Genomic DNA, 57,671 nt, shown 5'->3' with positions numbered 1-57,671 from the left:
GATACCGGCGGTAACGTCCGGCCCACCCCCCGTCGGTAGGAGCTGACATGCCACCGAGCACCCCACGCACCACCTTGGACAGACTGAGAACTCCCCGCAGATTCCCCAAGTTCCTCAAGGCAGCATCCCTATGCGTGCTCATTGCCGGCCTTTTGTCGCCGCTTTCCCCGGCGGCCGCCGCCGACACCTCGGCCGAGGCCACCGCGAACGACTACTGCGGCGGACGGTGCTCGGACATCCTGCCGCCCGGTGAGAACGGCAACGCGACCCTCGCCCAGATCCTGCTCAACCAGGCGTTCGGCACCCAGCCCAGCCATGCCGAGGACCAGCTCGCCCCCTACGGCAACCTCGCCTCCGGCTACTCGACGCTCACCGACACCAAGATCAACGACTTCTTCAACGACGCCTCCTTCGGTGTCGCCTCCGACCAGGTCGCCTCCACCACCAAGCCCGGCGGCCGCACCGATGTGACGATCGTCCGCGACAAGAAGACGGGCGTCCCGCACATCACCGGCACCACCCGCTACGGCACCGAGTACGGTGCCGGGTTCGCCGCCGCCCAGGACCGGCTGTGGCTGATGGACGTCTTCCGGCACGTCGGACGCGGCCAGCTGACCGGCTTCGCCGGCGGCGCCGCCTCCAACCAGGGCCTCGAGCAGGAATTCTGGCGCAGCGCGCCCTACACCGAGGCCGATCTGCAGGCCCAGATAGACAGCGCGACCAACAGCGCCGGAGCCCGTGGCACCCAGGCCCTCGCCGACGCCAACGCCTACATCGACGGCATCAACGCCTACATCGACGCCTCCGACAGCGGCCGCTACTTCCCCGGCGAATACGTCCTGACCGGCCACAAGGACTCCATCACCAACGCCGGCACCATCGACCACTTCAAGCTCACCGACCTGGTCGCGCTGGCCTCCGTCATCGGCTCGCTGTTCGGATCCGGAGGCGGCGGCGAGGTCAACAACGCCATCTCGCTGCTCGCCGCCCAGTCCAAGTACGGCGTGGTCGAGGGCACCAAGGCCTGGGAGGCTTTCCGGGAGCGCAACGACCCGGAAGCCGCGCTCACCGTCCACAACGGCGAGAGCTTCCCGTACGCCGGCAAGCCGGACAGCCCGCAGGGCGAGGCCCTGCCCGACGCCGGTTCGGTGACCCAGGAACAGCTCGTCTACGACCGCACCGGCAGCGCGGCCACCGCGAGCGCCACCGGCGCCACGGCCGCGGCGGCCAAGACGTCGCTCACCTCGGCCAGGCGCGGTATGTCCAACGCCCTCGTGGTCAGCGGCAAGCACACCGCCAGCGGCCACCCGATCGCCGTCTTCGGTCCGCAGACCGGCTATTTCGCGCCACAGCTGCTCATGCTCCAGGAGATCCAGGGACCCGGACTCAGCGCCCGGGGCGCCTCCTTCGCGGGCTTGAGCATGTACGTCGAACTCGGCCGCGGCCAGGACTACTCCTGGAGCGCGACGACCTCCGGCCAGGACATCATCGACACCTACGCCGTCGAGCTGTGCCAGGACGACTACCACTACCTCTACCACGGCACCTGTACGGCGATGGACAAGGTCGAGCGGACCAACTCCTGGAAGCCCACCGTCGCCGACGGCACCGCGGCCGGCTCGTACCGGATGCAGGTCTACCGGACGAAGTACGGTCCCGTGGCCTACCGCGCGACCGTGGGCGGCAAGAAGGTCGCGTACACCACCCTGCGCTCCTCCTTCATGCACGAGGCCGACTCGATCATCGGCTTCCAGATGCTCAACGACCCGGACTACGTGAAGAGTCCGGCGACCTTCCAGAGCGCGGTGCAGCACATCAACTACACCTTCAACTGGTTCTACGCCGACTCGGCGCACACCGCGTACTACAACAGCGGCGACAACCCGGTGCGGGCGAACGGGGTCGACGCCGAGTTCCCCGTGTGGGCGCAGGCCGCGTACGAGTGGCAGAACTGGGACCCGGCCACGAACACCGCCTCCTACACCCCGGCTTCCGCGCACCCCAACTCGGTGGACCAGGACTACTACATCTCCTGGAACAACAAACAGGCCAAGGACTACACGACGGCCTCCTGGGGCAACGGCTCGGTGCACCGCGGCGACCTGCTGGAGGACCGGGTCGCGAAGCTGGTCGCGGCGGGCGGTGTGACCAGGTCCGCGCTGGTGAAGGCGATGGCCGACGCGGCGCTCGCCGATCTGCGGGCCGAGGACGTGCTCCCCGACCTGCTGAAGGTCGTCAACAGCTCCCCGGTCACCGACTCCACGGCCGCGGCGGCGGTGAGCAAGCTGTCCGCGTGGGTGACGGCGGGCGCCAAGCGAAAGGAGACCTCGGCCGGCTCGCACACCTACGCCGACGCCGACGCGGTCCGCATCCTGGACGCCTGGTGGCCGCTGCTGGTGAAGGCGGAGTTCCAGCCCGGACTCGGCAGTGACCTCTACACCGCGTTCGGCGGCAACCTCCCCATCGACGAGGCGCCGTCGGCGGGGCACGGACCGACCGGCTCGCACGCCGGAAGCTCCTTCCAGTACGGATGGTGGAGCTATGTCGACAAGGACATCCGGGCGGTGCTGGGGGAGTCCGTGCAGGGCGGCCTGCCGCAGAAGTACTGCGGCGCCGGCAGCCTCAGTGCCTGCCGGGACACCCTGATCAGCACGCTGAAGGAGGCGGCGGGCAAGACCGCGGCCACCGTCTACCCCGGCGACGACCAGTGCTCGGCGGGCGACCAGTGGTGCGCCGACTCGATCGTCCAGCGGACGCTCGGCGGCATCAAGCACGGCAAGATCAGCTGGCAGAACCGGCCGACCTACCAGCAGGTCGTCGAGTACACCTCACACCGGTGAGCACGGACCGGCGCCGGTAGGAGTGGCCGGCACCGGAGAGCGGCGGCGGGTCAGCGGACGCGGCCCGCCGCCAGCACCAACTGCGCCAGCTCGCGATGGCAGATGTCGCTGTGCGCACCCGAGGGGGCCCCGCCCCGGCGCACCACGGCGCCGGCGTCGACGTTCACACATCCCGAGACCGGCAGCCGGGTGCGCAGGGCCTCCGCGAGCGTGAGGGTCCGGGTCCCCGGCACCCCCTGCACCCCGTCGTGGCCCATCGCGCCCCACTTGGCGCCCAGCGCGCGGCCGAGGTCGAAGTCCGCCGCGACGGACCGGGAATCGCCCGCCATCCGCGAGGCCAGCGGGTAGATCGTGCCCAGCGCCGAGTCGAAGCGGGAGTAGCAGCACACCAGCGGGCCGTCGATCCGGTTGTGCTGCCCGTCCAGCACGCCGCTCGCCCGCGCGTCGTGCGGCAGGCGCGCCGCGAACGCGTAGTGCGAGAAGGCGCCTTGGAGCAGCGTCACCGACTTCACCGTGCGCACCCCCGGAGGCAGCCCGCGCAGCGCGAACGAGACCAGCCGGCCGCCGAAACTGTGCCCGACCAGATGCACGCGCACCTCCGGCGCCGCTGCCGCGAGCCGGCCGATCGCCCGCCCGAGCCCGCGCTCACCGACGGTGCCCGCGCGTCGCTTCATCGCGTAGTACGTGGCCTGGCGCAGCAGTTCGTGGGCCCCGTCCCAGAGCCGGGGCAGCGCGAACGTGGCGGCGCCGGGGTTCTCGGCCTCGGCGAGCGCCTGCGCGAACTCACCGCACGCCGTCGCCGTGTCCCCGAAGAGCATCTCGGGATCGCTCTCCGGCACACCCGCGGCCAGGGTGTCCGCCGCGAACGAGGTCTGCGGTCCCTGCGGCCGGACCTCGACGAGCAGCCGCACGAGACGGCCGAACTCCTCCAACGAGGCTCCCTCGTCCGGCTGTTGCTCGAGCAGCCGGGCGATCTGTTCGACCACGGTGGCGCGGCCGGGGAAGACCTCCAGCAGCGCGTGCCGGGTGTTCTTGCCGAGAGCCGGGCGCGCCTCAGGAGCGACGTCGACCGCCACCGACCTGGGGAAGTCCGGGATCGGCTCGTCCGAGAAGCGCATCGAGGGCCACATCACGCCCACGTAGCCGAGGCGCGCGGCCGGCGTGAGCTCCGGGAGGGGTTCGAAGAAGCGGCTGCAGAGGCGGGTGGCCCCCGAACGGTCGCTGTTCCAGCCGTGGGTGAAGACGATCAGGTCACGGACCCCGCGTCGCGGCACTTCTTCGATCCACCGGTCCCGCTCGCGGCCGTCGGCGTCCCCGTCCGCGTCGAACGTCAGCTCCCAGTAGGGAGTGACACTCACTGCCGGATCCGTCATGACAGGCCCCCTGACCCCGCGGGCGGTGCGATATGGGCGCATCGTCCACCCGGCGGGGGCAGTTGGCCAGATGTCACGACTCATCCATCGCGCATCCGTCACTCGTCCGTGGAAGTAGGCGGCGGATCACTTGTAGATGAGGTAGTGCTTCCGAACCTTGCGGAAGGCCTCCAGCTCGTCCTGCCAGGCCGCCACGACCTCGTCCGTGTGCGCGCCCGCGTCGATCATCGTGCGCACCAGCGTCGAGCCCGTCAGCTTGTCGATCCAGTTGTCGGAGCGCCAGGCGAAACCGCTCCAGACCTTCTTCGCGGTCACCAGCAGGGCGATTCCGGTGCGGACAGGTTCGAACGCCGCCCGGTCGTGCACATGGATCTGGACACCCCCGATGGTCCTGCCCTGGAACTTGGAGAAGGTGGGAGCGAAGTACGCCTCTCTGAAGTGCACACCGGGCAGAGCGAGTTCACCGGCCGCCGCGGCCCAGCTCCCGTCGACGCCCTCCGCGCCGAGGAGTTCGAACGGCCGCGTCGTACCGCGCCCCTCCGACAGGTTCGTCCCCTCGAAGAGACACGTCCCGGAGTAGACCAACGCGGTGTCCGGCGTCGGCATGTTCGGGCTCGGCGGCACCCAGGGCAGCCCCCAGGCGTCGTAGAACTCCCCGCGCTTCCAGCCCGACATCTGCACGGTGTCCAGTTCCACGGGCGCCGTCAGGAACTCCCCGTTGAAGAGCCGGGCCAGCTCCGCCACCGTCATGCCGTGCGCCTGCGCGATGGGCTGACGCCCGACGAACGTCGCGAACTCCTTGTGCAGGACCGGACCCTGGGCCGCGCGGCCGGTGACCGGGTTCGGCCGGTCGAGCACCACGAACCGCTTGCCGGCGAGCTGCGCCGCCTCCATGCAGTCGTACAGCGTCCAGATATAGGTGTAGAAGCGGGCTCCCGCGTCCTGGATGTCGAAGACGACGGTGTCCACGCCGGATGCGGTGAAGATGTCGGCGAGTGCCTGACCGCTCTTCAGATACGTGTCGTAGACCGGGAGTCCGGTCGCCGGGTCGTCGTAGCGGCCCTCGGACCCGCCCGCCTGCGCGGTGCCCCGGAAGCCGTGCTCGGGGCCGAAGACGGCGACCAGGTTCACGCGGTCGTCGGCGTGCATCACGTCGACGATGTGCCGGACGTCGCGGGTGACGCCCGTGGGGTTGGTGACCATGCCGACGCGCCCGCCGCCGAGTTGGGCGTACCCGGCCCCGGCGAGGCGCTCGAAGCCGGTGCGGAGCCGGTGGCCGGTGTACTCGGAGGCCTCGGCGGGCAGGGGAGTCAGGGCCGCCGCGGCGGTACCGGCCACGAGCAGTGACCGTCGGGACATGCGCATGGTGTGACCTCCGTGATCGCGGAAGGTTGACACAGGCACGCTAAGGGCTGCCGGGGGAAGTTCGTAGGGCGCGGATGCCCCCGGCCTGTCGTGGCTTCTCCCGAGGTAGCCCGCGCGCTGCCGGGAACCCTTCCCTTGTTACATACCGACTGGTTAGTCTGTCGTCGCAGCAGAGCCGTGAGCGTCGCGTCGAAGGAGACCCAAGGTGGAAGCCGTGCAGGGTGCGGGAGTGGTTGTCACCGGAGCGGGGGGTGGCATCGGGGCCGCGCTGGCCCGCCGTTTCGCCGCCCAGGGAGCGCGGGTCGTGGTCAACGACCTCGACGCGGACAAGGCGAAGGCCGTGGCCGACGAGATCGGCGGCACAGCGGTCCCGGGGGACGCCTCCCTGATCGTGGCCGAGGCGCGGGACGCCCTCGGCGGCACGGTCGACGTCTACTGCGCCAACGCGGGAGTCGCCTCGGGCGGCTCCGAAGCGGCCGGAGAGAAGGTCTGGGCCCTCGCCTGGGACGTCAACGTGATGGCGCACGTACGCGCCGCCGAGGCGCTGCTGCCGGACTGGCTGGAGCGCGGCAGCGGCCGTTTCGTCTCCACCGTCTCGGCGGCCGGACTGCTCACCATGATCGGCGCCGCGCCGTACAGCGTCACCAAGCACGGCGCGTACGCGTTCGCCGAGTGGCTGTCGCTGACGTACCGCCACCGCGGTCTGAAGGTGCACGCGATCTGTCCGCAGGGTGTGCGCACCGACATGCTCGACGCGACCGGCAGCGCGGGCGACCTCGTGCTCCAGCCGACCGCCATCGAGCCGGATGCCGTCGCCGACGCGCTCATGAAGGGGATCGAGGAGGACCGCTTCCTGATCCTCCCGCACCCCGAGGTCGCCGGTTACTACCAGGCGCGGGCCGCCGACCCCGACCGCTGGATGACGAACATGAACCACCTCCAGCAGAAGTGGGAGACCACCGAGTGACCCGCTACGCCGACCGGCCCTGGGTGGCCCTGCTCAACGAGGCGCAGCGTGGCCCGGTGAGCCCCGCCGACACCCTCGTCCACGCTCTCCGGGACGCGGTCGCGCACACCCCGGACCGGACCGCGCTCGCCTACTTCGACGGGCGGCTGAGCTACCGCGAGGTCGACGAGCTGAGCGACTCCGTCGCCGGGCACCTCGCCGCACGCGGGCTGGAGCGGGGCGACCGGGTCGCGATCATGCTCCAGAACTCCCCGCACTTCGTGCTCGCCCTGCTCGGCGCCTGGAAGGCCGGCGCGACGGTCGTGCCGGTCAACCCGATGTACAAGTCCGGCGAGGTCCGGCACGTCCTGCACGACGCGGAGGTGAGCGCCCTCGTCTGCTCCGACCGCGCCTGGGACGCGTATCTGCGCGAGACCGCCGCCGACTCGCCCGTACGTGCCGTCCTGACGGCCTGCGAGCTGGACTTCCAGACCCGCGACGACCCGCGCGTGCTGGCCTTCGAGCGACTGCCCGTGGACGCGGGGGCCGACGATCTCGTCGCCGTCGCCCGGCATGGACACAAGGCGCCCGGCGGCCGAGGCCTCGGCCCGTCCGACATCGCGCTGATCAGCTACACCTCGGGCACCAGCGGCACCCCCAAGGGAGCCACCAACACGCACGGCAACATCATGTACAACGCCGAGCGGCAGCGGACCGGCCTCGCGCTGCCCGAGGCACCCGTGTACTTCGCGATGGCGCCGCTGTTCCACATCACCGGGATGGTCTGCCAGCTCGCCGCCTGCCTCGACAGCGCCGGCACGCTGGTCCTCGCGTACCGCTTCGAGGCGGGGGTCGTGCTCGACGCGTTCGCCGAGCACCGGCCGCTCTACACGGTGGGCCCCTCCACCGCCTTCATGGCGCTGGCCGCCCACCCGGCGGTCACGCCGGACCACTTCTCCTCCTTCGTGAACATCTCCTCCGGCGGTGCCCCGCTGCCGCCGGCCCTCGTCGAGAGGTTCCGGGACGCCCTCGGGCCGTACATCCGCAACGGCTACGGGCTCACCGAGTGCACCGCCCCGTGCGCCTCCGTGCCGCCGGGCCTGGAGGCGCCGGTGGACCCGGCCTCCGGGACCCTCGCGGTCGGCGTGCCGGGCCCGGAGTCGGTCGTACGCATCGTCGACGACCTGGGCGAAGAGGTCCCCTTCGGAGAACAGGGAGAGATCCTCGTACGCGGTCCGCAGGTGGTGCCGGGCTACTGGAACCGCCCCGAGGCCACCGCCGAGACCTTCCCGGGCGGCGAGCTGCGCACCGGCGACATCGGATTCATGGACGCGAACGGCTGGCTCTACGTGGTCGACCGCAAGAAGGACATGATCAACGCGTCCGGCTTCAAGGTGTGGCCGCGCGAGGTCGAGGACGTCCTCCACACCCACCCGGCGGTGCGGGAGGCGGCCGTCGTCGGCATCCCCGACGGCTACCGCGGAGAGACCGTCAAGGCGTACATCAGCCTGCGTCCGGGTGCTTCCGAGGACCCCGACGCGCTGGCCGCGTACTGCAGGGAGAGACTGGCCGCCTACAAATATCCGCGGCAGGTGGTGATCCTGCCCGAATTGCCGAAGACGGCGAGTGGGAAGATCCTCCGTCGGGAACTGCGTTCCCGGTCCGAGGACTCCCAGTAGACGACAGCTATAGGTGTGAATGCCCGGAAGGCAGGTGGCGGCAGTGCCCAGGACGACGGACGGTGACGGTACGCCCGTCCCGCAGCGGCTGCTCGCCGCCGCCACCCGGCTCTTCGCGGAGCAGGGCTACGACCGCACCTCGGTGCAGGAGATCGTCGAGGCGGCGGGCGTCACCAAGGGGGCGCTGTACCACTACTTCGGCTCCAAGGACGATCTGCTGCACGAGGTCTACGCCCGCGTGCTGCGCCTCCAGCAGGAGCGGCTGGACGCGTTCGCGGACGCGGACGCGCCGGTCGAGGAGCGGCTGCGGGGCGCGGCGGCCGACGTGGTCGTGACGACCATCGACAATCTCGACGACGCCTCGATCTTCTTCCGGTCGATGCACCACCTCGGCCCCGAGAAGCTCAAGCAGGTGCGGTCCGAGCGCCGCCGCTACCACGAGCGCTTCCGCGCCCTGATCGAGGAGGGCCAGAAGAAGGGCGTCTTCTCCACGGCCACCCCCGCCGACCTGGTCGTCGACTACCACTTCGGCTCGGTCCACCACCTGTCGACGTGGTACCGGCCCGACGGGCCGCTCGGCCCCCAGGAGGTCGCCGACCACCTGGCGGACCTCCTGCTGCGCGCACTGCGCCCGTAGCCGCCGGCCGAGGCACGGACAGCACACTGCGGCCCCACCGGACGGTGGGGCCGCAGTGCCGTGCTCACACGCTTCCGGTCACACGTACTTCTTGATCTCCCGGTGCGCCAGCGAACGCTGGTGGACCTCGTCGGGTCCGTCGGCGAGCTTCAGCGTCCGCGCGGCGGCCCAGAGCTCGGCCAGCGGGAAGTCCTGGCTGACACCGCCCGCGCCGTGCAGCTGGACGGCCTTGTCGAGGATGTCGACGACCGTGCGGGGAGTGGCGATCTTGATGGCCTGGATCTCCGTGTGGGCACCCTTGTTGCCGACCGTGTCCATCATCCAGGCCGTCTTCAGGACCAGCAGACGCAGCTGCTCGACGGCGACCCGCGCGTCGGCGATCCAGTTCTGGACGACACCCTGCTGGGCCAGCGGCTTGCCGAACGCCGTACGGGACACCGCGCGCCGGCACATCAGCTCGATGGCCCGCTCGGCCATGCCGATCAGCCGCATGCAGTGGTGGATCCGGCCCGGACCGAGCCGCGCCTGCGCGATGGCGAAACCGCCGCCCTCCTCGCCGACCAGGTTGCTCGCCGGGACCCGGACGTGATCGAAGACGACCTCCGCGTGCCCGCCGTGCGAGTGGTCCTCGTAGCCGTACACCTGCATCGCGCGCCGGACGTCCAGGCCCGGTGTGTCGCGCGGGACCAGGATCATCGACTGCTGGCGGCGGATGTCGGCGCCGTCCGGGTCCGTCTTGCCCATCACGATGAAGATCTTGCAGTCGGGGTTCATCGCCCCGGAGATGTACCACTTGCGGCCGGTGATGACGTAGTCGTCGCCGTCGCGCTCGATCAGCGTGGTGATGTTCGTGGCGTCCGAGGAGGCGACCTCGGGCTCCGTCATCGCGAACGCGGACCGGATCTCACCGGCGAGCAGCGGCTCCAGCCACTGCTTCTTCTGCCGCTCGTCGCCGAACTGGGTGAGTACTTCCATGTTGCCGGTGTCCGGAGCGGCGCAGTTCAGCGCGGTGGGCGCCAAGTGCGGGCTGCGGCCCGTGATTTCGGCGAGCGGGGCGTACTGGAGATTGGTCAGCCCGGCGCCGTACTCGGAGTCCGGCAGGAAGAGGTTCCACAGTCCCTGCCTGCGGGCCTCGGCCTTCAACTCGCCGACCACGGCGGGCGTGTCCCAGGGGGAGGCCAGCAGGGCGCGCTGCTCCTCCGCGACGGCCTCCGCCGGATAGACGTACTCGTCCATGAAGGCGAGCAGCTTCTGGCGCAGTTCTTCGGTGCGCGCGTCGAATCCGAAGTCCATGACGGATCAGCCTTCCTGAAGGGTGGTCAGGCCGTGCTCGATGAAGACGGGGGTCAGTTCGCCGATGCGGTCGAAGCCCGCACCGACGGTCTGGCCCTTCGTGTAGCGGTAGTGGATGCCCTCCAGGATCACGGCGAGCTTGAACCACGCGAACGCCGTGTACCAGGAGACCGCGGACACGTCGCGCCCCGAGCGCGTGGCGTACCGTTCGACGATCTCGGCTGCCTCCGGATGTCCGGCGGCCGAAGCGGTCGTGCTGATGGGGGAGTTGGGCAGGTCGAGCCGCGTGCTGTACATGACGAGCAGGCCCAGGTCGGTCAGCGGATCGCCGAGCGTGGACATCTCCCAGTCCAGGATCGCCCTGATCCGGTCGTCGGGCCCGATCAGCACGTTGTCGAGCCGGTAGTCGCCGTGCACGACGGTGGGCGCGGGAGAGCCGGGCAGTTCGCGCCCCAGGGCGGCGTGCAGCTCGTCGATCCCGGCGAGCTCGCGGTTCCTGGAGGCGTCCAGTTGCTTGCCCCAGCGGCGCAGCTGCCGGTCCAGGAAGCCCTCGGGGCGGCCGAAGTCGGCGAGACCCACTTCGGCCGGGTCCACCGAGTGCAGTTCGACCAGGGTGTCCACCAGCCCGAGCACCGCGTCGCGGGTGCGCTGCGGGCCGAGCGGGGCGAGCTGGTCGGCGGTGCGGAACGGGGTGCCCTCCACGAACTCCATGACGTAGAACGGGGCGCCGACCACCGAGTCGTCCTCGCACAGCAGCACGGGGTTCGGGACCGGCACGGCCGTCGGGTGCAGCGCGCTGATCACCCGGTGCTCACGCTTCATGTCGTGCGCCGTGGCCAGCACATGGCCCAGCGGAGGCCGCCGTACGACCCACCGGGCCGTGCCGTCGGAGACCGCGTAGGTGAGGTTCGACCGTCCGCCCTCGATCAGCCGGCCGGTCAGCGGGCCGTTCACCAGTCCGGGCCGCTCATGGTCGAGCAGGCCGCGCAACCGGTCGAGATCGAGACCTGGCGGGTGGTCCGTGCTCATCATTGCTCCTCAGCACACGGGAACGGGACGTGACTATGATGCCGACCAGTCGGTATGTCGTCCAGCGGCTGCGCGAAACGTGATCGGCGTCTCCCCCGGAATGCGCGAACCGGGGGAGACGCCGTCGGGGCCGAGAGGTCAGCGGGTCAGTGGTCGTCCCAGTGGCCGTCGTGCTCGGCGTGCCGGTGGCCGTCGTGCAGATAGTCGAGATGGTCGCCGTGCGCCACGGCCGGGTGCCCGCAGCCCTCGCCGTGCTGATGGCCGTGCCGGTCGTGCGCCACATGGCCGCTCGGCTCGCACTCGTCCCAGTGCCCCGAGTGCTCGCGGTGCAGATGCCCGTCGTGCGCGTAGTCGACGTGGTCCTCGTGGCGTACCTCGGTGTGACCGCAATTCGGGCCGTGGACGTGCTGGTGGGTGGGGTGCTCCTGGTGAAGGGTGGTCATCGTGCTCACCTTCGGCTGTGACGTGAAGTGGGTGGTCCGCGAGAGGCGGGAGTGGGGCCAAGAGACTGCCCGCGAGGCGCGGGGGTGGGCGACGACCCAGGCTAGCGCCCCAAAGTGTCCCCATTTCGACCATTTCATGTCGCGTGGCGTCCGAGTACCCCTAGAACACCAACGCCACGGCGCACACGACGAACGCCAACGTGCACAGGGTCGCCGCCGTCGCCTGACGGGGAGCGAGGACGGCCGGGCCGGCCGGGCCCGAGGCCGCCAGTGTCCGGATGCGGCGGTGGGCGAGGGCGAGGAAGGCCAGCCAGAGGACGCAGCAGAACGCGCACGCCACGATCCCGGCGGCGGAGCCGCTGTCGTGCAGGGCCGCCTTCGCCGCGAGCACGGCGACGACGGTGCTCGAGAGGGTCGTACGACGCCAGGCCAGCCGTGTGCGTTCCGGCTGGAGGCCCGGGTCCCGTTCCTCCCGGACGGGCCCGGTCATCCCGCCCAGCCGACGAGGACGACGACGACCATCGCGACCGCGACGACCGCGACGACGATGCTCAGTACCGCCGGGAACCGCGACACCGGCAGGTCCTCGCCGCGGCGCATCGCCCGCTCGCAGCGCACCCAGTGGTTGACGGCCCGCAGCGAGCAGAGCACGCCGGCCGCCAGCAGTGCCAGGGCGAGGCCCACCCGCCAGGCCCAGCGCAGGTCCGGCAGGAACTGGTCCACGGCGAAACCCCCGCCGATGAGAGCGAGCGCGGTGCGCAGCCAGGCCAGAAAGGTCCGCTCGTTGGCCAGGGAGAACCGGTAGTCGGGGGTTCCGCCCTCCTCCCGGATCTCCTGGGGCGCGAACCACAACCGGACATTACGCACGAGTTCGATCACGTCCAGACCCTACCGGGGAGCCCTCCACGGGAGGCTGCCGGTGCCGCCCGTCACCGTTCGGGCCGTGAGTGTCCCCCGTCGCCCGCCGGCCACGGGGTACCCGCGTCCGGTCTCGCCCCGGCCCGGGACCCGCTGCTCAGTCCATCGCCCGGTAGTCCCTGAGCCGCTCGTGCGCCGCCAGCCCGTCCGGGACCCACGTCCACTCCGACAGCCGGCGCTCCACCTCGTCCTCGGTGAGGAAGTCGTGCCAGGCGACCTCCTCCACCTGCGGGTTCACCGGAAGCTCGCAGCGGACCTCGTACACGGCCGACCACCAGGCCGCTCCGGCCCCGTCGTCGTACAGGAACGTGAAGAGGGGGGTCGGCCGGGGAAGCCCGGAGACGCCGAGTTCCTCCTCGGCCTCGCGGAGCGCGGCGTCGTCGTAGGACTCGCCCGCGCCGACGACTCCGCCGACGAACATGTCGTAGAGGGAGGGGAACACCAGTTTGGTGGGGGTGCGCCGATGGACGAAGATCCGGCCTTCGGCGTCCCGCGCCTGGATGAACACGCAGCGGTGGCGCAGCCCGCGCGCGTACGCCTCCCCGCGAGGGGACTGCCCGATGACCCGGTCGTTCTCGTCCACGATGTCGAGGATCTCGTCAGCGGCACTCATGGAACCATCCAAGCAGCATGCGGCAGGGCCGGCTTCCTCGATGCCGCCGGAGATCCCGCGAGGCTGATGCGGCCGGAGATCCCGGGAAGGCCATTGGGTCCGGAGATCCCGGGAGGCCGATGCCGCCGGAGATCCCGCGAGGCTAGTGCGGCTGGAGATCCCGGGAGCGCTCCGGCTCGGCCGTGCCCGAGGGCATCGCCGGGTGCATCCCCAGCAGGACGATCCCCGTCACGACGGCCGCGAGCCCCGCGGCCTGCCAGGCGAGGGCTCCGGCGTCGGTGCGGAGCTGGTCACCGAGGAAGCCCACCCCGCAGGCGATGCCGGCCAGCGGCTGGGCTGCGGTGAGCGCGGGCAGCGACATCCGCAGGGGTGCGGTCTCGAAGGCGCTCTGGACCAGGATCAGACCGGTGACGCCGAGGACGAGGACCGCGTACGGCTGCCAGCCGGTGAGCAGCTCGCTCCAGCCGCCGTCCCCGAACCGCTGGCCGCTGACCCGGGTGAGCGCGTCCTGCAGGCCGTAGAGCAGCCCGGCGGCCGTGGCGAGCAGCACGGGTCCGGCGCTCAGCCGTGACCGCTTCGCGTAGGTGGTGAGCAGCAGGGCGAGCCCGACCACGATCCCGATGATCAGCCAGTGCCGCAGCGGGTCGTCGACGGCGTCGCCACCCTGCGGCTGCCCGGCCACGATGAACGCCGAGACACCGCCCGCGAGCAGCAGGAGCCCGGCCCAGCCCTGCCGGCCCAGCGGCTGTTTGGTCTGGTGGCGGGAGAGCGCGAGCGCGAAGAGCAGGTTGGTCGCCAGGAGCGGCTCGACCAGCGTGACCTCGCCCTTGCCGAGCGCGATCGCGCCGAGCACCATGCCGCAGACCATGAGTCCGATGCCGCCCAGCCAGCGCGGGACCCGGATGAGGTCGATCAGCAGGCGGGGGGAGAGGAAGTCGCTCAGCGGGGCGTGCGAGGCCGCGTTCTGCTGGAGCACGAAGCCGAAACCCAGACAGCAGGCCGCGCTCACGGCGAGGACCAGAACCAGAACCGACACGCTGGGTACCTCGAAACATCGGGAGTCGGGGGCCACGGTTGAGATTCCCGCCGACTCTAGTGCCAAGGGCCGGGAGCCTGCCCCGGGAGAACCCGGAACCAGGCGGTTGACTCGGTCACCTTTCTTGCCGAAGGATCTGACCGATCAGTAACAAGTGCTGGTCGCCCGCAGGGGTCGACCACCACCAATGTCTCACCAACCAGCGATGCTGCCGATCGGATCGTGACAAACGTCATCAAGTCGTCCGTGCGACGGTGACCGATCCGACCGGTCGGAATGCCGAGAGGACGGGCCCATGGCCTACGACGCAGATGTGATCGTCATCGGAGCGGGCCTGGCGGGGCTCGCGGCGACCGCGGAGCTCGTCGACGCGGGCCGCAAGGTGATCCTCCTCGACCAGGAGCCCGAGCAGTCGATCGGCGGCCAGGCGCACTGGTCCTTCGGCGGGCTCTTCTTCGTCGACTCGCCCGAGCAGCGCCGCATGCGGATCAAGGACAGTCACGCGCTCGCCCTCCAGGACTGGATGGGCACGGCCGCCTTCGACCGGCCCGAGGACCACTGGCCGCGTCAGTGGGCCGAGGCGTACGTCGACTTCGCGGCCGGCGAGAAGCGGCCCTGGCTGCACGGGCAGGGGGTCCGCTTCTTCCCCGTGGTCGGCTGGGCCGAGCGCGGCGGCTACGACGCCAACGGGCACGGGAACTCCGTGCCGCGCTTCCACATCACCTGGGGAACCGGGCCCGGCCTCGTCGCGCCCTTCGAGCGGCGGGTACGGGAGGGAGTCGCCCGCGGTCTGGTCGAGCTGCGGTTCCGCCACCGGGTCACCGCTCTGTCCCGCAGCGCGGGCTCCGTCGACACCGTCACCGGAGAGATCCTGGAGCCGTCCGGCATCGAGCGCGGCCAGGCCAGCAGCCGCGCGGTCACCGGCGCCTTCGAACTCACGGCCCAGGCCGTGATCGTCACCTCCGGCGGCATCGGCGGCAACCACGACCTCGTCCGCGCCAACTGGCCCGAGCGGCTGGGCACTCCGCCCGAGCGGATGATCTCCGGTGTACCCGCGCACGTCGACGGCGCGATGCTCGGGATCGCCGAGGGGGCCGGCGCCCGCCTCATCAACCGCGACCGCATGTGGCACTACACCGAGGGCATCCAGAACTGGAACCCCATCTGGGACAAGCACGGCATCCGCATCCTGCCGGGCCCCTCCTCCCTCTGGCTGGACGCGCGCGGCAACCGGCTGCCGGTACCGCTCTTCCCGGGCTTCGACACCCTCGGCACCCTCGAACACATCATGCGGACCGGGTACGACTACACCTGGTTCGTGCTCGACCAGAAGATCATCGGCAAGGAGTTCGCGCTCTCCGGTTCCGAGCAGAACCCCGATCTGACCGGCAAGTCGATCCGGGGCGTCATCGGGCGGGCCCGGGCCGATGTGCCCGCTCCGGTCAAGGCGTTCATGGACCAGGGTGTCGACTTCGTCGTCGAGAAGGACCTCGGCGCGCTGGTACGGGGGATGAACGCGCTCACCGAGAAGCCGCTCATCGACGAGGCGGCCCTGCGCCGCGAGATCGTCGCGCGCGACCGCGAGATCGCCAACCCCTTCACCAAGGACCTCCAGGTCATGTCGATCCGCGGGGCCCGCAACTACCTCGGCGACAAGCTGATCCGCACCGCGACCCCGCACCGCATCCTCGACCCCAAGGCGGGCCCGCTGATCGCGGTGCGCCTGAACATCCTGACCCGCAAGACCCTCGGCGGCCTGGAGACGGATCTCTCCTCGCGGGTGCTGACCGAGGGCGGAGAGCCGCTGGAGGGCGTGTACGCCGCCGGTGAGGCCGCCGGGTTCGGCGGCGGCGGAGTCCATGGATACCGGTCGCTGGAAGGCACCTTCCTCGGCGGCTGCCTCTTCTCGGGCCGTACGGCTGGCCGGGCGGCGGCCAAGGCGGTGGGCTGATCACGTCCGGAGGGGGACGGCCGTCCACGTCGCCGGAACGGGACGGCCGTCCCCGTCATGCGGAGGGGACGGCCGTCCCCGTCATGGGGACTGGACCGCCGTCCATGTCCTGCGGATCGGGTGGCCGTCCATGTCCTGTGGGCGGGGCGGCCGTTGTCATCAGGACAGGGCCGCCGTTCGCGTTGTAGGGATGCGTCGGCCGTTCACGTCACCGGGACAAGGCGGCTGTTCAGGGCGTTGTGGGGCGATGCCTGTCAACTGTGTGTCATACAGGGGTAGTTGACACGTGTAGCACGATGGCCGGAGCTTGACTTGAACCCGTGGCTCCGGGTTTGCTGTGCGTGATCACACTTTGACGAACCGCGCCTGTGAGGTTGAGCAGCGGTGTCACCACCCCCACCTCCTTTGGGCCGCGGTCGCAAGCGGGCGGCCCATGCCTTCGACGCCGCCCTCGACGACGCCGAACTCGTAGCCGCACGCACCTCGTTGGGCCAGGGGCGGTGGACCGATGTCCGCGCCCTCCTCGCGGCGACCGGCGAGGACTGGGACCGCCGCGGACACCGCGTCACCGTCCTCGCGCAGGAGTCCGCGACCCTCGCCTGGGCCCGTGACTGGCAGCTCGCCGAGCCGGAGTCCCCCGACGCGGCCGCACTCCTCGGCTGCGCCACCGTGGAACGCGCCCTGCACGGCAAGGCGCGTCCGGAGCACGCCCGTGACGCCTGCCGTGCGGCGGCGGCGCTCGCACCGGCCGACCCCACCCCGTGGCTCGGACTGCTCCTCCTGGAGCGCTCGCTCGGCACCGAGGAGGACGTGGTCCGGCTCTTCGACGAGGTGCGCCACCGGCACGCCGGCCATCACCACGCGCATCACCTGATGGTCGCCCGGCTCGCCGAGCGCCGCGCCGCGGCGGGCCGGGACCCTCTGCATGAGGTGTACGACTTCGCCAACTGGGCGGCCGAACAAGGGCCCGCCGACTCGCCGCTCGCGATCCTTCCTGTCGTCGCGCACGCCGAGCGCTTCCGTGTGCTCGCCGGCTCCGGGAGCGAGGCCACCGACCCGGTCGCCTCGGGCCACTGGGCCGGGCGCCGGGCCCGCCAGGTGATGAAGGCCGCCTTCGACTGGTGGCTGGAGTGGGAGCACCAGGACCATCCCCGACGGCTCGTCGACCTCAACTTCCTTGCTCACGCCAAGGTCTGCGAGGGCCGGGACGCCGAGGCCGCCGCCCTGTTCCATCGCATCGCGGAGCATGCCACCCCGGCTCCCTGGTCGTACCCGGACCGCGAGCCGTACCAAGCCTTCCGTGCCGCGCGCGACAGCGTGCTCGGCACGGGGTGAACGCCCCCGAAGACCAGACATCCGAAAGGACGACCCCGCGATGACGACGGGCAGTTCGAGCACATCGAGTACGTCGAACACGGGCAGACCGGCCGCCGACGACGGCATCAGCACGTTCAAGGGACAGGACCGCGCCCTGCGCGCCGGCCGGCTGGGCACGGGAGGTCTGCTGCTGTCCGTTCTCGCGGCGACCGCCCCGCTCATGGTGGTCGCGGGTGTCATGCCCGCAACATTCGCGGTGATGGGTATCGTCGGGCAGCCTCTGCTCTTCGTCATCCTCGGCATCGTCCTCGTGCTCTTCAGCGTCGGGTACGCCGAGATGAGCCGGCACGTCCACAACGCGGGCGCCTTCTACGCCTACATCTCGCGCGGGCTCGGCGGCACCCCGGGAGCGGGCGCCGCCGCGGTCGCGCTCGTCGCCTACAGCGCGCTCCAGGTCGGCATCTACGGACTCTTCGGCTTCGAGGTCTCCGGCCTGTTCGCCACCTACCTCGACACCCAGGTCGCCTGGTGGATACCGGCGCTGGCCGCCGTGCTCGTCGTCGGCGCGCTGGCCTGGCTGAAGATCGACGTCAACGCGTGGGTGCTCGGCGTGCTGCTCGTCATCGAGGTCACGCTCGTCGTCGTCTTCGACGTCGCGGCCGTCGGCGACCCGGCGGGTGAGGGACTGTCACTGCACGCCTTCAACCCGGACACGCTCACCGGAGCGGGCGTCGGCACCGCGCTGTGCTTCTGCATCGCGGCCTTCACCGGCTTCGAACAGGCCCCGGTGTACGCCGAGGAGACCAGCCGCCCGCACATCCTCGTGCCGCGCGTCATGTTCCTCGCCATCGGCTTCGTCGCCGTCTTCTTCGCGATCAGCTCCTGGGCGCTCACCGTCGCCACCGGACCCTCCGCGATCGTCGGGACCGCCCAGAAGCAGAGCGCCGGGCTGCTCTTCTTCCTCACCGAGTCACGGCTCGGCTCCACCTTCACGGACGTCCTGCACGTGCTGTTCGTGACCGGCATGTTCGCGGCGCTGCTCAGCTTCCACAACGTCGTGGCGCGGTACGCCTTCGCCATGGGACGCGAGGGTCTGCTGCCCAGCGCCTTCGGCCGGACCTCCGGCGCCAGCGGCGCCCCCGGCACGGGCTCGCTCCTGCACACCGTCGTCTCCCTGATCGTGGTCGGCGGCTTCGCCCTGGCCGACGACAAGCCGACCGGCGACCCGACCGCGCCCGTGCTGCAGCTGTTCACCTGGGGCGGCAACGTCGGAGCGCTCGGCGTCACCCTGCTGATGGCGTCCGCCTCGCTCTCGGTCGTCGTGTTCTTCGTCCGCCGCGGCGCGGCCCGCGCCCAGGCCTGGCGTCTGGTCACCTCCGTGATCGCGGGCATCGCCCTGCTCGTCATCGCGGTCTACACGGTCAAGGACTTCGACGTGCTCGTCGGCGCGGGTCCGGACTCCGCCCTGAACGTGCTGCTGCCCGCCGTCATCGGGGTCGCCCTGCTCGTCGGACTGGTCCAGGGACTGGTGCTGCGCTCCCGCAAGCCCGAGGCACACGCCCGGATCGGCCTCGGCAACGAGGCGTTCCAGTTGGACAAGGCGGCCGATTCCGCCTCCTGATGAGGCCCTCACGTCCTCTCCGGGGCCCCTGATCCCGGACACGACGTGCGAAGAGATGACGGAACGCTGACGGGCACCCGCCACCGCTGGATTTTGAGGGTGGCGGGTGCTCGAATCAGTGGGTGAACACTGAACGGCCCGGGGAACCGGACCCGGAGCGACCGCGATCGCGGAAACCGGAGCGGCCCGAGCCGCGGGAGCCGGAGCGGCCCGAGCCGACGGCCCCCGAAGAATCCGAGGAGCCCGGGGAGCGCGGCAGGCCCATCGGCCGACGGGTGCTGCTCGGCACGCTCGGACTCGGTGCCCTCGGCGTACTGACCGCGCCCACGCTCCAGCGGGGGATGGAGTCCTTCCTCGCCGGCGCCTCCGAGAAGGACCCCACCGGTCTGACCGGGCTGCTGCCCAACGGCGGCGGCTTCCGCTACTACTCGGTGGCCTCCTCCGTCCCGCACAAGAACGAGACGAACTACCGTCTCACCGTCGACGGCCTGGTCGACCACCCCACCAGCTACACCCTTGCCGACCTGCGCGCCCTGCCCCAGACCCGGCTGGTGCACGACGTCCAGTGCGTCACCGGCTGGCGTGTGCCCGGCACCCCCTTCGAGGGCGTACGCCTGTCCCACCTCCTCGACGCCGCCGGGGTGCGCCACTCGGCCGGGGCGATCCGCTTCACCTGCTTCGACGGGACGTACACGGAGAGCCTCACCCTGAGGCAGGCCCGCCGCGCGGACGTCCTGGTGGCCCTGCGCATGCAGGACAAGTCCCTCGGCCACAACCACGGCGGTCCCGTCCGCCTCTACGTGGCCCCCATGTACTTCTACAAATCCGCCAAGTGGCTCTCCGGCATCACCGTCACCGAGGACGTCCGTCCCGGGTACTGGGAGAACCGGGGGTACGACGTCGACGCCTGGGTCGGCCGTTCGAACGGACGCGACGATGAACCCACGAGTTGACGACACTCCGGCCGTGTCCGCGCACTCCTCCCACGTACGGCGCTTCAGCCGGGCCGAGCGCTGGGTGCACCGGGTCACGGCCCTGCTGATGGGTGTGTGCGTGGCCACCGCGGCCTGCCTCTACATCCCCCAGTTCGCCGAACTGGTCGGCCGCCGCGAACTCGTCGTCCGCGTCCACGAATGGGCCGGTCTGATGCTTCCGGTACCGGTCCTGGCGGGCCTGGCCTCCCGCGCGTTCCGCCGCGACCTGGGCTTCCTGAACCGCTTCGGCCCGCACGACCGGGTGTGGCTACGGGCGGCGCTGCGCCGCGACAAGGACCGGGAGTCCCGCCCCGCCGGGAAGTTCAACGCCGGACAGAAGATCTACGCCGCCTGGATCGCCGGGGCCACGCTGGTGATGGTGGGCACGGGCCTGCTGATGTGGTTCACCCACCTCACCCCGCTGATGTGGCGCACCTCGGCGACCTTCGTCCACGACTGGCTGGCCCTCACGATCGGGATCGTCCTCGCGGGCCACATCGGCATGGCGCTGGGTGACCCGGAGGCGCGGCGGGGGCTGCGTACGGGCTCGGTGAGCCGGCAGTGGGCCGACCGGGAACATCCGTTGTGGCGGCCGTGAGCGGACGCTCCGACGACGAACGACCCGCCGGACGGCCGGACTCGGCCGTCGGGCGGGTCGTCAGCGGACCGGCAGTACCTAGATGACCAGGGACAGCAGCAGCACCAGTCCTCCGGCCACCACCGAGATGATGGTCTCCATGACGGACCAGGTCTTGACGGTCTGACCGACGCTCAGACCGAAGTACTCCTTCACCAGCCAGAAGCCGGCGTCGTTGACATGGCTGAAGAAGAGCGAGCCCGCGCCGATCGCGAGGACGAGCAGCGAGGTGTGGGTGGTCGACATGTCGGCCGCGAGGGGCGCGACCAGACCGGCCGCCGAGATGGTGGCGACGGTCGCCGAGCCGGTCGCGAGACGGATCGCCACCGCGATCAGCCAGGCCAGCAGCAGCGCGGGGATCGACCAGTCCTCGGAGATCTCGAGGATCATCCGGCCCACGCCGGAGTCGATCAGGGTCTGCTTGAAACCGCCGCCCGCACCGACGATCAGCAGGATGCCCGCGATGGGGGCGAGGGACTTCTCGACCGTCGTCGAGATGCGCTCCTTGGTGAAGCCGGCCGCCCGGCCCAGGGTGAACATGCCCACGATCACGGCCGCGAGCAGGGCGATCAGCGGTGCTCCGACGACGTCGAAGACGCGCTGCGTCAGGTCCGTCGGGTCGTCGACGACGATGTCCACCAGCGCCTTGGCCAGCATCAGCACCACCGGCAGCAGCATGGTGGCGAGGGTCGCGCCGAAGCTGGGGCGCTTCTCCAGGTCCTCCGAGGCGCGCTGCGGGATCATGCGGTCGGGGGCCTGGACGTCCACCCAGCGGGCCGCGTACCGCGAGAACACCGGGCCGGCGACGATCACCGTCGGGATGGCGATCAGGACACCGAGGGCGAGGGTGATGCCGAGGTTCGCGTGCACCGCGTCGATCGCGACGAGCGGGCCGGGATGCGGCGGAATCAGACCGTGCATCACCGACAGGCCCGCGAGCGCCGGGATGCCGATGCGCATCAGCGAGTAGTTGCCGCGCTTGGCGACCATCAGGACCACCGGGATCAGCAGCACGATGCCGACCTCGAAGAACAGCGGCAGGCCGATCACCGAGGCGATCAGCACCATCGCCCACGGCATGGCGCGCCCGCCGGCCTTCGCGAGGATGGTGTCGACGATCTGGTCGGCGCCGCCCGAGTCGGCGAGCAGCTTGCCGAGGATCGCGCCGAGGGCGATCAGGACGCCCACGCCGGCCACGGTCGAGCCGAGTCCGCCGGTGAAGCTGACGATGACCTTGTCGAGCGGGGCGCCGGCGAACGCGCCTAGGGCCAGGGTGCCGATGGTCAGGGCCAGGAAGGCGTGCAGCTTGAACTTGGTGATGAGCAGGACGATGACGGCGATGCCCGCCAGCACGGCTATGCCCAGTTGAGCGTGGCCCGCCGAGGTGATCGGTTCGACGGTGTCCGCTGCCAGCATCTCGACACTGAGTCTGGTCACGGTGGTTCCCTTGCTTGAGAAACGGACGCGGGGAGGGTGGTACGCGAAGAAGGGCCTTCCGGACGGAAGGCAGGGGTGGTGAAGGCAGGGGTGGAGAAGACAGGGTGGAGAAGGCTCCGCCGCTTCGAGGGGCCGGGTCGGCACCATGAAGCGCGGGCGTCACCGCCGGGAGACGGTGTCACCGCGAGGGCGGCGTCACCGTCGGGGCGGGGTGAGACCGTCGAGCGCGGCCACGGCCCGTTCGGTGATCTCGTCGGGGCCGCCGGACACGTCCACACAGACCCCCGCCTCGTCCGCCGCCAGCGGCTGGAGCGTGGCGAACTGCGAGTCGAGGAGCGCGGCGGGCATGAAGTGCCCCTTGCGGTGCGACATCCGGTTCTCGATGAGTGCGCGGTCACCGGTGAGGTGGACGAAGACGACCCCGGGTGCCGCGGCCCGCAGCCGGTCCCGGTAACTGCGCTTCAGCGCCGAGCTGCTGACCACACCCCCGAGCCCGGCCCGGTCGTGCGCCCAGCGCCCGATGGCGTCCAGCCAGGGCCGGCGGTCCTCGTCGGTCAGCGGCGTCCCGGCCGTCATCTTGGCGATGTTGGCCTGCGGGTGGAAGTCGTCGCCCTCGGCGTACGGAACGCCGAGCCGGGCCGCCAGCAACGGACCGATGGTGGTCTTTCCGGTGCCTGCGACGCCCATGACCACGACGACATGGGGGGTGGGACTGTGCTGCATCGCGCTCTCGCTGTCTTCGTCGACATCTGATGTCGACGCCACTGAAACGTATTAGGTACGACGAATTCAAGAGTGTGTGACATATAAGTCTGACTTTTTGTTCTCGGCGTCATCCTCGTACGCTGGCCCCATGACCACACGGGGCCGGGGACTGCACGGACATGTACTGGAATCCCTCGGGCCGGCCATCACAGCGGGCGACTACCCGCCGGGAAGCGTTCTGCGCACCGACGAACTCGCCCAGCGCTTCGAGGTGTCCCGCTCCGTGATGCGCGAGGCGGTCCGGGTGCTCGAATCGATGTACCTGGTCGAGTCCCGCCGCCGCGTCGGCGTGACCGTGCGCCCCAAGTCCGAGTGGAACGTCTACGACCCTCAGGTCATCCGCTGGCGGCTGGCCGGCGCCGACCGCCCCCACCAGCTCCGTTCGCTCACCGTGCTGCGCTCGGCGGTCGAACCCGTCGCCGCGGGACTGGCCGCACGGCACGCCACCGCGGAGCAGTGCGCAGAACTCACCGAGTGCGCGCTGGGCATGGTCGCCACCTCACGCGGGCAGCAGCTGGAGGGGTACCTCGTCCACGACGTCGCCTTCCACCGGGTGATCCTCAACGCGTCGGGCAACGAGATGTTCGCCCGCCTCGGTGACGTCGTCGCGGAGGTCCTGTCCGGCCGGACCCATCACGAGGTCATGTTCGAGGACCCCGACCCCGCGGCCGTCACCCTGCACGTCCAGGTCGCCGAGGCCGTCCGCGAGGGCGACGCGCGCCGCGCCGAGCAGCTCACGCGCGAGATCACGGTCGGCGCGCTCCAGGAACTGGACATCCTGGCACCCTGACGGTCCGCGTACTCCGCGGTCGGCGCACTCCGCCGGTCCGCCCCGACGGTCAGTCGAGGAACTCCCCGTCCACGTACACCCAGGCCCCGTCCACCCGCTCGAACCGGCTCCGCTCGTGCAGCGAGCCGCCCCGGTAGGAAGCCCGGAAGGTCACGGTCCCCGTGGTGTGGAACGCCGAGCCCTGACCCGTGTCCAGGATCTCCAGGCCGGTCCACCGCATCCCGGCGTCGAACTCCACCCGGGCCGGCCGTGTCCGCGGATGCCAGGTCCGCAGCAGGTACCCCTCGTCCTCCTTCACGAAGGCGCAGTAGCGCGACCGCATGAGCGCCTCGGCACTCGGCGCGGCGGCCTCACCGCGGTGGAAGCGCCCGCAGCACCGCGCGTACGGCTCGGCGAGCCCGCAAGGGCAGGAACGGCTGGTCATCGTGTCATTCTCCCCGGACCCGCGCCGAGTCGGCGTTCGTGGGCGGATAGGCGGGCCGGACCGGCATCTCCGGCACGGGCGCGGGCAGCGGAGGCAGCGCCCTCTCGTACAGCCACTCCGTGAAGAGGTCGTCCAGGGGCTCGGCCGCGTAGCGCGAGACGTGCGAGGTGAAGGCGGACGTGGTGACCGCGCCGCCCCGGTGCAGGGTCGCCCAGCCGCGCAGCATGCGGAAGAACGCCTCGTCGCCCATCGCACAGCGGATCGCGTGCACCGTGAGCCCGCCGCGCTCGTAGAGCCGGTCGTCGAACATCAGCTTGCGTCCCGGGTCGGACAGCAGCAGGTCCTGCGGCAGCGCGGACAGCTTCCGGTGCGCCGCGGCGGCCAGCTGACGCGCCGGACGCCCGCCGGAGCGCTCCGACCACAGCCACTCCGCGTACTTCGCGAGCCCCTCGTTCAGCCAGATGTGCCGCCAGTCCGCGATCGACACGCTGTTGCCGAACCACTGGTGCGCCAGCTCGTGCGCGATCAGCCGCTCCGACCCCCGCGCCCCGTCGACATGGTTGGCGCCGAACAGCGAAAGACCCTGAGCCTCGACGGGGACGTCGAGCTCCTCCTCGGTCACCACCACCGCGTACTCGCCGAACGGATACGGTCCGAAGAGGCTCTCGAACAGTTCCATCATCGCGGGCTGCCGTGCGAAGTCCCGGGAGAACTCCGGGAGCAGCTGCGCGGGCAGATGCGCGGACTGCGGTACGCCCCCGAGGCCCGGGTCGCCGAGCAGCACCGTCTGGTACTTGCCGATCGACATGCCCACCAGATAGCTGGAGGTCGGCGCCGACTGCTCGTACACCCAGGTGGTCGTCGACGCCTTCGTCGTCCGCGTCAGCAGGCGTCCGCCCGCCACCACCGCGTAGGAGGACGGCGTGGTGATCGAGATCTGGTAGGAGGCCTTGTCGGCGGGCCGGTCGTTGCACGGGTACCAGGACGGCGAGCCGACCGGCTGGCTCGCCACCAGCGCCCCGTCCTCCAGCTCCTCCCAGCCGAGTCCGCCCCAGGGGCTGTTGACCGGCTTGGGGTTGCCCGACCAGTGCACCTCGACGGTGAACGCGGCGCCGGCCCGGACCGGCTTCGGCGGACGGACCCGCAGCCTGCCGCCCCGGTGCGTGTAGTGCGGCGCCTTGCCGTCGACACGGACCCGGCCGATCCGGAAGTCGGCCAGGTTCAGCTGGAACTCGGTCAGTGGGGAGCGGCCCGCTATGGCGTTGATCCGCGCGGTGCCGGAGAGCCGGTTGGGGCCGGGGCGGTAGTCCAGCGCCAGCTCGTACCGGTGCACCCGGTAACGGGCATCGCCGTTGGCCGGGAAATAGGGGTCCGGTCCCGCTGTCTGCTGAACGCTCACTGCTGCGACTGCTCCCTGCCCTGTGCTCGACGTACCGCTGTACCGCCCTTCGTATCCGATCAGGTCACGTCTTCTATGAACGCCAGGCCTCGATCGGATTGCCCAGCCAGCGGGTGTCGTCGGGAACGGACTCCGCCGCCATCACCAGCGACGCGGGACCCAGGGTGGAACGGGCCCCTACGGTGCTGCCGGGCAGGACGATTCCGCCCGGGCCCAGGGTGGCGCCCTCACGGAGGACCACAGTATCCGTCCGCAAGATCCGGTCGTGGAAGAGGTGGGTCTGCAGGACACAGCCCCGATTGACCGTGGCCGCGTCCCCGAGCGTCACCAGGTCCGTCTCGGGCAGCCAGTAGCTCTCGACCCACGTGCCCCTGCCGATCCGGGCGCCCAGCCCGCGCAGCCACGCGGTCATCAGCGGCGTACCGGGCACGGATCCGGCCAGCCACGGCACGGCCACGACCTCCACGAACGTGTCGGCCAGCTCGTTGCGCCACACGAAACCGCTCCACAGGGGATGCTCCCCGGCGCGGTGGCGGCCGACCAGCAGCCACTTCGCCACGATGGACACCAGGCACGCGAGCACGCCCACCGCGAGCAGCACGGCTCCGGACAGCGCCCACGCCCACGGGCCCAGCGCACACAGCGCGGCGACCGTCAGCACGGCCAGCGCCGCCGAACAGAACACCGGCACGAGCCGGCACACCTCCACCAGACCGCGGGCCCAGAGCAGCCGGGCCGGCGGGTCGTAGGTACGGCTCTGGTCGCCGCCCTGCGCGGAACGCGGCAGTTTCACCGGCGGCAGCCCCAGATACGAGGTGCCCTTCTTCGCCTTCTTCGGCGTCGCCGACAGCACGCCGACCAGACCGCCGTCCGGCACACTGCGGCCCGGAGCGGTCATCCCGGAGTTGCCGAGAAACGCCCGGCGGCCGATCTCGGCCCGCCCGATCCGCATCCAGCCGCCCCCGAGCTCGTACGGCGCGGTCAGCGTGTCGTCGGCGAGGAACGCGCCCTCGCCGACCGTCGTCAGACTCGGCAGCGCGAGCACGGTCGACACCTCGGCGCCCCGGCCGATCCGCATGCCGAGGAGCCGCAGCCACACCGGCGTGATCAGCCCGGCGTACAGCGGGAACAGCACCTCCCGGGAGCGGTCCATGAGCTGGGTGACCGTCCACGCCTGCCAGCCGATCCGGCTGTGGGTCGGATGGGTGCCCTCCCGCAGCCCGAGGCTCAGCAGCCGTACGGAGACCAGGAGCAGCACCGCGTACGCGAGACCGAAGGCGAGCGTCGCCGGCACCAGGCCGAGCGCGGCACCGCGCAACGCCTCATCGAGGCCCGCGTCCGCGCTCACGAACACCCGGATCACGAGCAGCGCGGCGACGGAGGCCAGCACGGGCAGCGCGCTCAGCGCGAACCCGGTCGCGCCGTACATCGCCCGCCAGTACGTGCCACGCTGCGGCCTGTCCTTGGGCCATACGCGCTTGGCCTTGCCGAGCTTGACGGCGGGCGCGCCGGCCCAGCGCTGCCCGGTCGTGATCTGCCCCGCCACGGCGGAACCCGGCGCCACCTCGGCACGCTTGCCGACCCGGGCGCCCGGAAAGAGGATGCTGCGCGTCCCGACCACGGCACCGGCGCCCACCTTCACGGCGCCGATCTCCAGCCGGTCACCGTCCAGCCAGTACCCCGACAGGTCCACCTCGGACTCGACGGCGGCACCCCGGCCCAGCTTGAGCATGCCGGTCACCGGCGGCAGCGAGTGCAGATCCACGTCCTGGCCGACCCTGGCGCCCAGAGCACGGGCGTACCGCTCCAGCCAGGACCCGGTCAGCGACGTCGCGCCGCTGAATCCGGCGAGCCGCTCGGCCGTCCAGAGCCGCAGATGGACGCTCCCACCACGCGGATACCGGCCGGGCTTCACCCCGCGCAGCAGCAGCCGCGCACCGCCCGCGGCGACGGCGAGCCGTCCCGGCGGGCTGTAGAGGACGAGCGCACCGGCGCCCACCAGCCACCACGAGGTGCCGGGTGCCCATGGATACGGACCGAACCAGTGCAGTACGTTGCCGAGCGCGGCCAGCGCCACGGTCCAGCGCAGCCCGAGCACGCTGAACAGCGGGACCAGCACGAGCAGCTGGACCAGCTTGGCGCGCAGCGGGACCGGCGCGATGATCCGCTCGGCGCCGTCGTCCTGGCGGGACTTCTCCAGATGACGGGCCAGCTTGCGCAGGACGGGCTGCTGATAGATGTCGAGCACGGCGGCGCTCGGATAGCGGGCGCGAAGTCTCGTGGTGAGCTGGGCGGCGGCCAGACTGCTGCCGCCGATCGCGAAGAAGTCGTCGGTGGAGCCGCCGACGGGGATGCCGAGGACCTCGCTCCACTGCTCGGCGAGCCAGGCCTCCGTGCCGTAGAGCTGCTCCTTGGCGCCACCCGTCTCCAGGCCCTCCAACGGCCAGGGCAGCGCGTTCCGGTCGACCTTGCCGGACGTGCGGGTCGGCAGATCCTCGACCGGGGCGATCAGCGGCACCAGGGCGGCGGGCAGTTCGGCGCGCAGCTTCTCGACGGCGGCCGCCCGGTCCCAGCCGTCCTGGGTGACGACATAGCCGACGAGGAGCTGATTGCCGCCGCGCGCGGTCCGCACGGCGCAGGCGGCGCCCGCGACCCCGGGCAGCGCCTGGAGCGCGGCGTCCACCTCGCCCAGCTCGATCCGGCGTCCGCCGAGCTTGATCTGCTCGTCGGCCCGCCCGAGGAAGATCAGCCCCTTGGGCTCGGCCTTGACCAGGTCACCGCTGCGGTACGCCCGCTCCCAGCCCAGCGACTCGAGCGGCGCGTACTTCTCGGCGTCCTTCTCGGCGTCGAGGTAGCGGGCGAGTCCGACTCCGCCGATCACCAGCTGGCCGCTGCCGCCCATCGGCACCGGCTCGCCGGCCTCGTCCACGACCGCCAGCTCCCAGCCGTTGAGCGGCAGTCCGATCCGGATGGGCTCGTCCCCGGTCAGCAGCGCGGCACAGGCCACGACGGTCGCCTCGGTCGGCCCGTACGTGTTCCATACCTCCCGGCCCTCGGTCACCAGCCGCTGTGTCAGCTCGGGCGGGCAGGCCTCGCCGCCGAAGATCAGCAACCGGACCTCGGTGAGGGTCTCGGGCTCCCACAGGGCGGCGAGCGTGGGCACGGTGGAGACGACGGTGATCTCCTGCTCGACCAGCCAGGGCCCGAGGTCGGCGCCGCTGCGCACCTGGGAGCGCGGCACGGGCACCAGACAGGCGCCGTACCGCCAGGCCAGCCACATCTCCTCGCAGGAGGCGTCGAAGGCGACGGAGAGACCCGCCATGACCCGGTCGCCGGGGCCGATGGGCTCCTCGGCCAGGAAGAGGTCGGCCTCCGCGTCGACGAAGGCGGCGGCGCTGCGGTGGCTCACGGCCACGCCCTTGGGCTTGCCGGTGGACCCCGAGGTGAAGATGATCCACGCGTCGTGCTCGACGCCGGGCCGACCGGCGGGAACCTCGGAGCGGCCGGTGACAGTCAGCTCCTGCCCGGCCCCGACGACCGCGCGCACGTCCGCCTCGCCGAAGACCAGCTCGGCCCGCTCGTCGGGGTCCTCGGCGTCCACCGGAACATAGGCGGCACCGGTCGCCAGGACCCCGAGGATCGCCACGTACAGCTCGTTCGTGCCGGACGGGACCCGCACGCCGACCCGGTCTCCGAGACCGACCCCGGCCTCCGCGAGCCGCCACCGCATGGCCTCGACCTCGGCGGCCAGGGCACGGTAGGTGAGGGCACGCCGGCCGTCGTCGAGAGCGGGCTCGTCGGGGTACGCCCGAACGGAGGCGTCGAGGATGTCGACGAGCGTCCGCGGCGAGGCGGCCGAAGCGGCGGAGAAGCGCGCCTGGTCACCGAACTCCGCACGCACCTCGTCGTCGGACAACGCGAGTGCGGGGCCTTGCTGGAGGGCTGCCATCGGGTCCTCACGTGTTGTTCCCGGAGACTCCGGGGAGCCGGTGGGCCCGCAGGTACGCCTGGGGATATTCCGGTCCAGCTCCGAACAAGCCTGCAATTTTAGTACGACGCTAGCTTCGGACCTGCGGATCAGCGATGCGAGGCGTCCCCGAGAGCGTCGTCAGGGCCCTCGCTCCAGCGCTGTGACGTGGGGGTATGTCAGCGTGACGAGATCTGCCCCACATCTTTCCGTGACGCTGCGGACACAGTGAGCGAGGGCCCCGATCCGATGATCGGGGCCCTCGCTGTGCCAGGCGCGGCAGGGCGGCGTGACGGCTCGCGGCCGCCACGCCGGGCGTGCTGTTCCTCGGTGCGGTCCGGCCCGGTCAGCCCGCGGCGCAGGAGACCGTGGGCCACGTCCAGTTGCCGTTGGTCTGAATGGTGACGCCGAAGGTGTTGCCGCTGCCGTTGGGTTTGGCCGTCAGGACCTGGGCGCTGGGGTAACTGGCGCTGATGTTCCAGGTCGAGAGGATCTTCGCCGGGGACGGGACGTTCATCGTCACGGTCCAGTTGCCGGCACCGGTGACCGTGACGTTGAGATTGTACCGGTCGCTCCACTGCTGGCCCGCGGACAGCGTCGCGGTGCACCCGCCACCGCCACCGCCGCCACCTGTGCCGCCGCCGTCGGGAGCCACGGCGCGGCCGGTCCCCGGGGAGATCATCCCGGCGCACAGGCCGCGCGCGGCCAGTCCCTGCGCGATGCGCGGGATCGCGGCGATCGTGTTGGCCGGCCAGTCGTGCATGAGGATGATCTGGCCGTTGGTGAGCCGGCCGGCGGCCTGGACGATCGCGTCGGTGCTCGCGCCGTTCCAGTCCTGCGAGTCGACGTCCCAGATGATCTCGGTGAGGCCGTATGCGGCCTCGACCGCCTTCACCGTCGCATTCGTCTCGCCGTACGGCGGACGGAACAGTTTCGGCGTGCCGCCGCCGGCGGCGGCGATGGCCTGCTGGGTCCGGGAGATCTCCGAGTCGATCTGGGCCCGGCTCTGCTGGGTCAGATGCGGGTGGGTGTAGCTGTGGTTGCCCACCCACATGCCGGCGTCGACCTGGGCCCGCACCTGGGCCGGGTTCCCGGCGGCGTACTGGCCCTGGTTGAACATCGTGGCCCGCAGCCCGTTCTGCTTGAGCGCGTTGAGCAGATTCGGCGTGGTCGTGGACGGGCCGTCGTCGAAGGTGAGCCCGACGTACCCGTTGCAGGTGGCGGCCTGCGCCGGACGGGCGTCGAAGGCGAGGGTGCTCGTGACGGCCGTCGCGACGACGGCCAGCCCCGTGATCAGGGCGCGTAAGGATCGAAGCGGTCTGGTTCTCATGCGAAGGGGTCCTCCGGCTTCGGGGGTTCGGGCGGTCAGCTCGTGCTGCAGGAGACGGTCGGCCAGGTCCAGTTGCCGTTGGCCTGGACGGTGACCCCGAAGTTGTTGCCGCTGCCGTTGGGTTTGGCGGTCAGCACCTGGGCGCTGGGGTAGGAGGCGCTGATGTTCCAGGTGGAGAGGACCTTCGCGGGGGACGGGATGTTCATCGTGACGGTCCAGTTGCTGGAGCCGGTGACCGCGACGTTGAGGTTGTAGCGGTCGCTCCACTGCTGGCCGGCGGACAGGGCCGCGGTGCATCCGCCGCCACCACCGCCCCCGCCGCCACCGCCCGAACCGGTGTCACCCACCGTGATGTTGGAGTTCCCGCTGCTCTGGTATCCCTCGGTCGCGAGGATCATGTAGTAGTTGAAGCTGCCCAGAGGCATTCCGGCGCGGGCCCAGGCGTCGAAGTGGTTGCCGGTGGTGATGGTTCCACCCGTCCTCTTCGACTGACGGACGCTCCAGTACTGGTCGAAGGTGCGCGTGCCCTCGACGGAGGGGGCGTTGGTCCGCGTCGTCTTGTAGATGTCGTACGTACCGCCGTCGCTGGTGACCGTGCCCTTGAACGTTCCGGTGGGCCGGTAGGTGCCCCAGTTGTCGACGATGTAGTACTCAACGAGCGGGTTGGCCGTCCACCCGTAGAGAGCCAGGTAGGCGTTGCCGGACGGGTTGAAGGTGCCCGAGTAGGTCACACTCCTGCGTCCGCCGTTGCTCCAGCCCTTGCCGGCGACGAAGTTCCCGGTGTTGCTCCATGAGGTGCTGTAGTTGCCGGTGGACCCCAGGTTCATCGAGACCGTGCCCGGTGAGTCGGTCCAGAACGAGTAGTAGTAGCCGTTGTCGGTACCGGTCTGGTTCGACGTGACGACCGTGTCGGCGTGGGCGGTGCCGGGCAGGGTCAGCGCGGCCACGGCGACCAGCAGCATGGTGCAGACACCACTGATGAGCAGCCGGAAGTGACTGAGCGCCCCGAAGCGACCGCTGCTGCGGCTCGACGGGTGTGCGGGTGCGTCGATCATCTGCGTGTTTCCTCCTCGTTCTCGTGGACCGGTGGGGGCCAGGCGGCGTGACACGGTTCTGGAGGGACGTCGCGAGGTCGCGGAACAGGCGTGAGGTGACCGCGCGTCGGCATCGCGCAACACGGCCGGGCTTGAGCTCCGTGAATCGCGAACAGTGTTGATCTGGCCCTGTCAACTGTCAATACTTTCGGCTGTACTGCCGAAACATTCGCCCAGATGGGTAGCCCTCGCGGTCGAGGTTTTACCTGTTCAGGGCCTATCCGTGGCCTGATTGGGCGAGAGAGATCATCGGTCGGACGCCACTCAAGATCAAATGGAAGTCCAATTCTTCGAAAGTTTCGAAGCTCTTCCGAATCGGGCTTCGAGGGTCGGGTCGGCGGGGGATCGCCGAATGTGGAGGCCGCGATCAGCGCGGGCCCCTGGGCGATGCCGGGGGTATCGCGCGGTCGGTCGTGCGGCGGGCCGGAAACGCGGAAGACCTCGCGCGAGGTGGGGTCTCGGCCGGTGGGGTCGTTCGCGAGCTCACTCGATCAGGCGCAGCGGGGCTGCGTGCGGTCGTGGAGGACTTCGGCCGCCGCGAGGACGGCGGCCTCCGGTGCCGCCTGGTCCTCGCGCGCGAGCCGTGACGGCAGGCCCCGGGCCTGATCGCGGTCGACGTCGTCCTCGAAGGGGCGGCGCGTGGGGTGCCGGGAGCACGGGGTGCCGGGGCACGGCGTGACCGGGGATGGCTCGCGCCTCCGGCCGGCCGCTGCGACAGCCTCGGAAGACGGGTGACGGGACCTGCGCCCCGGAGTCCTCCCAGGTGACTCCGGCAGTCGTATGGTTCATGGTGATTTATGGTGACCCAAGGAGAATGCCCCTACCGGAGGTGCAATGATGCGCGCCGCGGCAGCGATCGTCTCTCTGGCTGTCAGCGTGACGCTCATCGTCGCGACATCGGCTTGTGACCAGGGCGGGTCGGAGTCGTCGAACGTCCACTACGGCGACTGCCCGATCTCGGGACACTACGGGGAGTTTCATCTGTCACCCCGGACGGCGGGCGCCCTCACGGTCAAAACGACCCTGCCCGCGCCCGGCTGGTGGAACAGCGGCGACGCGCCGGACTCCATCAAGAGCGGCTACGAGTACTGCATGGCCGCCAACATCGCCTACCGGTCCGGACTGGACCGGGTGAAGGTGGAGAACGCCCCCTTCCCGGAGGTCGTGTCCGGCCGGACCGAGGACTTCGACCTGGCCCTGGCGCAGATCACGATCACCCCGGAACGGAGCAAGGTCGTCGAGTTCTCCCCGCCCTACCTCTCCTCGACCCTGGGAGTGCTGATCAGGGACGACGAGAAGATCAACGAGGACAACATCCGTGACGTCCGCATCGGGGTGGCCGAGGGCACCACGGGCGAGGAGTTCGTCCAGAAGCGCCTCAAGCCGACCAAACCCGTCACCGCCTTCCCCAACGACCCGGACATGGTCACGGCGCTGGAGGAGGGACGGATCGACGCGGTCGTCCACGACACGACGATTCTGCTGGCGTATCCCCAGAAGCGGGAGGGCAGGGTGCGCCTCGTGGGCCAGTACAGGACCGACCAGGGTTACGGCGCGCTCTACCCGAAGGGGTCACCCAACAGGGACGAGCTGGACCAGATCATCAGGCAGCTGATCGACGACGGAACGCTCACCAAACTGTCGGCCGTCTATCTCGGGGCCGCTTTCGGCCAGGACCCGGCCAAGATCCCGTACTTCACGGTCGACGGCGGCTCCTGAACGCTCCGGGCGTGCGCACACCCCCGGGGCGGCGGTCCGGCTTCTGTCCCGCTTCACAGGTCTGTGGTCCGGTTTCCGTCCCGCTTCACAGGTCCGCCATCAGGAGGTCGCCCAGGGCCCCGGCGGCTCCGGCGGCGAGCGACTGCTCGGCCCAGATGATCTTTCCTCGGTCGGTGTACCGGGTCCCCCAGCGGTTGGACATCTGCGCGACGAGAAACAGACCACGGCCCCCCTCGTCGGTGAAGGCTGCGCGGCGCAGGTGCGGGGAGGTGCTGGTGCCGTCGGCGACCTCGCAGATCAGGCTGTCGCGGTCGCGCAGCAGCCGCAGACTGATGGGGCTCCCTCCGTACCGGATGGCGTTCGTCACCAGTTCGCTGAGGATCAGCTCGGTCGTGAAGGCGGCTTCGCCGACCCCCCAGGACTCGAGCTTGCGGGTGGCCTCGGCGCGGATCCGGGAGACGGCCGCGGGGTCGGCGGGCACGTCCCACTCCTCGACCTGCTCCGGGTCGAGCAGCCGGGTGCGTGCGACGAGCAGGGCGACATCGTCACTCGACCGGGTGCGCAGCATCGCGTCGAGCACCACCCGGCAGGTGTCGTCCGGGGTGGCGCCGTCCGTATCGGCGAGCGCATCCCTCAGCATGCCGAGCCCGATGTCGATGTCCCGGCCGCGGGCCTCGACCAGGCCGTCGGTGTAGAGGACCAGCCGGCTGTCGGCGGCCAGCCGGAGCACGGCCGTCTCGACCGGCAGCCCCCCTCCCACGCCGAGTGGCGGGGCGACGGGGATGTCGGGGAAGGTCACGGAGCCGTCGGGCGAGACCAGCGCCGGACCGGGATGACCGGCCCGGGCGAGAACACACCGCCCGGAGACCGGATCGTAGACCGCGTAGAGGCAGGTGGCACCGGTGACGGCCTCGGTGTTGCCCTCGGCTGCCGCGTCCTGGTCGATCCGGGTGATCAGGTCGTCCAGGTGCGCGAGAAGCTCGTCCGGAGGAAGGTCCAGCGCGGCGAAGTTGTGCACCGCGGTCCTCAGGCGGCCCATCGTCGCGGCGGCGTGCAGACCGTGTCCGACGACGTCGCCGACCACCAGGGCCACCCGGGCTCCCGGCAGCGGGATGACGTCGTACCAGTCGCCGCCCACCCCCGCCTGGGCGGGCAGGTACCGGTGTCCGACCTCCAGGGCGGACAGCTCGGGGAGCGTGCCGGGCAGCAGGCTGCGCTGGAGGGTGACGGCCGTGGTGTGCTCGCGGGTGTAGCGGCGCGCGTTGTCGATGCACACGGCCGCCCGGGCGGCGAGTTCCTCGGCGGGGGACAGGTCGTCCGGCTCGAAGGGGTCCTGCTCCGAACGCCAGAACTCCACGACCCCCAGCAATTGGCCTCGGGCCTGGAGCGGCACCGAGATCATGGAGTGGATGCCGAATTCGATGACCTTCCGGGCCCGCTCCGGGTTCTGGACCCGCCATCCGTCGGCCATGGCGAGGTCCGCCACCAGGACCGGTCGGCCGGTGGAGATACCGATGGCCACGGGGTTGCCGGGCGCGTAGTGCATACGCCTCCCGACGGGATAGAGGGGCACGTCGTCCCGGATGCCCTCGGCCGCGATACGGCGCATTTCCATGCTCGCCCCCGTCGGTTCACCCCCTTGCAGCACGGGCTCCAGCAACTCGACGGTGGCGAAGTCGGCGAAGCGCGGGACCGCCACCTCCGTCAGCTCCTCGGCGGTGCGCTGCATGTCGAGGGTGGTACCGATCCGCGTGCTGGCCTCATAGAGCAGTTGCAGGCGCCCGCCCGCCACGTCCGCCCGGCCCGCGAGGGCGCGCAGCTCCGTGGTGTCCCGCAGAGTGGCCACGCTGCCCCCCTGCAGGCCCACCGGCCGCAAGCTGACCGCGAGCAGGATGTCCCCGGCCAGGAAGACCTTGTCCGTGGCCGCCCGGCCCGATCCCAGCAGTCCGGCCAGGGCCGGGCTCAGTCCGAGTCCGGTGACGAGCTTGCCCTCGGCCTCCGGCGGCAGTGCGAGCAGCCGGCGCGCCTCGTCGTTGACCAGCAGCAGCCTTCCGTCACCGTCCAGAATGATCACGCCTTCACGGACCGCGTGCAGCACCGCGTCGTGGTGCTCGTACATGCGGGTCATCTCCACCGGCCCCAGGCCCCGGGTCTGGCGCCGCAAACGCCCGCTGACCAGTGCCGACCCACCCGCGGCCAGCAGCAGCGCGACACCGCCGGCGGCGAGGAGCACCGGCAGTTGGCGCTGCACCACGCTGGTCACCTTGTCCACCGTGACCCCCACGGTGACGAGGCCGACCGCGGTCCCCTTCTCGTCGAAGACGGCCACCGTCGAGTCGACCGCCTTCCCCAGACTGCTGTCGAACGTGGTCTGGTGGGGCTCGCCTTCGAGTGCCTGGTCGTAGGAGGTGGAGACGTGCTTCCCGATCTGGTCCGGGTCCGGGTGGGTCCACCGGAAGCCGTAGGGGCTCAGCGCGACGACGTAGTCGACGCCGGTCTTCTCGCGCACCGCCTCGGCATGTGGCTGGAGTGCCGCCGTCGGGTCATCGCTCTTCATCGCCTCGGCGGTGCCCGGGGCGTTCGCGAACGACTCGGCCGCCACCAGGGACCGGTCGCCGGCCTCCTGGATCGCGCGGTTGCGGTCCTGGACCACGAGCGCCACCACGGCCGTGGCGATGAGCAGCAGGACGACCACCAGTTGCAGCAGGAAGACCTGACCGGCGACGCTGCGCGGCTTCAGCGACGACAGCACACGCCGAACGGCCGATTGGTGACGGGCCTTCGGGCCGGCTTCCGGCGGCCCGGCCTTCGGAGGCACACGGTCGCCCCGTCGGCTCGCTGGGACGTATCGCCCAAGTTTGCCCATTTTCCCAGTATCAGTGACCGGCCCTGTGGGCGCGGCTCAGGACGGGCCCGGGCTGGTCCGGTCGGGCCGGTGCCCCGGCAGGCGGGGAGTCGTCCGCACGAGGACCCGGCGGCGGACACGGCGTGACACCCTGGCCCCGCGCCCGCCCGCCTTCCGAGCTGAAGGCTCAGGAACGACGAAACCGGTGAGTCATATGACTCACCGGTTTTGTGAATGCATCGGGGATGATCTCATGAACGTCCCAGCTGGTGTCCGAGGGGGGACTTGAACCCCCACGCCCGATAAAGGGCACTAGCACCTCAAGCTAGCGCGTCTGCCATTCCGCCACCCGGACAAGGTGTCTGTCGCGCGGGTTTCCCTCGCGGCGACAGAGGAAACATTACCAGGCTTTCGAGGGCCCCCGATCACCCCCCGTCGCCGCGTGAACGGCGTGTGACGGGCCGGGTCCTGCCTTGGGGAGGAGCGGGGGGCGGAGAGAGGATGAGGGGGACCGTCAGCGGCGACAGTGGGAGGAAGCAGCGTGAGCGAGAGCGGCACGACCAGGAGCGTCACGGGCGAGGACGAGGTTGTGGACCTCTGTCGTGAGCTGATCCGGATCGACACCAGCAACTACGGGGACCACTCGGGCCCGGGTGAGCGCAAGGCCGCGGAGTACGTCGCCGAGAAGCTCGCCGAGGTCGGACTCGAGCCACGCATCTTCGAGTCGCACAAGGGGCGCGCCTCCACGGTGGCCCGCATCGAGGGCGAGGACCCCTCGCGGCCCGCGCTGCTCATCCACGGCCACACCGATGTCGTACCGGCCAACGCGATGGACTGGACCCACCACCCCTTCTCCGGCGAGATCGCCGACGGGATGGTGTGGGGCCGCGGCGCGGTCGACATGAAGGACATGGACGCCATGACACTGGCGGTCGTACGGGAGCGGATGCGCACCGGCCGCAAGCCCCCGCGTGACATCGTCCTGGCCTTCCTCGCCGACGAGGAGGCGGGCGGCACCTGGGGCGCCCGGCACCTGGTCGACAAGCACCCGGACCTCTTCGAGGGCGTCACGGAGGCGATCGGCGAGGTCGGCGGGTTCTCCTTCACGGTCAACGAGAAGCTGCGGCTGTACCTCGTCGAGACCGCGCAGAAGGGCATGCACTGGATGAAGCTGACCGTGGACGGCACCGCCGGACACGGTTCGATGATCCACAAGGACAACGCGATCACCGAGCTGTCCGAGGCCGTCGGGCGGCTCGGCCGGCACAAGTTCCCGGTGCGCGTGACGAAGACCCTGCGGCACTTCCTCGACGAGCTCGGCGACGCCCTCGGCACCGAACTCGACCCGGAGAACATGGACGAGACGCTCGCCAGGCTCGGCGGCATCGCCAAGCTCATCGGCGCTTCGCTGCAGAACACCGCCAACCCGACCCAGCTGGGCGCCGGCTACAAGGTCAACGTGATTCCGGGGCAGGCCACGGCCCACGTCGACGGCCGCTACCTGCCGGGCTACGAGGAGGAGTTCCTCGCCGACCTCGACCGCATTCTCGGCCCCCGGGTGAAGCGCGAGGACGTGCACGCGGACAAGGCCCTGGAGACCGGCTTCGACGGCGCCCTCGTCGACGCCATGCAGACCGCGCTCTCCGCCGAGGACCCGATCGCGCGCGCCGTTCCGTACATGCTCTCGGCCGGCACCGACGCCAAGTCCTTCGCCGACCTCGGCATCCGCTGCTTCGGGTTCGCCCCGCTGAAGCTGCCGCCGGAGCTGGACTTCGCGGGCATGTTCCACGGTGTCGACGAGCGGGTGCCGGTCGACGCGCTCCAGTTCGGAGTGCGCGTACTCGACCGATTCATCGACGCGTCGTGACGCGTCGCCCACGGATCGTCCCGGCGCCGGACCGGGGAGTTGTGTGCGGTTGACGCCGGCATTCGCCCGTGCGTGCGGAGATCGCCCGGGACGGGTGAATGCGACCATAAGCCCATAGCCCTACTACTCCCTCCTCGTTACAGGTGTTGCGATCCGCTGCTTGGGGATCGCATTTGCCAACAAGGAGGAATAATGATCAAGAAGGTCGTCGCTGCTGCGGCTGCCACTGGTGGTCTGGTTCTCGCGGGTGCGGGCCTGGCCGTCGCCGACTCGGGTGCCCAGGGTGCCGCTGTGCACTCTCCGGGCGTCGCCTCCGGCAACGTCATCCAGGTGCCTGTTCACATCCCGGTGAACGTTTGCGGCAACACGGTCTCCGTGATCGGGCTGCTGAACCCCGCCTTCGGCAACGCCTGCCTCAACAAGTGACGTTGTGCCTCATTCCATGAGGGGGGCACCCCCATGGGTCACCTCATGAGGGTCACTTCGTGAGGGTCTGAACTCGTCGGCCCCGGAGTGCGCGCCATGCGCTCCGGGGCCGACCGGCTTTCCGCGGACCCGCCCCCTGGGCGGGTCCGTGTTCCGGATGGTCCACGTCCCAAGGACTAAGGCAGGGATACAGCTATGCGACAGGTCACCCGCAAAGGCCTGATGACCGTGGCCGCGGCCAGTGGTGTGCTCGCGGTCACCGGCGTCTCCGCGCACGCCGACTCGGGTGCGAACGGCTCCGCGTCGGACTCGCCCGGCGTGCTGTCGGGCAACACGGTGCAGGCGCCGGTGCATGCGCCGGTCAACGCCTGCGGAAACACCGTGAGCGTGGTCGGGGTGCTCAACCCCGCCATGGGCAACACCTGCGTCAACCACGGCGGCCGGGGCGGCAAGCCCGGCGGCCACGTCGGCACGGGCTCCCGCTCGGGCGGCGGCTCCCGGGCCGGCGGTCACGCCGCTCACTCGCCGGGTGTGGGCTCCGGCAACCACGTACAGGTGCCGGTCGACGCCCCGGTCAATGTCTGCGGCAACAGCGTGAACGTCGTGGGGATCGGCAACGCGGCAGCGGGCGACAGCTGCGCGAACGGCGCGTCCGGCGGCGGCCACACCACGACCCCGCCCGGCAGCCACCCCGGCCACCCCGGTCACCCGGGCCACCCCGGGCACTCTGATCACCCCGGGACTCCCGGAAACCCCGGTCACCCGGGTCAGCCCGGCACCCCCGGTCACCCGGGCCACCCTGGAAACCCGGGGCAGCCGGGCCAGGCCGGTAACCCGGGAACGCCCGGGCACCCCGGCCAGGCGGGCTCGGGCGGCGGCAAGCACCGCGGCGCCGCCTCGCAGGTCGACCAAACGGGATCGCGGTCCGTCGCGCGGACCACCCCGGGCGGTGCGGCCGAGCTCGCCCACACCGGCAGTGAGCTGCCGCTCGGCGCGGTCGTACCCGCGGGAGCCGCTGCGCTCCTGGCCGGCGCCGTGCTCTACCGCCGGTCGCGTTCGGCGGCCTGACACCACGGATCCGGCCCGGCCCGGCCCCGCCGGGCCGAACCGATGCCGGCATCGGCGCGATGATCACACGGGCGGGTGACGGCACGGATACGACTCGGTACGGCGCGGGCGTGGCCCGGTACGGCGCAGGCGTGATCATGGCGCGGCACCGGGGTGACCCAGGCGCCACGACCTTCCCCCGTGGCGTGCGCGACGGAGCGGGCCTCGCGACGGCGGGGCCCGCTCCGGTTCAGCGGACTTCCGTCACCACGTGGCGCGTACCTGTCGAATGATCCTCCGGCGCAACCGGACCCTGCGGCTCCCGTCGCGCAGCAGGCTCAGGCGGTCCAACTCCCAGTGTCCGTACTCGGCATGGTCCGTCAGCAGTCGTGTCGTCTCCTTGCGGGAGACCCCGCGAGGCACGTACACGTCGACAAATTCGTATTCCGGCATCGCATCTATTGTGCGGGCAGAGGCCCTGTACGGATAGCGTCTGCACTATGTCTGATGCTGTGCAGCCCACCGCTGCCGAGGTACGCGCCGCCGCCGAGGCGGTCAAGACCGCTCTCGACCGCCACCTGGCCGCGGTCGAGCGCAGGACGGGCGATGACGACCCGGCCGTCTACGAGGCGTTCAACGAGCTCGCCGCGGCGGCCGAGGAGTACGACGAGCTCCTCTACGACCGCTACGACGAGGTCACGCCCTTCGAGATCCCCGGCAGTGACGACACGCTGCCCCCGTACACCGGACCCGAGGAGCCGAACGCGCTGAGCGTGGTGATCCGCCGGGACTACGCGGTGGTGGAGCCGCAGCGACTGCTGGCGCAGGCTCAGCGGGTGGAGGCCGTGGAGGAGGACGGCGCGACCGCCACCGAGGGCTTCGACGCGGCGTCCGGCACTGTTCACGGAGCGCTCGGGGTCCTGTTCGGCGAGTTCGAGCCGGACGAGATCGCGTCCCGGCACAAGGAATTCGGGCTGGAGGAGGGCGACTCCACGCTCTGGGTGACCGCCGCGGACGAACCGGCCGATCCCGGGGAATGGCTGGAGGCACCCTTCGAGTCGATCGACCCGCAGCGGGTCGTCTGCCGCTTCGACGTCAGCGCGGTCTTCGACGACGAGTCGGACGACGACGACCTGGACGACCTCGGCTCCGAGGAGCAGACCGATCCCCAGGACGCGGATCGCTGAGGCCGGCCCGGCGCCAAGGGCTCACACGGGTGGCGGCCACCGCGATGCGGTGGCCGCCACCCGTGTTTCACGCACCGCGAACGTGCGACACCGGCGGTGATCAGCCCGCGGCCGGTGCCTGCGGCTTCAGCAGGGCCGGCAGCCGTGTGGTGCGCGGCTTCTGCGGAACCTCCGCCACGGCGTGCGGCAGGGCCTGCTCCACCCCGTGCACGACCGAGAGATGACGCTCGGCCCGGCCGAAGGCCGTGTAGACCCACGGCCGCGTCAGGGCCGCCGCGGCGTCGCCCGGGAGCACGACGACTGCGGCGGGCCAGCGCATTCCCACCGCCTGGTGCGCGGTGAGCGCCCAGCCGTGCCGCACGGCCTGCTCCACCCGCTCCTTCGGTACGACGACGAGGGCGCCCGAGCACTCCAGGTGCAGTCCTTCGGCGTCGGCCTTCACCACGTGGCCCGGCACCGAACGGCCGGGCGCGGGGGAGTGGACGACGCGGTCGCCCGGGTCGAAGCCGCCGAAACGGCCCGGGCCGGGGTTCAGCCGCTCCTTGAGCGCGGTGTTCAGCGCGCGGGTGCCGACCGCGCCGCCGTGTCCCGGGGTGATCACCTGTGTCTGTTCGGCCGGGATGCCGATCGCGCGCGGCACCGAGTCCGCGACCAGCTGCACGGTCCGGTGGACCGCCTCGCCGGCGTCGCGCACCGGGACGATCACGACCTCCTTGCCGGGCGCCTCGACCTGGTTGAGCTCGCCGATGCCGACCCCGGACACCAGCTCGCCGATGGGACCGGGGTCAGGGGTCCGCGAGGCCACCTGCGGGCAGGCGCGGGCGGCGATCAGGTCCGCGAAGACCCGGCCGGGGCCCGCCGACCAGAGCACGCCCGGATCACCGCTCAGCACCAGGCGGGCCCCGTCCGGCAGCGACTCGGCGAGCATCGCCGCCGTCTCCACGTCGAGCTGCGGCGCGTCGAGGACGACCAGGACGTCCAGGTCCAGGGCGCCGTCCGCGTCCCGGCCCGGGCCCTCGGTGCCGGAGAGGAGCCCGTCCACGGTGGCGACGCCGGTGGCCGTGCCGTCCGCGGGGCCGTCCGGCAGGTCGAGCCGGGCCAGTTCGGCCGTGAAGCCGTCGCGGCCGCCGCGGGTGTGCGTGGCGGCCCAGCCGCGCAGGCCGAGCGCACGCGCCGCGTGCAGCAGCGCCGCCGTCTCGGAGCGGGAGGCGTCGCCGCCGGTGTGCAGCACCAGCCCGTGAGCGGCGGCCGCGCGGATCAGCTCCCCGGCGGAGCGGGGGGCCGCGGCCGCGGCCTGTTCCCAGTCGGCGGCCGAACCGTCCTCCTTCGGCACCGAGTTCATCACCCGGGCGAGTCCGTCGGCGAGGCTCTCCTCGGCCAGCGCGTACCGCTCCAGGCCGATCAGGATGCGCACCGGGCGCTCCCGCGGCTCCTCCGTGTCGTCCTGCGGCGCCGGGGCAGGCGTGTCCAGCGCGTCCTGGAAGACCAGGGCCTCGCCCTCCGCGAGAGCGCTCTGCATGGCCGCGTCAGGGTCCGGCACCGAGCGCTGGGAGAGCGCCGCGGTGAGCGCCGGGGCGTCCAGGGCGGTGTGCCCGGCGACGGCCGCCTGCTCCAGGAGCCACACGGTCAGCGCCCGGCCACGACGCTCGTCGTCCGGCCCGCACTCCGCGCCGAGCAGCGCCCGGGCGAACCCGTCGGCCTGCTCGGGCCGCACCCCGGCCACCCGCAGCAACTGCCAGGGGTCGTCGCGCAGTTGCTCGTCGGCACCCTCGCCCAGGGCCGCGACGGCCTGAGCCGCGAGCGCTTCGGGCGCGCCGCCCTCGGTCAGCACGGCGCGGACGGCCCCGACGGCTTCGGGCGCGGCGGTCGGCACCGGTGCGGCCGCTGAGGCCACGGGCTGCGGTCGCCGCACGGGCTCCTGCGCGGCCCTGCGCGGCGCGGGCTCGGGCTCTCGGAAGGCGGTGGCCACGGGCTTCTCGCCGCTCTCCACGGCCCGCACCGCCGCGAGGAGGTCCGCGGCCGTGCCGCTGAGCTTGGCCCCGGCCGCGATCGGCGCCTGCTTCTCGGCCTTCCGCCGCTCGATCCGCTCCCGCTCCAAGCGCTGGGCCGCCAGCTCGGCGGCCGCCTCGGACAGCTGGGCTGCGCCTTCGGAGGATTCGGTCCCCGCGGCGGCCTCCGTACCGGCGACGGCCTCCGCGTCCGTGTTCGCGTCCTCGCCCGCGTCCGTGCCCTTCTCCTCGGAGGCGTCCCCGCCCTCGGACTGCGCGTCCGCGTGGCCCACGTCCTCGCCCGTGCTCTCCGGGGCGTCGGCGGCCGTGTCCGCGCCCGGCGCCCCCGGCTCCGCTTCCTCCGTGGTCTCGGGCTCCGTGCTCACAGCGTGCTCCAGTCGTGATCGGGATAGTGGTGCACCGGGGCCGACACGTCGTCGAGCGCCCGGCAGATCTCGTCAGGAAGACTAAGGCTCTCCACTGACAACGCGGCCGTGAGCTGCTGCGCGTTGCGCGCGCCGACGATGGGGGCGCTGACCCCGGGCCGGTCGCGGACCCACGCGAGCGCCACCTGGAGCGCCGTCACGGCGAGCCCGTCCGCCGCGGTCGTCACCGCCTCCACGATGCTGCTCGCCGTGTCGTCGAGGTAGGGCGCGACGAACGGCGCGAGGTGTTCGGAGCCGCCACGGGAGTCGGTCGGCGTTCCGTTGCGGTACTTGCCGGTGAGCACCCCGCGCCCGAGCGGCGAGGAGGGCAGCAGGCCGATGCCCAGGTCGAGGGCGGCCGGCAGCACCTCCCGCTCGATGCCGCGCTGGAGCAGGGAGTACTCCATCTGCGTACTGGCCAGGCGGGTGCGTATGCCGGGAGCCGCGAGCTGCCAGGTGGCGGCCTTGGCGAGCTGCCAGCCGCAGAAGTTGGACACGCCCGCGTAGCGCGCGCGGCCGCTGCTGACGGCCAGGTCGAGGGCCTGGAGGGTCTCTTCCAGGGGCGTGTCGGGGTCGTAGGCGTGGACGTGCCACACGTCCACGTAGTCCGTGCCCAGGCGGGCGAGCGAGGCGTCCAGGGCCGCCAGCAGGTGGCTGCGCGAGCCGTCGAAGCGGCGGTCCGGGTCGCGCACGCTCCCCGCCTTCGTCGAGATGACCAGGTCCCGGCGCGGCACGAGCCCTTCCATGAGGCGTCCGAGGAGGTACTCGGCCTCCCCGTCGCCGTACACGTCCGCGGTGTCCACGAGGGTCCCGCCCGCTTCCCAGAACGTCTTCAAGAGGTCCGCCGCGTCATGCTCGTCGGTGTCCCGCCCCCATGTGAGGGTGCCGAGTCCGATCCGGGACACACGCAGGCCGGTACGGCCGAGATGCCTCTGCTCCATGGACGCCGAGATTACTGTCCGACACCGGCCGTGTGGGGGCCTGTGGACAACCGAAGTTCCACGGATCGCCGCACGTGACGACCGGTGACGCAGGGCGGCGGCCGGGACCCGTGCACGCGGTCGGACACGAGGGGCCGCGCCGGGCGGCGCGCCGGCGTCCCGCGCCCGTGCCGAGAAGGCGTACGTGCCGCTCCCCGCCCGGGACGCACGCACGCTAGGGTCTCGGACAAAGGGACGTTACTGATCGGTAAGGGGAATCGGCCATGCAGCTCGGCATCAACCTCGGCTACTGGGGCGCGGGAATGGACGGGGACAATCTCGCCGTCGCCCAGGAGGCCGACCGGCTCGGATACGCCGTCTGCTGGGCCGCCGAGGCCTATGGCTCCGACGCGGCCACCGTGCTCAGCTGGGTCGCCGCCCAGACCGAGCGCATCGACGTCGGTTCGGCCATCTTCCAGATCCCGGCGCGGCAGCCCGCGATGACCGCGATGACCGCCGCGACCCTCGACTCGCTGTCGGGCGGCCGTTTCCGCCTCGGCCTCGGCGTCTCCGGGCCGCAGGTCTCCGAGGGCTGGTACGGCGTCAAGTTCGACAAGCCGCTGGCCCGCACCCGTGAGTACGTGGAGATCGTGCGCAAGGCGATGACGCGCGAGCGGCTGTCGTACGAGGGTGAGCACTGGACCCTGCCGCTGCCGGGCGGTCCGGGCAAGCCGCTGAAGCTGACCGTGCACCCGGAGCGCGAGCACATCCCGCTCTACGTCGCCGCGATCGGCCCGAAGAACCTGGAGCAGACCGGCGAGATCGCCGACGGGGCGCTGCTGATCTTCCCCTCGGCCGAGCACCTCGAGGACACCGCGATCAAGTACCTGCGCGCGGGCCGGGAGAAGGCCGGCAGGACGATGGAGGGCTTCGACGTCTGCCCGACCCTTCCGCTCGCCCTCGGCGAGGACAAGGACGTCACGGCGCTCGCCGACATGTTCCGCCCGTACACCGCGCTGTACGTCGGCGGCATGGGCAGCCGCAAGCAGAACTTCTACAACCAGCTCGCCCAGCGCATGGGCTACGAGAAGGAAGCCGCCGAGATCCAGGACAAGTACCTGTCCGGCGACAAGGAGGGTGCCGCGGCCGCCATCCCGCACGCGCTGATCGACCAGACGACCCTGCTCGGCTCGGTGGACCGCATCGCCGACCGTATGCAGGCGTACGCCGCGGCCGGGGTCACCACGCTCACGCTGGCGCCCGCGGGCTTCACGCTGGAGGACCGGATCGCCTCGCTGCGGGCCGGCTCCGACGCCCTGGAGCGGGCAGGACTCGCGTAACCGCGCCGGAGGACGGCGCCGGGAAAGTTCTGCGGCCGTGGTGGGGGCTCGGGGGTCTTCCCCGCCACGGCCGTCACAGGGAACAACGCGTCGACGGTCCCTTGGTTACGCGCCCGGGCCCGCTTCCTCGTCCATCGTTTGGCGGATTTGTCCGACACATCGGTTGCCGGGTCGCAGACATCCCATTTGACTCGTTTTCTGCACAACCCTGCAGAGAGGTGTCAGAGATGCTTTCGGCCAAGAGTCTGTTCCAGGAGATTCTCGACAACGACGAGTCGTACCGGCTCTTCTGTTCCATCGCCGCCAGCGGGGAGTCGCAAGGGGGCTGGGAGAACGCCCGGATCGCCGCGCTGGTCCCGGCGAGCGAACGCGAGCTCGCCCCAAGGATCGCCCGGCACGGCGCCGACGAGGACAAGCACGGGCGGATCTTCAACGCCCTCATGAAGAAGCGCGGCCTCGAACCGGTCGAGATCCCGCCCGACACCGACTACACCATGCTCCTGGAGCGGTACGGCATCGGTCTGGCGCACGAGAAGCTCAAGGACGACCAGCCGCTCACCGTGCAGGACATCGTCACCTATCTCGCCCACAGCCGGGTCACGGAACAGCGCGCCTCCGAGCAGATGGACCTGCTGCGCAAGCACTTCGCCGACCACCCCGAGATCGGCCGCGCGGTGAAGATGATCTCGGGCGACGAGGACAACCACCTCGCGTACTGCAACGAGGAACTGTTGCGCTTCGCGTACGCCGGTCACGGCCGCGCCATCCAGCGGACCCTGCGCGCGTGCGCCCTCGCCGAGATCCGCATCTACCGGGACGTCAGCCTCGCCGTGATGGCCCACATGGGCCGCATCCTCGGCTGGTCCAGGTCCCGGGCCGCGGTCCTCGCCGCGGGCATCCACGCCGTCTACGCCTACGAGCGGGCCGCGGGCTGGCGCCGGATGGTCTCCCTGAAGATGCCCGAACGGCGCGGCGCGCTGGACGGCCCCGTCACGGCGGCACCCGAATTCGCCTGACCGCACCCGGCCTGCACCCGCACCCGGCCGCCACCCGGACCTGACTTCCACCCGCACCCGGCCGCCGTCGGGACGGGCCCCGTACGCGCCCGGAAACCCGTACCCGTACCCGTACCCGCACCCGGGCGGACCCGTACACGTCCCGACTACAGCCAGCCCCGCCGCTTGAAGAGCCGGAACAGCCCGAACTCCAGCACGACCATGAACCCGACCACAGCCGGATACGACCACACCCAGTGCAGCTCGGGCATGTGGTCGAAGTTCATGCCGTAGATCCCGGCGATCATCGTCGGGACGGCCGCCATGGCCGCCCACGCGGAGATCTTCCGCATGTCGTCGTTCTGCCGCACGCTCATCTGCGCGAGGTGCGCCGAGAGGATGTCGGACACCAGCCGGTCCAGGCCCTCCACGGACTCGTTGACCCGCATCAGGTGGTCGTTGACGTCGCGGAAGAAGGGCTGTGCCTTGTCGTTCACGAACGGCACGGCCGTCGAGGCGAGGCCCGATCCCGCCAGCCGGACCAGCGGCACCGCCAGCGGGACCGTGGCCCTGCGGAACTCCTGCACCTGCCGCTTGAAGGCGTAGATCCGCGACGCGGTGTTCCGCCCGCCGCCGAGCTGCGGCGAGAAGACCTCCGCCTCCAGCTCCTCCAGGTCGGTGCCGAGCTCGGTCGCCACCTCCAGGTAGTGGTCCACGGTGGCGTCCGCGATCGAGTAGAGCACCGCCGTCGGCCCGTGCCGCAGGGTCTCGGGGTCCGACTCCAGACGCTGCCGGACCGCCGCGAGGGGCGACTCCTCGCCGTGCCGCACGGTCACCACGAACGAGTCGCCGACGAAGACCATGACCTCACCGGAGGAGACGGCATCGCTCTCGGGCTCGTACGACACCGGTTTGAGGACCATGAAGAGCGAGTCCTCGTACACCTCCAGCTTGGGGCGCTGATGGGCCTTGAGGGCGTCCTCGACCGCCAGCGGATGCAGCCCGAACTCCTCCGTGACCAGGTCGAACTCCTTCTCCGTGGGCTCGTGCAGGCCGATCCACACGAAGGCGTCACCCCCGGCCCGGCAGTGGGCCAGGGCGTCGGAGAGGTCGTCGGGGCCCTCCGTCCGCCGCCCGGCACGGTAGATGGCACAGTCGACGATCACGGAGCGCATTCTCCCTTCGTTCCGGCCGGACCGCACTCCGGGCATCGCTTTCCCCAGGGCCGGCCGGCTCCGCCAGCCGTCCGTTTACGCTGGGCCGCATGCCCACCCTGATCCTCGTCCGGCACGGACGCTCCACCGCCAACACCGCGGGACTGCTCGCCGGCTGGACGCCCGGCGTGGCCCTCGACGAGCGAGGCACCCAGCAGGCCGCGGCCCTTCCGGGGCGGCTCGCCGGGCTGCCGATCGCCGAGGTCGTCACCAGCCCTCTCCAGCGCTGCCAGGAGACCGTCCAGCCGCTGCTGGAGGCCCGCCCCGAGGTCCCGGCGCACACCGAGGAGCGCATCGGAGAGGCCCACTACGGCGACTGGTCGGGCCGCAAACTCGCCGAACTCAAGGACGATCCGCTGATGGAGGTCGTCCAGGCGCATCCGTCCGCGGCCGCGTTCCCGGGCGGCGAATCGATGCGGGCCATGCAGACCCGGGCCGCCGAGGCCGTGCGCGAGTGGAACGCGCGCGTGGAGCGCGACCACGGAAGCGACGCGGTCTACCTGATGTGTTCGCACGGCGACATCATCAAGTCGCTCGTCGCCGACGCACTCGGACTTCATCTCGACCTCTTCCAACGGATCTCTGTCGAACCGTGTTCCATCACCGCGATCCGTTACACCCGGTTGAGGCCTTTTCTCGTACGTCTCGGGGACACCGGTGATTTCGCCTCCCTCGCGCCGCGCGAGGAACCCCCGAGCGGCGACGCTCCGGTCGGGGGCGGTGCGGGCGCACCGTGATCGTCGGCCGCAGTAGGGTGAAGCGGTCGAACCAGCACAGTAGTTGTCAGCGAGTTCTCAGCAGCCGATGCGGGCCGGCGCAGTCAGCCGGCCCCATGCCGATTCAATGGAGACAGGACGTGTCCCGTCAGGTGTTCCTCTACGACCCCCCGGACCGCTTCGTGGCCGGTACGGTCGGGTTGCCCGGGCGCCGTACCTTCTTCCTGCAGGCGTCCTCGGGACCCCGGGTGACCAGCGTGGCCCTGGAGAAGACCCAGGTCGCCGCGCTCGCCGAGCGGATGGACGAGCTCCTCGACGAGGTCGTCCGGCGGACCGGCGGCAGCGCCCCGGTCCCGGCGATGGCCTCCACCGAGGTGTCCGACACCGCGCCCCTCGACACCCCCGTCGAGGAGGAGTTCCGGGTCGGCACCATGGCGCTGGCCTGGGACGGTGACGAGCAGCGCATGATCGTCGAGGCGCAGGCGCTCGTGGAACTCGAGGCCGACTCCGACGAGGACCTCGCGGAGGCCGAGGAGCGGCTGCTCCAGGACGAGGAGAACGGTCCGCCGATGCTCCGGGTCCGGCTCACCGGCGTGCAGGCCCGGGCCTTCGCCAAGCGCGCGCTCGACGTCGTCAACGCCGGCCGGCCGCCCTGCCCGCTGTGCAGTCTCCCGCTCGACCCGGAAGGACACGTATGTCCGCGCCAGAACGGATACCGCCGCGGAGCGTGACGACCGCCGAGCTGCTCGCCCGGGGCGAGCTGAAGGTCCGCGGGCAGATTCGTGAGGCCTCGAACGCGGTGCTGTACTGCTCCGTGTCGTACGAGGGCCGCGAGGCGCTCTGTGTCTACAAGCCCGTCGCGGGCGAGCGGCCTCTGTGGGACTTCCCCGACGGCACGCTCGCACAGCGCGAGGTCGCCGCGTACGAGGTCTCCGAGGCGACCGGCTGGGGGCTCGTCCCCACCACGGTGCTGCGTGACGGGCCGTACGGCGAGGGCATGTGCCAGCTGTGGATCGAGTCCACGGCCGCCCGGGACGGGGACGGCCTGCTCGCGCTCGTCGAGGGCGAGGAACCGGCCGAGGGCTGGAAGGCGATCGGTTTCGCCGAGGTCGGCGAGGGCGAGACGGCACTGCTCGTGCACGCCGACGACGTAAGGCTGAGGCGGCTCGCCGTCCTCGACGCCGTGATCAACAACGCGGACCGCAAGGGCGGCCATCTGCTGCCCGCGGGGGAGGGCCGCCTGTACGGCATCGACCACGGGGTCACCTTCAACGCCGAGAACAAGCTGCGCACGCTGCTGTGGGGCTGGGCCGGGGAGCCGCTGACGCCGGAGGCGCTGGAGGTCCTCACGTCCCTTCGTGACGGTCTGGCGCCCGGCGCACCGCTGGCCACCCGCTTGGCCGAACTCGTCACCGCCGTCGAGATCGACGCCACACGCGCGCGGGTCGAGGCGATGCTCGCTTCCGGGAAGCACCCGGAGCCGAGCGGGGAATGGCCCGCGATCCCCTGGCCGCCGGTGTAGCGCTCGGCGGCACGTGCGCACGGCGCGGAGGGCCGCGCAAGAGGGCCTTCCCGGCCATAAGGTGCTGGCCGGTTCGTATACGGAAGTTCCGTCCGGTTAGTCTCATGACATGTATGCCTGGCCCGCTTCTGAGGTCCCCGCCCTGCCCGGCGAGGGCCGCGACCTCCGGATCCACGACACCGCGACCGGTGGGCTCGTCACCCTCGACCCCGGTCCCGTCGCCCGTATCTACGTCTGCGGCATCACGCCGTACGACGCGACCCATCTGGGTCACGCGGCGACCTACAACGCGTTCGACCTCGTGCAGCGCGTGTGGCTCGACACCAAGCGGCAGGTTCATTACGTCCAGAACGTCACGGACGTCGACGACCCGCTGCTGGAGCGGGCCGAGCGCGACGGCGTCGACTGGGTGGGACTCGCCGAGAAGGAGACCGCCCTCTTCCGCGAGGACATGACCGCCCTGCGGATGCTGCCGCCGCGCCACTACATAGGCGCCGTCGAGGCGATACCCGGCATCGTGCCGCTCGTCGAGCGGCTGCGGGACGCCGGAGCGGCGTACGAGCTCGACGGCGACGTGTACTTCTCCGTGGAGTCCGACCCCGCCTTCGGCAAGGTGTCCAACCTGGACGCCGCGACGATGCGCCTGCTCTCCGCGGAGCGGGGCGGCGACCCGGACCGGGCGGGGAAGAAGAACCCCCTCGACCCGATGCTGTGGATGGCCGCCCGCGAGGGCGAGCCGAGCTGGGACGGCGGCTCACTGGGCCGCGGCCGGCCCGGCTGGCACATCGAGTGCGTCGCCATCGCCCTCGACCACCTGGGAATGGGCTTCGACGTCCAGGGCGGCGGTTCCGACCTCGCCTTCCCGCACCACGAGATGGGCGCCTCGCACGCCCAGGTGCTGACCGGCGAGTTCCCCATGGCCAAGGCGTACGTCCACGCCGGCATGGTCGCGCTGCACGGCGAGAAGATGTCGAAGTCCAAGGGCAACCTCGTCTTCGTGTCCCGTCTGCGGCACGACGGGGTCGACCCGGCCGCCATCCGCCTCGCCCTGCTCTCGCACCACTACCGGGCCGACTGGGAGTGGACGGACGCCGTCCTCGAAGAGGCCGTCGCGCGCCTGGACAACTGGCGGGCCGCGGTGTCGCGGCCCGACGGGCCGTCCGCCGACGCGCTCGTCGAGGAGATCCGCGCCGCGCTCGCCGAGGACCTCGACGCACCGGCCGCGCTCGCCGCGGTCGACCGCTGGGCAGCCCTCCAGCACGAGACGGGCGGCACGGACGAGGGCGCCCCCGGTGTCGTGTCGCGGGCCGTCGACGCCCTCATGGGCGTGGCGCTGTAACCGGTCGCCTCACACAGTCGGGCGCCGGGCGGAGTGATCCGCCCGGCGCCCTGTGCGTGGAGCGGTCCGCCGCTCCCGTCGCCGCTACTGCCGGTTCACGATCACGGCCTGGAGGGTGTTGGTGCCCGAGTCGTAGATCCCGATGACCTGCTGCCCGAAGGCGAAGGCCTCCTGGACCTCGTCATGCGTGACCTGGTTCGGGTTCACGAGCTGACGCCAGCCGTTGTCGATGAACAGGTAGAGGATCGACGGCTGCCCCGGCAGCGGGGTGACGACGTCCCAGAACTTCGTGGCGACGCCGCTCAGGAGCGCCGCACGCTCCACGGCGCTCGGCAGCACGAGCGGCTGGCCCGGCTGCTGGGCCTGCTGCCCGCCGAGCTGCTGGAGAAGCTGCTGGAACGGCTGCTGCCGGCCCAGTTGCTGGAGCTGCTGCTGGAGCTGCTGCTGGAGGTGCGGCGCAATGTGCTGCTGCGGGATCTGCTGTTGCGGGATCTGGTGCTGCGCGATCTGGTGCTGCGGGAACTGCTGGCCGACGCCCTGCTGGCCCATGCCCTGCTGGAGGTACGGCTGCTGCATCTGCTGGCCGATGCCCTGCGGCCCGTACGGCTGCTGCGCCTGCGCGCCGAACGGCTGCTCCTGGCTCATGCCCTGCTGCGGTCCGAACTGCTGCTGCGTCCCGAGGTGCTGCGGGGGAGCCGTGCTGGGGCCCTGCTGTCCTTGCTGAATGCTGTCCTGCTGAAGGCCCTGCTGTCCCTGCTGTCCCTGCTGGCTCATCTGGGGGATCGTGCTCATGCGGGTGCCACCTTCCATCAATGGTTGGTTGCGTTCCGTTCCGGTCCGGGAGGACCTGGTCCTCAGCCCGTGACGACCAGGCCGACGATCTCGTCGTCCGAGAACCAGACCCGTACATCGGGCCGTCCCCCCGCGAAGGCGGAGTGCACCGCCTGACGGATCTCGGGGGACGGGTTGTTGAGGTTGCGCCAGGCACCGGACACGTACAGCCGGAGCCTCGGCGGGAGTTCGCGCGGATACGGCAGCAGCTCGTCCCAGTACCGTTCGGCCTGGCCCGAGCCGACCGCCTCCGGCAGCAGCCTGGTGACCGCCGCCTTGATGTCCGGCCGGTTGCCGATCCGCTGGGAGGCGGGCCGGCCCGGCGCGTCCTGCTGCGGGGAGCCCGTGGCCCGCAGCACCGCGCGCGCACGTTCCGAGGACATCGGTGCCTGGCCCGCCGCCTTGAGCATGCCTTGCAGCGCGGCCAGGGCACCGACCACCACCGGGGAGGCGGAAGAGGTCCCTGAGAACGTGTCCGTGTACCAGGCGATCTCCTCGGCGCCGCCCTGCAGATCGCCGGGCCGGTCCCAGAAGCCGCCGGTGGTCGTGACCTCGCGTCCCCAGCCCTGCGCGTCCACGCGGGCCCCGTAGTTGGAGAACGCGAGCCGTGAACGGTCCGGGCCGTGGTCGCGGCCGTGCGTGCCGGGAGGCGGTGCGCCCGCGCCGACCAGGATCGCCCCGGAGGACTGGTTGGAGGGGTTGAAGGGGTTGCGCCACCAGTCGGGGAACTCCGCGGGGCGACGTTCGTACACCGCGTCGTCGAGCGACTCGGCGCCGTTGCCGGCGGCCGCCACCACGAGGATGCCCCGGGCGGTGGCGTACTGGACGGCCGCGAAGTTGTCGGGCCACCACTCGAGCGCGATGTAGCCCTCCTGCGTGTCGCGCTCCTCGAAGTCGAACCGGGGCCCCGGGGCGTGCAGTTCGACCAGGATGATGTCGCCGGGGCTCAGCCGTTCCGCCGCCGCGTGGATCGCGGCGGCCGTTCCGATGCCCTGGAAGGACGCGGCCGCGGTCACGGCGTCCGGCGCGATTCCGGTGATCCCCTGCTCGTTGCGGTCACCGCCGATCACCCCGATGACGGCGGTGCCGTGGTTGCGCCAGGCGATGTCGGTGACAGGGGTGCCGACGACGACGCCGGCGAGTTTCGAGGCCAGATCCTCGTGCCCGAGCTGCCAGGCGCCCTCCACGTCGATCACCGTGACGCTCCGGCCCGAACCGCCCGGCCGCTGCCAGGCCCAGTAGGCGTCGATGCCCTCGGGCGCCGGACGCAAGTAGCCCTGCCGGCTGGTGAAGTCGGGGGTGACGGGCGCCCCCTCCTTGAGCCGCTGGCCGTCGTCGGCGCTCTGGCCGGTCCAGCCGGCCGACCTCGTCGAGGCGGGAACGGCACCCGGCTTCACGTACGCCGTGTCGATCTCCGGCAGGGCCGCGATCCGTGCGCGCAGCTCCTGGGCACGGCTCTCCACGCCGCGCACCCGGTAGAAGAGCGCGAGCTCGGGCCCGCTCTCGGTACCCACCACCGCGGACTGCTGGAGCCGTTCCTCGCTCCCGAACAGCGGCTCCAGGGCGAGCTGTTCGTCGCTGAGGAACATGTTGAGGGCCGAGACGTCGGCGCCGGCCGCCGAGCGGACGCCCTCGGCCCGGGCACGCAGCCGGGCCTCCGGACGTGCGACGACGATCAGCTCCTGCTCGGCCCCTCGATAGGTGAATCCCGCTCCGTCGGGCCCGGGCCCGGACGTTCCCGGGCCCTGCGCCGGCTGTACCTGGTCGGTCATCGCGTACCGCTCCCTTCGATCCCTGCGGGTGCCGGTCCCTGCGGGTGCCGGTCGATGCGTGTGCTCTGCCGTGCCGTGTGCCTTCCTCCGGTGCGGCGCCGAGTGCCATGTCCCGTTGCCGGGCGGCGCCTTCGGGGCACAACCTGGCACGCCCACGGCGCCGCGTCCACCCCGTCTTCGCCAACTTGGTTTGAAAACAAGTTGAATGGGGAACCCTGTGCAATCCGTCCTGAAACAGATGTCACGCCCCAATCAGGCCAAACGCTGCGGAGGCGCATGTCAAGTGATGGGGCGGCAGCGGCTGTTGACCCTTGGACCGGTCGGGCCCGGCCCTCTGCGGCCGTGTGCCGCGCGCACCGCTGTTCCGCAGGCCGCGGGCTGCTCGCCGCGAGAGCTGTGCCGGAAGGGGCGGTACGGCCGGACGGCGCGGTCCGACGGCAGGACCTCCCGGCCGTGACGGCGTCGGCCGACCGGTTCTGTCCCCCCGGCGGGTTTCACGCCGGGGGCGTCACCGCCGCCGGGCCGCCCTGCGCGCACACGCCGGTCCGCCCGCGAACGGCGGCTTCACCGCACCGGTGGCCTCACCGTGCGCACCGCAACGGCGGGTGCGGAGGGGTGATCGATGAGGGCCCCGGCGCCGGACAGTTCCCGGAAGCCCGGAAGCCCGGAAGCCCGGAAGCCCGGAAGCCCGGAAGCCCGGAAGCCCGGAAGCCGGAAGCCGGAAGCCGGAAGCCGGAAGCCGGAAGCCGGAAGCCGGAAGCCGGAAGGCTGGGGACGGCGCGCCGCGTGCGCACCGCCCCTTTCCGCTCAGTCCTCGGAGGAGTCCGACGCGTCGGAGGAGCTGGAGGAGTCGGAAGGATCCGATGTATCCGTGGAACCCGGCGCCTTCGCGGCACCTGACGAGCCCTCGGAGTCCTTGGGGCCTGAGTCGCCGGACCGGGCGTCCGGGCCGGTGCCGTCGGCGGCCTCGTCCGTCTCCGGCTCCGGTCGCGACTCCCCGTCCCTTCCGGCGTCCTGCCCCGTGTCGGACTCCGGGCGCTGGGCCATCGGCGGCCGCGTACGGCCGCCGGGAGTGTCCCGGAGGTACGAGGCCGGCTCGCCGCTCTCCGTCGCGTGGCTCCCGGTACCGGTACCCGTCGCCGGACCGCCGCCGTCCCTGCGGCGCAGATAACGCTCGAACTCGCGGGCGATCGCCTCGCCGGACGCCTCCGGCAGCTCGGCGGTGTCCCGGGCCTCCTCCAGCGTCTGCACGTACTCGGCGACCTCGCTGTCCTCGGCGGCCAGCTGGTCCACGCCCAGCTGCCAGGCCCGCGCGTCCTCGGGCAGCTCGCCCAGCGGAATGCGCAGGTCGATGAGGTCCTCCAGGCGGTTGAGGAGGGCCAGCGTCGCCTTCGGGTTGGGCGGCTGCGACACATAGTGCGGTACGGCCGCCCACAGCGACACGGCCGGTACGCCCGCGTGTGTGCACGCCTCCTGGAGGATGCCGACGATGCCCGTCGGGCCCTCGTACTTGGTCTCCTCCAGGTCCATGGTGCGGGCCAGGTCCGGATCGGACGTGACCCCGCTGACCGGCACCGGACGTGTGTGCGGGGTGTCACCGAGCAGCGCGCCCAGGATCACCACCAGCTCCACGCCCAGTTCGTGCGCGAAGCCGAGCAGTTCGTTGCAGAACGAGCGCCAGCGCATCGACGGCTCGATGCCCCGGACCAGCACGAGGTCGCGCGGCTTCTCGCCGCCGACCCGGACCACCGACAGACGGGTGGTCGGCCAGGTGATCTTGCGTACACCACCGTCCAGCCACACGGTGGGGCGATTCACCTGGAAGTCGTAGTAGTCCTCGGCGTCCAGCGCCGCGAAGACCTCGCCCTTCCATTCCCTGTCCAGATGCGCGACCGCGGTGGAGGCGGCGTCGCCGGCGTCGTTCCAGCCTTCGAACGCGGCCACCATGACTGGGTCGATCAGCTCGGGAACCCCCTCCAGCTCGATCACCCAGCGCCTCCTTCCGATGTGCCCTCGCGTACGCCTCAACCTTACGGCGTGCCGAGGGGGCCTCCGCAGCCCCCTTGCACGGGGGAGTGAACGGATCACTGCCCCGCCGGGGGCCCGGAAACACGCGGGACGGCCACCCCGGACCGTCCCGAAGTCATCCGAGCTGTCCACGGTCAACTTGCCCGCGGACAGGGGACATTGCCCCGTGCCGGCACCATACGTCGGATGACCAGGAGAGATCCGATGTTCTGTGAGCGGCCCGAAACACCCATGAGGGACGGGGCGCACGCAAGGACGAGGCCGGCGTCCGCCCCCGGGTCCGGCTCGCCGCTAGAGCGTGGATCTGAGCCACTGCTCCACGCTCGCGACGTGCACCGTCGCCCAGGACCGGGCCGCCTCCGCGTCCCGGTCGCGCAGGGCGGACAGGATGGCGCGGTGCTCGCGCAGGGTGCGGCCGACCGCGTCCTCCTGGGTCAGGCCGCGCCAGACGCGGGCCCGGGTGGTGGGTCCGGACATGCTCTCGAGGAGGGAGCACAGGACCGAGTTGCCCGAGGCCAGTGCGATGCCCCGGTGGAACTCCAGGTCGCAGGCGACCAGTTCCTCCACGGACGGGTCCGCGCCGAGCTCGTCCAACTGGGAGGAGAGCGCGTCCAGTTGCCGCTCGCTGATGCGGGCGGCCGCCATCGCGGTGGCCGCGGGCTCCAGAATGCGCCGCACGGCGAGGAACTCCAGGACCGTGTCGTCGCGGTGGAAGTCGACGACGAAGCTGAGCGCCTCCAGGAGGAGTTGCGGGTCCAGGCTCGTGACGTACGTGCCGTCGCCCTGGCGCACGTCCAGGATGCGGATGAGGGACAGGGCGCGGACGGCCTCCCGCAGGGAGTTGCGGGACAGCCCGAGTTCGGCCGCCAGTTCGCTCTCCTTGGGGAGCCGGTCGCCGGGACGCAGCGCGCCGGAGACGATCATTCCCTTGATCTTCTCGATCGCCTCGTCGGTGACTGTCATGGCGGGGCCTCCCTGTCGCTCGGGATGTCCCCTCAGACATCCGATGACTCATCGGACATTATGGGGGTTCCATGGGCTGAACGGAGAGCGCCGAGGTGCCCGGCACCGGCGGGAGCTCCCGGCCGCCCCGCACCGGCACAGGGGTGAGGGGCGGCACCCCCCGTGGGAGCCGCCCCTCACCCGACCGCCGAGACCTACTTGTCGTCGAGCAGGTCCTGCACCTTGCCGCGGACGTCGTCCGTGGCGAGACCGCGGATCGTCAGCGTCGTACGGCGGCGCAGCACGTCGTCCGCCGTCTCGGCCCACTCGTTGTCCCGGGCGTAGACGACCTGCGCCCAGATCTCCGGGGCGTCCGGGTGGACGCGCTCGCCGAGCTCGGGGTTCTCGTTCGCCAGCCGGGCGATGTCGAAGGCCAGCGAGCCGTAGTGGGTGGCCAGATGCCTGGCCGTGTCGGCGGCCATGCGCGGGCCGGGCGCCGGGCCGTCCACCAGGAGACGGTGCGCGACCGCGCGCGGGTTGGCGACACCGGGGAGCGGCAGCTTCCTCGGCAGCTCGGAGATCGGCTCGAAGTCCTCGCCCAGCGGACGGCCCGGCAGCGCCTCCAGCTTCTTCATGACCGTACGGCCGATGTGCCGGAAGGTGGTCCACT

47 protein-coding genes and 1 tRNA gene (1 of these 48 running past the window's edge) are annotated in these 57,671 nt (G+C 71.3%); 21 read left to right on the top strand and 27 right to left on the bottom strand.

Going from position 1 to position 57,671, the window contains the following annotated elements; all coding sequences use genetic code 11:
* Positions 1–47 precede the first annotated feature (47 nt).
* Positions 48–2,840 (top strand): penicillin acylase family protein, encoded by a 2,793-nt coding sequence (locus OG788_RS11600; protein ID WP_406370529.1) that lies wholly within the window; start codon positions 48–50, stop codon positions 2,838–2,840.
* Between the two features lie 50 nt (positions 2,841–2,890).
* Here the strand turns inward: OG788_RS11600 and OG788_RS11595 are convergent, their stop codons facing one another.
* Together OG788_RS11595 and OG788_RS11590 are read right to left on the bottom strand one after the other, a co-directional pair.
* Positions 2,891–4,213 carry a serine-threonine protein kinase gene (locus tag OG788_RS11595; protein WP_406370527.1) on the bottom strand — a complete coding sequence of 441 codons (1,323 nt, stop codon included), beginning with the start codon at positions 4,211–4,213 and terminating at the stop codon, positions 2,891–2,893.
* Between the two features lie 126 nt (positions 4,214–4,339).
* Positions 4,340–5,578, bottom strand: a complete 1,239-nt coding sequence (locus tag OG788_RS11590; protein WP_406370525.1) for an exo-beta-N-acetylmuramidase NamZ domain-containing protein — start codon at positions 5,576–5,578, stop codon at positions 4,340–4,342.
* 205 nt (positions 5,579–5,783) lie between these two features.
* On the opposite strand from OG788_RS11590, the gene OG788_RS11585 reads away from it, so the two are divergent.
* The 3 genes from OG788_RS11585 to OG788_RS11575 are packed head-to-tail and all read left to right on the top strand — an operon-like array spanning position 5,784 to position 8,840.
* Positions 5,784–6,545, top strand: a complete 762-nt coding sequence (locus OG788_RS11585; RefSeq protein WP_406370523.1) for an SDR family oxidoreductase — start codon at positions 5,784–5,786, stop codon at positions 6,543–6,545.
* Positions 6,542–8,203 (top strand): class I adenylate-forming enzyme family protein, encoded by a 1,662-nt coding sequence (locus OG788_RS11580; RefSeq protein WP_406370521.1) that lies wholly within the window; start codon positions 6,542–6,544, stop codon positions 8,201–8,203. Before OG788_RS11585 ends, OG788_RS11580 begins: the two co-directional genes overlap by 4 nt.
* Before the next feature lie 43 nt (positions 8,204–8,246).
* Positions 8,247–8,840 carry a TetR/AcrR family transcriptional regulator gene (locus tag OG788_RS11575; protein ID WP_351550371.1) on the top strand — a complete coding sequence of 198 codons (594 nt, stop codon included), beginning with the start codon at positions 8,247–8,249 and terminating at the stop codon, positions 8,838–8,840.
* A 78-nt stretch (positions 8,841–8,918) separates the two neighbouring features.
* Here the strand turns inward: OG788_RS11575 and OG788_RS11570 are convergent, their stop codons facing one another.
* The 7 genes from OG788_RS11570 to OG788_RS11540 form a co-directional block, all read right to left on the bottom strand.
* Positions 8,919–10,133, bottom strand: coding sequence for an acyl-CoA dehydrogenase family protein (locus tag OG788_RS11570; protein WP_406370519.1), 1,215 nt, complete (start codon positions 10,131–10,133; stop codon positions 8,919–8,921).
* A 6-nt stretch (positions 10,134–10,139) separates the two neighbouring features.
* On the bottom strand, positions 10,140–11,162 hold the full coding sequence (locus OG788_RS11565) for a phosphotransferase family protein (RefSeq protein ID WP_406370518.1): 1,023 nt from the start codon (positions 11,160–11,162) through the stop codon (positions 10,140–10,142).
* A 146-nt stretch (positions 11,163–11,308) separates the two neighbouring features.
* Complete coding sequence (locus tag OG788_RS11560; protein ID WP_351550380.1) at positions 11,309–11,605, bottom strand: hypothetical protein; 297 nt, start codon at positions 11,603–11,605, stop codon at positions 11,309–11,311.
* 160 nt (positions 11,606–11,765) lie between these two features.
* Positions 11,766–12,095, bottom strand: a complete 330-nt coding sequence (locus OG788_RS11555; protein WP_351550383.1) for a DUF202 domain-containing protein — start codon at positions 12,093–12,095, stop codon at positions 11,766–11,768.
* Complete coding sequence (locus OG788_RS11550; RefSeq protein WP_351550386.1) at positions 12,092–12,484, bottom strand: DUF202 domain-containing protein; 393 nt, start codon at positions 12,482–12,484, stop codon at positions 12,092–12,094. Before OG788_RS11550 ends, OG788_RS11555 begins: the two co-directional genes overlap by 4 nt.
* 136 nt (positions 12,485–12,620) lie before the next feature.
* Positions 12,621–13,136: an NUDIX hydrolase gene (locus tag OG788_RS11545; protein ID WP_406370515.1), complete on the bottom strand. Its 516-nt coding sequence runs from the start codon at positions 13,134–13,136 to the stop codon at positions 12,621–12,623.
* Between the two features lie 142 nt (positions 13,137–13,278).
* Positions 13,279–14,172 carry a DMT family transporter gene (locus OG788_RS11540; RefSeq protein WP_356748916.1) on the bottom strand — a complete coding sequence of 298 codons (894 nt, stop codon included), beginning with the start codon at positions 14,170–14,172 and terminating at the stop codon, positions 13,279–13,281.
* Positions 14,173–14,467: 295 nt separating this feature from the next.
* Between OG788_RS11540 and OG788_RS11535 the strand changes: the two genes are divergently transcribed.
* The 5 genes from OG788_RS11535 (at position 14,468) to OG788_RS11515 (ending at position 20,633) form a co-directional block, all read left to right on the top strand.
* Positions 14,468–16,123, top strand: a complete 1,656-nt coding sequence (locus OG788_RS11535; RefSeq protein ID WP_351550395.1) for an FAD-binding dehydrogenase — start codon at positions 14,468–14,470, stop codon at positions 16,121–16,123.
* A 384-nt stretch (positions 16,124–16,507) separates the two neighbouring features.
* Positions 16,508–17,458: a hypothetical protein gene (locus tag OG788_RS11530; protein WP_406370514.1), complete on the top strand. Its 951-nt coding sequence runs from the start codon at positions 16,508–16,510 to the stop codon at positions 17,456–17,458.
* Between the two features lie 40 nt (positions 17,459–17,498).
* Positions 17,499–19,061: an APC family permease gene (locus OG788_RS11525; protein ID WP_406370512.1), complete on the top strand. Its 1,563-nt coding sequence runs from the start codon at positions 17,499–17,501 to the stop codon at positions 19,059–19,061.
* A 122-nt stretch (positions 19,062–19,183) separates the two neighbouring features.
* Positions 19,184–20,014 carry a molybdopterin-dependent oxidoreductase gene (locus OG788_RS11520; RefSeq protein WP_406370511.1) on the top strand — a complete coding sequence of 277 codons (831 nt, stop codon included), beginning with the start codon at positions 19,184–19,186 and terminating at the stop codon, positions 20,012–20,014.
* Positions 19,998–20,633 (top strand): cytochrome b/b6 domain-containing protein, encoded by a 636-nt coding sequence (locus OG788_RS11515; protein ID WP_351550404.1) that lies wholly within the window; start codon positions 19,998–20,000, stop codon positions 20,631–20,633. The genes OG788_RS11520 and OG788_RS11515 overlap by 17 nt, the downstream gene beginning before the upstream one ends.
* A gap of 78 nt (positions 20,634–20,711) precedes the next feature.
* Here OG788_RS11515 and OG788_RS11510 read toward each other — a convergent pair whose 3' ends face one another.
* Positions 20,712–22,109: a gluconate:H+ symporter gene (locus OG788_RS11510; protein ID WP_356748921.1), complete on the bottom strand. Its 1,398-nt coding sequence runs from the start codon at positions 22,107–22,109 to the stop codon at positions 20,712–20,714.
* A 195-nt stretch (positions 22,110–22,304) separates the two neighbouring features.
* Positions 22,305–22,832: a gluconokinase gene (locus OG788_RS11505; protein ID WP_406370510.1), complete on the bottom strand. Its 528-nt coding sequence runs from the start codon at positions 22,830–22,832 to the stop codon at positions 22,305–22,307.
* Positions 22,833–22,962: 130 nt separating this feature from the next.
* Here OG788_RS11505 and OG788_RS11500 point away from each other — a divergent pair, with 130 nt between their 5' ends.
* Positions 22,963–23,664 (top strand): FadR/GntR family transcriptional regulator, encoded by a 702-nt coding sequence (locus OG788_RS11500; protein ID WP_356468414.1) that lies wholly within the window; start codon positions 22,963–22,965, stop codon positions 23,662–23,664.
* A 49-nt stretch (positions 23,665–23,713) separates the two neighbouring features.
* On the opposite strand, the gene OG788_RS11495 is transcribed toward OG788_RS11500, so the two are convergent.
* The 5 genes from OG788_RS11495 to OG788_RS11475 form a co-directional block, all read right to left on the bottom strand.
* Positions 23,714–24,088: a YchJ family metal-binding protein gene (locus OG788_RS11495; RefSeq protein ID WP_351550421.1), complete on the bottom strand. Its 375-nt coding sequence runs from the start codon at positions 24,086–24,088 to the stop codon at positions 23,714–23,716.
* Positions 24,089–24,092: 4 nt separating this feature from the next.
* Positions 24,093–25,487, bottom strand: a complete 1,395-nt coding sequence (locus OG788_RS11490; protein ID WP_406370509.1) for a M1 family metallopeptidase — start codon at positions 25,485–25,487, stop codon at positions 24,093–24,095.
* A gap of 73 nt (positions 25,488–25,560) precedes the next feature.
* Positions 25,561–29,436, bottom strand: a complete 3,876-nt coding sequence (locus OG788_RS11485) for a Pls/PosA family non-ribosomal peptide synthetase (protein ID WP_406370508.1) — start codon at positions 29,434–29,436, stop codon at positions 25,561–25,563.
* 364 nt (positions 29,437–29,800) lie between these two features.
* On the bottom strand, positions 29,801–30,784 hold the full coding sequence (locus OG788_RS11480) for a polysaccharide deacetylase family protein (protein ID WP_406370507.1): 984 nt from the start codon (positions 30,782–30,784) through the stop codon (positions 29,801–29,803).
* Positions 30,785–30,819: 35 nt separating this feature from the next.
* The gene (locus OG788_RS11475; protein ID WP_406376726.1) at positions 30,820–31,746 is read right to left on the bottom strand and encodes a glycoside hydrolase family 11 protein; all 927 of its coding nucleotides are present in this window, start codon (positions 31,744–31,746) and stop codon (positions 30,820–30,822) included.
* A gap of 969 nt (positions 31,747–32,715) precedes the next feature.
* Here OG788_RS11475 and OG788_RS11470 point away from each other — a divergent pair.
* Positions 32,716–33,597, top strand: a complete 882-nt coding sequence (locus OG788_RS11470; protein WP_406370506.1) for an ABC transporter substrate-binding protein — start codon at positions 32,716–32,718, stop codon at positions 33,595–33,597.
* 85 nt (positions 33,598–33,682) lie between these two features.
* Here the strand turns inward: OG788_RS11470 and OG788_RS11465 are convergent, their stop codons facing one another.
* Both OG788_RS11465 and OG788_RS11460 read right to left on the bottom strand, forming a co-directional pair.
* Positions 33,683–36,463, bottom strand: coding sequence for a SpoIIE family protein phosphatase (locus OG788_RS11465; protein ID WP_406370505.1), 2,781 nt, complete (start codon positions 36,461–36,463; stop codon positions 33,683–33,685).
* A 246-nt stretch (positions 36,464–36,709) separates the two neighbouring features.
* Positions 36,710–36,797, bottom strand: a tRNA-Leu gene (locus tag OG788_RS11460).
* A 186-nt stretch (positions 36,798–36,983) separates the two neighbouring features.
* Here OG788_RS11460 and OG788_RS11455 point away from each other — a divergent pair.
* The 3 genes from OG788_RS11455 to OG788_RS11445 all read left to right on the top strand — a co-directional run bounded on the left by OG788_RS11455 (position 36,984) and on the right by OG788_RS11445 (position 39,803).
* Positions 36,984–38,309 (top strand): M20/M25/M40 family metallo-hydrolase, encoded by a 1,326-nt coding sequence (locus OG788_RS11455; RefSeq protein ID WP_266756892.1) that lies wholly within the window; start codon positions 36,984–36,986, stop codon positions 38,307–38,309.
* Positions 38,310–38,501: 192 nt separating this feature from the next.
* Positions 38,502–38,735 (top strand): chaplin ChpH, encoded by a 234-nt coding sequence (gene chpH / locus OG788_RS11450; protein ID WP_266756890.1) that lies wholly within the window; start codon positions 38,502–38,504, stop codon positions 38,733–38,735.
* A 195-nt stretch (positions 38,736–38,930) separates the two neighbouring features.
* The gene (locus OG788_RS11445; protein ID WP_406370503.1) at positions 38,931–39,803 is read left to right on the top strand and encodes a chaplin family protein; all 873 of its coding nucleotides are present in this window, start codon (positions 38,931–38,933) and stop codon (positions 39,801–39,803) included.
* Between the two features lie 243 nt (positions 39,804–40,046).
* Here OG788_RS11445 and OG788_RS11440 read toward each other — a convergent pair whose 3' ends face one another.
* The gene (locus OG788_RS11440) at positions 40,047–40,235 is read right to left on the bottom strand and encodes a DUF5703 family protein (protein WP_081223519.1); all 189 of its coding nucleotides are present in this window, start codon (positions 40,233–40,235) and stop codon (positions 40,047–40,049) included.
* A 47-nt stretch (positions 40,236–40,282) separates the two neighbouring features.
* On the opposite strand from OG788_RS11440, the gene OG788_RS11435 reads away from it, so the two are divergent.
* On the top strand, positions 40,283–40,969 hold the full coding sequence (locus OG788_RS11435) for a hypothetical protein (RefSeq protein WP_351556927.1): 687 nt from the start codon (positions 40,283–40,285) through the stop codon (positions 40,967–40,969).
* A gap of 100 nt (positions 40,970–41,069) precedes the next feature.
* Here the strand turns inward: OG788_RS11435 and OG788_RS11430 are convergent, their stop codons facing one another.
* Both OG788_RS11430 and OG788_RS11425 read right to left on the bottom strand, forming a co-directional pair.
* Complete coding sequence (locus OG788_RS11430; protein ID WP_406370501.1) at positions 41,070–43,343, bottom strand: helix-hairpin-helix domain-containing protein; 2,274 nt, start codon at positions 43,341–43,343, stop codon at positions 41,070–41,072.
* The gene (locus tag OG788_RS11425) at positions 43,340–44,323 is read right to left on the bottom strand and encodes an aldo/keto reductase (protein WP_351556952.1); all 984 of its coding nucleotides are present in this window, start codon (positions 44,321–44,323) and stop codon (positions 43,340–43,342) included. Before OG788_RS11425 ends, OG788_RS11430 begins: the two co-directional genes overlap by 4 nt.
* Before the next feature lie 263 nt (positions 44,324–44,586).
* Here OG788_RS11425 and OG788_RS11420 point away from each other — a divergent pair, with 263 nt between their 5' ends.
* Both OG788_RS11420 and OG788_RS11415 read left to right on the top strand, forming a co-directional pair.
* Positions 44,587–45,642, top strand: a complete 1,056-nt coding sequence (locus OG788_RS11420) for an LLM class F420-dependent oxidoreductase (protein ID WP_406370500.1) — start codon at positions 44,587–44,589, stop codon at positions 45,640–45,642.
* Positions 45,643–45,869: 227 nt separating this feature from the next.
* A complete protein-coding gene (locus tag OG788_RS11415; RefSeq protein WP_406370499.1) occupies positions 45,870–46,658 on the top strand; it encodes a ferritin-like domain-containing protein in 789 nt (262 codons plus the stop codon).
* A 146-nt stretch (positions 46,659–46,804) separates the two neighbouring features.
* On the opposite strand, the gene corA is transcribed toward OG788_RS11415, so the two are convergent.
* Positions 46,805–47,803: a magnesium/cobalt transporter CorA gene (gene corA, locus OG788_RS11410; RefSeq protein WP_351556962.1), complete on the bottom strand. Its 999-nt coding sequence runs from the start codon at positions 47,801–47,803 to the stop codon at positions 46,805–46,807.
* Positions 47,804–47,901: 98 nt separating this feature from the next.
* Between corA and OG788_RS11405 the strand changes: the two genes are divergently transcribed.
* From OG788_RS11405 to mshC, 4 genes are all read left to right on the top strand, one after another.
* Positions 47,902–48,588 carry a histidine phosphatase family protein gene (locus tag OG788_RS11405; protein ID WP_351556967.1) on the top strand — a complete coding sequence of 229 codons (687 nt, stop codon included), beginning with the start codon at positions 47,902–47,904 and terminating at the stop codon, positions 48,586–48,588.
* A 119-nt stretch (positions 48,589–48,707) separates the two neighbouring features.
* A complete protein-coding gene (locus OG788_RS11400) occupies positions 48,708–49,298 on the top strand; it encodes a DUF3090 domain-containing protein (RefSeq protein WP_266756873.1) in 591 nt (196 codons plus the stop codon).
* Entirely contained in the window at positions 49,262–50,089 is an 828-nt protein-coding gene (locus OG788_RS11395; protein ID WP_406370498.1) for an SCO1664 family protein, read from the top strand. Before OG788_RS11400 ends, OG788_RS11395 begins: the two co-directional genes overlap by 37 nt.
* Positions 50,090–50,198: 109 nt before the next feature.
* Positions 50,199–51,428 carry a cysteine--1-D-myo-inosityl 2-amino-2-deoxy-alpha-D-glucopyranoside ligase gene (gene mshC / locus OG788_RS11390; RefSeq protein WP_351556976.1) on the top strand — a complete coding sequence of 410 codons (1,230 nt, stop codon included), beginning with the start codon at positions 50,199–50,201 and terminating at the stop codon, positions 51,426–51,428.
* Between the two features lie 84 nt (positions 51,429–51,512).
* Here mshC and OG788_RS11385 read toward each other — a convergent pair whose 3' ends face one another.
* The 5 genes from OG788_RS11385 to OG788_RS11365 form a co-directional block, all read right to left on the bottom strand.
* Positions 51,513–52,220, bottom strand: a complete 708-nt coding sequence (locus tag OG788_RS11385) for a hypothetical protein (RefSeq protein WP_406370497.1) — start codon at positions 52,218–52,220, stop codon at positions 51,513–51,515.
* Positions 52,221–52,282: 62 nt separating this feature from the next.
* Positions 52,283–54,031, bottom strand: a complete 1,749-nt coding sequence (locus tag OG788_RS11380; RefSeq protein ID WP_351547149.1) for a S8 family peptidase — start codon at positions 54,029–54,031, stop codon at positions 52,283–52,285.
* 807 nt (positions 54,032–54,838) lie between these two features.
* The gene (locus OG788_RS11375) at positions 54,839–56,020 is read right to left on the bottom strand and encodes a PAC2 family protein (protein WP_406370495.1); all 1,182 of its coding nucleotides are present in this window, start codon (positions 56,018–56,020) and stop codon (positions 54,839–54,841) included.
* A 330-nt stretch (positions 56,021–56,350) separates the two neighbouring features.
* The gene (locus OG788_RS11370) at positions 56,351–57,022 is read right to left on the bottom strand and encodes a FadR/GntR family transcriptional regulator (protein ID WP_406370493.1); all 672 of its coding nucleotides are present in this window, start codon (positions 57,020–57,022) and stop codon (positions 56,351–56,353) included.
* Positions 57,023–57,216: 194 nt separating this feature from the next.
* On the bottom strand, positions 57,217–57,671 hold the final stretch of the coding sequence (locus tag OG788_RS11365) for an FAD-dependent oxidoreductase (protein WP_406370492.1). The gene runs 1,162 nt beyond the window's last position; only the last 455 of its 1,617 coding nucleotides appear in the window; the start codon falls outside the window, past its right edge; it ends in the stop codon at positions 57,217–57,219.

Origin of the sequence: Streptomyces sp. NBC_00647 (assembly GCF_045207245.1) — a bacterium.
Taxonomy (GTDB): domain Bacteria; phylum Actinomycetota; class Actinomycetes; order Streptomycetales; family Streptomycetaceae; genus Streptomyces.
This window is presented reverse-complemented; position numbering and strand designations above follow the sequence as displayed.

Coding starts and splice junctions, on each gene's coding strand:
- OG788_RS11600 (WP_406370529.1), top strand. CDS start 48: ATGCCACCGAGCACCCCACGCACCACCTTGGACAGACTGAGAACTCCC.
- OG788_RS11595 (WP_406370527.1), bottom strand. CDS start 4,213: ATGACGGATCCGGCAGTGAGTGTCACTCCCTACTGGGAGCTGACGTTC.
- OG788_RS11590 (WP_406370525.1), bottom strand. CDS start 5,578: ATGCGCATGTCCCGACGGTCACTGCTCGTGGCCGGTACCGCCGCGGCG.
- OG788_RS11570 (WP_406370519.1), bottom strand. CDS start 10,133: ATGGACTTCGGATTCGACGCGCGCACCGAAGAACTGCGCCAGAAGCTG.
- OG788_RS11565 (WP_406370518.1), bottom strand. CDS start 11,162: ATGAGCACGGACCACCCGCCAGGTCTCGATCTCGACCGGTTGCGCGGC.
- OG788_RS11560 (WP_351550380.1), bottom strand. CDS start 11,605: ATGACCACCCTTCACCAGGAGCACCCCACCCACCAGCACGTCCACGGC.
- OG788_RS11555 (WP_351550383.1), bottom strand. CDS start 12,095: ATGACCGGGCCCGTCCGGGAGGAACGGGACCCGGGCCTCCAGCCGGAA.
- OG788_RS11545 (WP_406370515.1), bottom strand. CDS start 13,136: ATGAGTGCCGCTGACGAGATCCTCGACATCGTGGACGAGAACGACCGG.
- OG788_RS11535 (WP_351550395.1), top strand. CDS start 14,468: ATGGCCTACGACGCAGATGTGATCGTCATCGGAGCGGGCCTGGCGGGG.
- OG788_RS11525 (WP_406370512.1), top strand. CDS start 17,499: ATGACGACGGGCAGTTCGAGCACATCGAGTACGTCGAACACGGGCAGA.
- OG788_RS11515 (WP_351550404.1), top strand. CDS start 19,998: ATGAACCCACGAGTTGACGACACTCCGGCCGTGTCCGCGCACTCCTCC.
- OG788_RS11505 (WP_406370510.1), bottom strand. CDS start 22,832: ATGCAGCACAGTCCCACCCCCCATGTCGTCGTGGTCATGGGCGTCGCA.
- OG788_RS11500 (WP_356468414.1), top strand. CDS start 22,963: ATGACCACACGGGGCCGGGGACTGCACGGACATGTACTGGAATCCCTC.
- OG788_RS11495 (WP_351550421.1), bottom strand. CDS start 24,088: ATGACCAGCCGTTCCTGCCCTTGCGGGCTCGCCGAGCCGTACGCGCGG.
- OG788_RS11485 (WP_406370508.1), bottom strand. CDS start 29,436: ATGGCAGCCCTCCAGCAAGGCCCCGCACTCGCGTTGTCCGACGACGAG.
- OG788_RS11480 (WP_406370507.1), bottom strand. CDS start 30,784: ATGAGAACCAGACCGCTTCGATCCTTACGCGCCCTGATCACGGGGCTG.
- OG788_RS11475 (WP_406376726.1), bottom strand. CDS start 31,746: ATGCTGCTGGTCGCCGTGGCCGCGCTGACCCTGCCCGGCACCGCCCAC.
- OG788_RS11470 (WP_406370506.1), top strand. CDS start 32,716: ATGCGCGCCGCGGCAGCGATCGTCTCTCTGGCTGTCAGCGTGACGCTC.
- OG788_RS11465 (WP_406370505.1), bottom strand. CDS start 36,463: ATGGGCAAACTTGGGCGATACGTCCCAGCGAGCCGACGGGGCGACCGT.
- chpH (WP_266756890.1), top strand. CDS start 38,502: ATGATCAAGAAGGTCGTCGCTGCTGCGGCTGCCACTGGTGGTCTGGTT.
- OG788_RS11445 (WP_406370503.1), top strand. CDS start 38,931: ATGCGACAGGTCACCCGCAAAGGCCTGATGACCGTGGCCGCGGCCAGT.
- OG788_RS11440 (WP_081223519.1), bottom strand. CDS start 40,235: ATGCCGGAATACGAATTTGTCGACGTGTACGTGCCTCGCGGGGTCTCC.
- OG788_RS11435 (WP_351556927.1), top strand. CDS start 40,283: ATGTCTGATGCTGTGCAGCCCACCGCTGCCGAGGTACGCGCCGCCGCC.
- OG788_RS11425 (WP_351556952.1), bottom strand. CDS start 44,323: ATGGAGCAGAGGCATCTCGGCCGTACCGGCCTGCGTGTGTCCCGGATC.
- OG788_RS11420 (WP_406370500.1), top strand. CDS start 44,587: ATGCAGCTCGGCATCAACCTCGGCTACTGGGGCGCGGGAATGGACGGG.
- OG788_RS11415 (WP_406370499.1), top strand. CDS start 45,870: ATGCTTTCGGCCAAGAGTCTGTTCCAGGAGATTCTCGACAACGACGAG.
- OG788_RS11405 (WP_351556967.1), top strand. CDS start 47,902: ATGCCCACCCTGATCCTCGTCCGGCACGGACGCTCCACCGCCAACACC.
- OG788_RS11395 (WP_406370498.1), top strand. CDS start 49,262: ATGTCCGCGCCAGAACGGATACCGCCGCGGAGCGTGACGACCGCCGAG.
- mshC (WP_351556976.1), top strand. CDS start 50,199: ATGTATGCCTGGCCCGCTTCTGAGGTCCCCGCCCTGCCCGGCGAGGGC.
- OG788_RS11385 (WP_406370497.1), bottom strand. CDS start 52,220: ATGAGCACGATCCCCCAGATGAGCCAGCAGGGACAGCAGGGACAGCAG.
- OG788_RS11380 (WP_351547149.1), bottom strand. CDS start 54,031: ATGACCGACCAGGTACAGCCGGCGCAGGGCCCGGGAACGTCCGGGCCC.
- OG788_RS11370 (WP_406370493.1), bottom strand. CDS start 57,022: ATGACAGTCACCGACGAGGCGATCGAGAAGATCAAGGGAATGATCGTC.